The following is a 57,671-nucleotide window of genomic DNA, read 5'->3' as shown; positions in this document are numbered from 1 at the left end:
GGTCATTCGGAACAAATAAAGAAAGCCGCGAAAGCGGCTTTTCCTCATTTATTGAGCAAATGTTTATAAGGGGCATAGTCGATGCCCTTGCGGTCAAGAAACGTAACAAGGCTGCGGTAATCACGTTTTGGCGTTGCGCGTATGTATCCTTCGATGCAGTGGTCGCGCGTAACGGAATTAGCGCCGTGCTCGATCGCCACTTGGCCGATCTTGGCTGCGATGGAATGTTTAGCTATATCGCGAAAGGCGCTGGGAACAGGGGATACGAGCTCGTCCAGCAGCGACTTGGAGTCGTCGTTCCACATGCTGCGGCTGCGCTCGACCCAATAGTTTTGCCAATCGAGCTTGGACTTGCCGTCCCGCATCGGAAGCACCTTCAGAAATTTTCGAAACATGAAAAATCCGCCAATCGACATAGCTCCCACCATGACAACAGCCCAAAAGACAATAAAATACATAAACCAATCGGGAGTACCCTTCATCGTCATCCTTCACCTCACAAACGAATTATACCGTATTCCTAGATTTATTTCGACATTCCTTGTAAAATAGGGAGGATCAACGAAAAAGGGGCGTTTAAAGGATGCTAAAAATAGGTTCCCATGTATCGTTTTCGGACAAGGGTCTGCTTAATGCGGCTCAAGAAGCAGTATCATACGGTTCAAGCACATTCATGATCTACACCGGAGCGCCGCAGAATACGAGGCGCAAGCCGATTGATGCGTTATATATTGAAGAAGGCAAAGCGGAGATGGAAGCGGCGGGTATTAATGAAATCGTCGTCCATGCTCCGTACATCATTAATTTGGGCTCCTACAAGGAAGATACGTTCGAGCTGGCAGTCAACTTCCTGCAGGAAGAAATCCGCCGTACCGATATGATCGGAGTACGCAATATTGTTCTTCATCCAGGTGCGTATACCGACAAGGACGCCGAATTCGGCATTGCCCGTATCGCGGACGGCCTCAATCAAGTGCTTGAAGGCACGAAAGAAACGAAAGTTAATATCGCGCTGGAGACGATGGCCGGCAAAGGTACGGAAATCGGCAGAAGCTTCGAGGAACTAGCAGCGATTATCGATAAAGTGCAATACAACGATCGTCTAACGGTGTGCATGGATACATGCCATATGCACGATGCAGGCTACGACCTTATCAACGATCTCGACGGCGTGCTGGAGAAGTTCGATCGCACTGTAGGTTTGAATCGCGTAGCTGTCGTCCACGTGAATGACAGCAAAAATCCGGTTGGCGCAGGCAAAGACCGTCATGCACCGATTGGCGCGGGCTGGCTCGGACATGATGCGATCAAGAGCATCGTGCATCATGAAGCGTTGCAAGGCCGTCCTTTCATTCTTGAGACGCCATGGATTGGCAAACAAGACAAGACAGAACGTCCGATGTATGAGGCCGAGATCGCGCTGCTTCGCGGCGATGCCCGCGCGCGCTTCGGCGAATCGTTCTTTGAAGACGTAGAGCGCCTGCATCATTTCTTCGGCAAACAGGAGATTGATCCAAGACTGTTCGTGCTTTCGACATGGGAACTGCTGAAGAACGATGCAAAGGCGAAGAAAGCCGATCCGCGCGAACCGATGGAGCGTCTGTACGATCTCGTGCTTGCGGACAACCCGCTTTCGTCGTCGTTATCGGAGGAACAAATCAATCAACGGATTACAGCTTGGTTCGGCGGCAAGCATCTGCTTGCTACGGTATAAGCGATTCTAAATATAAAGAGCAAAGGAAGTAACCCAAGATGTCATCACAAGTCAATCAATCTCAAAGTGCGGCATCAGCAGCCGACAAGAGCGGACGAGCACGTATGCTGATCTCTTGTCCGGACCGTCCGGGCATTGTGGCTGCCGTTTCGCATTTTCTATATGAACACGGAGCTAATATTGTTCAATCCGATCAATACACGATGGATCCAGAAGGCGGCATGTTCTTTATCCGCTTCGAATTCGTTCTGAATGATCTGGATCGCGAGCTGCCGATACTGGTCGAGGATTTCGCCAGAGTAGCCGATCGTTTCGATATGAAATGGCATACGTTCCGCGCCAGCCGTAAGAAACGGCTAGCTATCTTCGTGTCGAAGGAGGATCATTGCCTACTGGAGCTGCTATGGCAGTGGAAGGCAGGAGATCTGGACGCCGAGATATCGATGGTCATCAGCAATCACTTGGACATGCAAGAATTGGTCCAATCTTTCGGTATTCCGTACCATCATATTCCGGTAACGGCAGATACGAAGGCGGAAGCGGAGAAGAAGCAGCTGGAAGTCGTTGCCGATAAGGCGGACATCATCGTGCTTGCCCGCTATATGCAAATTATTTCGCCGAAGTTCATCGAACAATTCCCGAACCGTATTATTAATATTCACCACTCGTTCCTGCCTGCATTCGTCGGCGGCAAGCCGTACGCACAGGCTTATACGCGCGGCGTTAAGCTGATCGGCGCAACCGCTCATTATGTAACGGAAGAGCTGGACGGCGGACCGATCATCGAGCAGGACGTCGAGCGCGTAAGTCATCGCGATAACGTGAATGAGCTTAAGCGTATCGGCCGCACGATTGAGCGTGTCGTACTTGCCCGCGCCGTGAAGTGGCATATCGAAGACCGTGTCATTGTCCATCAGAACAAAACGGTTGTATTCAACTAGTCCGATCAATTTAGGATGGAAAACAGCCATTCAGAGTGATACAATGTTCAAAGTTGTTTATAGGCTTAAGAACGTATCGTTCATCGTAAGTTGTGAAACGATAACAAATTAGATTCAACTATTAGGAGGAAACAGGAATGACTGTTACACAAAAATCGATTGACCAACTGTCGATTGATACGATCCGTACGCTTGCGATCGACTCGATTGAGAAAGCGAAATCCGGTCACCCAGGCATGCCGATGGGCGCTGCGCCAATGGGGTATCAATTGTTTGCCAAAAATATGAACCACAACCCGTCCAATCCGACTTGGGTTAACCGCGATCGTTTCGTACTGTCCGCTGGACACGGCTCGATGCTGCTATACAGCCTGCTGCACCTATCCGGCTACGATCTTCCGCTTGAGGAACTGCAAAACTTCCGTCAATGGGGCTCGCTGACTCCAGGTCACCCAGAGTATGGCCACACAGCTGGCGTAGACGCTACGACAGGACCGCTTGGACAAGGTATCGCAATGGCTGTTGGTATGGCAATGGCTGAAGCTCAGCTTGCAGCTACTTACAATAAAGAAGGTCATAACGTAATTAACCACTTCACATACTCCATTTGCGGCGACGGCGACTTGATGGAAGGCATCTCCCATGAAGCAGCATCGTTCGCTGGCCACCTTGGTCTTGGCAAATTGGTTGTTCTCTATGATTCGAACGATATTTCCCTTGACGGTGAATTGAACCTGTCCTATTCGGAGAGCGTTCAGAAGCGCTTCGAAGGCTACGGCTGGCAAGTTCTTCGCGTTGAAGACGGCAACGATCTGGGCGCATTGTCCAAAGCGGTTGCAGAGGCGCAAGCCGATCTTTCCAAGCCGACTTTGATCGAAGTTAAAACGGTTATCGGCTACGGCAGCCCGAACAAAGGCGGCAAAGGCGGCCATGCAGGTCCTCACGGTTCCCCGCTTGGCGCTGACGAGACGAAGCTGACGAAGCAAGCTTACGGCTGGAACGACGAACACCAATTCCACGTGCCTGACGAAGTTCGCGCACACTTCGCAGAAGTGAAAGCAAACGGCGAGAAAGCTAACGCTGCTTGGGACGCTGCTTTCGCTGCATACAAACAAGCTTTCCCAGAGCTTGCTGCTCAATTCGAGACAGCGATCGCAGGCGAACTGCCTGAGGGCTGGGACGCTGCGCTTCCTGTATACACGACAGAAGACAAGCCAGTATCGACTCGCGTCGCTTCCGGCAACGCGTTGAACGGTCTTGCGGCTAACGTGCCTAACTTGGTTGGCGGTTCGGCTGACCTTGAGAGCTCGACGATGACTCACTTGAAAGGCTTGACGCAATTCAAGCCAGGCAGCTACGACGGCCGCAACATCTACTTCGGCGTTCGTGAATTCGGTATGGCTGCAGCAATGAACGGTATTGCGCTGCATAGCGGTCTGAAAGTATTCGGCGGTACGTTCTTCGTATTCACCGACTACCTGCGTCCGGCTATCCGCCTTGCGGCTATCATGAAGCTTCCTGTCGTATACGTGCTTACGCATGACAGTATCGCTGTCGGCGAAGACGGCCCTACGCATGAGCCGATCGAGCAACTTGCTTCGATCCGTATCATCCCTGACCTTACGGTTATCCGTCCGGCTGACGCGAACGAAACTTCTGCAGCATGGGCTTATGCAACGGAAAACACGGACGGTCCAGTGGCACTCGTTCTGACTCGCCAAAACTTGCCGATCCTTGAAGGTACGGTTGACAATGTTCGCGAGAACCTAAGCCGTGGCGCTTACGTCGTATCCGACGCTGCAAACGGCAAGCCGCAAGCTCAAATCCTTGCGACAGGTTCCGAGGYTCAACTGGCAGTAGCTGCTCAGAAGGCGCTTGCCGAGGAAGGCATTCAAGTTCGTGTTATCAGCATGCCGAGCTGGAATCTGTTCGAGAAGCAATCCAAAGAGTACAAAAACTCGGTATTGCTTCCTGACGTTAAAGCGCGTCTTGCCATCGAAATGGCTCATCCGTTCGGCTGGGAGCGTTACACAGGCGATCAAGGCGACATCCTTGCGATCGATCGTTTCGGCGCATCGGCTCCTGGCGACCGCGTAATCAAAGAGTAYGGCTTCACAGTCGAGAACGTCGTTAGCAAAGTAAAAGCTTTGCTGTAATAGCGGCTTCCGCGCTTTAGCATTCGATAGATAAAGGAGCTTACAATTACGATGTCCCAATTCGAAAATGTAACAGTCGTCAAAAAAGCGAACGTTTATTTTGACGGCAAAGTAACAAGCCGCGTAGTCGTGTTCCCTGACGGAACGAAAAAAACGCTTGGCATTATGCTGCCAGGCGATTACGAGTTCGGAACGGACTGCGTTGAGATTATGGAAATCCTTGCCGGCGATCTGAAAGTGCTGCTTCCGGGCGAAACGGAATGGCTTCACATTCAAGGCGAAGGCGAATTCACCGTACCTGCGAACACGAAGTTCAAGCTTCAAGTTGCAACGGTATCCGACTACTGCTGCTCGTACATCTACGAGTAAGTCAAAGTCATACAAGAAAGAGGGCTGTACGCTTAAGCGTACGGCCCTCTTTCTCGTTTACTAACCTGTATTGTCGCAAAATTCGATTTTTCGTTACAAAGAACGCCGCAATCGAATTGTTTCCGCCCTTCTAATCGGATAAAGTTAATGGAAACAGCATACTGGCTAGGAGGCTTACTTTACATGAAACAAAAAAACTATACACCGCTTATCGCGATCTTATCAGTTGTGCTTGTCGCTATCATCGCCGTGCTGTTCTTCTTGCCGGCTTACGACGGCGAAGTGCATTTCGACGTGACGATATTGCCGCTGCTGAATGCGATCTTCAATTGCTTCACCTTCATAGCGCTTGTCGTTGCCTTGACAGCTATTCTTAAGAAAAACGTTCGGATGCACAAAGCGTTCATCTTCGCCGCGTTCGGCTCGACGACGCTGTTCTTGGTCTCTTACGTGACGTACCATTACTTGACGGAATCGACCAAATACGGCGGCGAAGGCATTCTTCGCTCGATCTACTTCTTCGTCCTGCTGACGCATATCGTGCTCGCAATCGTAGTCGTGCCGCTTGCTCTCATGTCAGTCGTAAGAGGGCTGTCGATGCAGGTAGAGAAACATCGCAAAATCGCAAGATGGACGATGCCGATCTGGCTGTACGTAAGCTTCACCGGGGTTGTCGTATACCTGATGATCTCGCCATATTACGCTTAACGCACCAAAAAGGGGCTGCTATTGGTCGATAATACGACCGATGGCAGCCCCTTCTATCTATTTAGTTTAGTCGCGGCCGTTCAGCTTGCGTCCGATCCACTGCTCGTAGGCTTTGCCCACGCTAGCCATGTCGAGTGCGCCAAGACCCATGGAGTCGCCGACTTGGAATAAGCTCTTCGCTGCTTCCAGCATCGGCGTAGGCACTTTAAGGCTGTCCGACAATACCGACGACAACCGCAGATCCTTCAGCATAAGCTCCAGCGAAAATTGTACATCGTAGTTGTCCTCAAGAATTTTTGGACCTTTCAACTCCGCTGTACGGCTCRCCGCGCCGCCCGACTGCACGAGCTCGATGAACGCTGCTCCGTCAATGCCGCCTTTGGAAGCAATAGCCATACCTTCGACAAGCGCGACTGCATTGATGCCGACGATTGTATTATGAGCCAGCTTAGCGGTTGCGCCGCTGCCGCTTGCCCCCATCGGGATGACTTTGCGTCCCATAGCGAGCAGGATGTCTTCTACGCCCGCTAAAGTCTCTTCCGCTCCGCCAACCATAAATACGAGCGTGCCGCCTTCGGCTGCCGGTTTGCTGCCCGTTACCGGAGCATCCAGGAAGCTCGCTCCAAGACCTTCGGCAGTTGCCGCAAGCTCCAATGCCAGCGTTGGCGAAATGGTGCTGCTGTCAATCAGCGTCATACCGCTGCGTACGGCTGCGAATACGCCGCTCTCGCCCCAGTATACTTGCCGAATCGCATCGTCGTTGCTGATCATCGTAATAACGATATCCGAAGCAGCCGTTACTTCGTAAGGAGAGCTAAGCTCGGTTGCGCCAAGCAGGGTGAGTTCTCCTGCTTTGCCTGGCGTACGGTTATATACGCTCACTTGATGGCCTTTGCGCAGCAAATTCGCTGCCATACCGATACCCATTACGCCTAACCCGATAAATCCGATTTTTTTCATGATGATTTCCTCCGCTCCAAAATAGACTTTTCTGATCAATTATACATCTACTTCGAAAAGTTTTCATGGTTTGCGAGCTTGTTTTTATATGGTAAATCCGATATTCTAGAGGCTAAGTTGAATTAATGTTATCATAAACACGGTTTGTGTACATGCTTGACCAAAACCTAGGAGGTCTCAATTTCCATGAGCAAAACAGTAAAGTTTGACTACAGCAAAGCGCTGACTTTCGTCGGTCAGAACGAGCTTGATAACCTGGCGGGCGCGGTACGCCTCGCACATGACCAATTACATAACGGTACGGGAGCAGGCTCGGATTATTTGGGCTGGATCGATCTTCCGACCAATTATAATAAAGAAGAGTTCGCTCGCATTAAGCAAGCGGCAGACAAAATCAAATCCGACTCCGAAGTGCTAATCGTTATCGGCATCGGCGGTTCTTACCTTGGCGCGCGCGCGGCGATCGAGATGTTGTCGCATTCGTTCTATAATATTTTGCCGAAGGAAGAGCGCAAGAGGCCCCAAATCCTGTTCGCAGGCAACAACATCAGCTCCAACTACGTGACGCACCTGCTGCAGCTTGTTGAAGGCCGCGACTGGTCGATCAACGTCATCTCCAAGTCCGGAACGACTACGGAGCCTGCTATCGCATTCCGCGTATTCCGCGCTGCGCTTGAGAAGAAGTACGGCAAGGAAGCAGCTCGCAAACGTATTTACGCGACGACTGACACATCCAAGGGCGCTCTGAAGAAGCTGTCCAATGAAGAGGGCTATGAATCGTTCGTCATTCCTGACGACGTAGGCGGCCGCTACTCCGTTCTGACAGCAGTTGGTTTGCTGCCGATCGCTGCAGCCGGCATCGACATCGACGCCATGATGCAAGGCGCTGCCGACGCATCCAAAGAATATGCCAATCCGAACCTCGCAGAGAACGAGGCTTACCAATATGCCGCAGCTCGCAACGCGCTCTACCGCAAAGGCAAAGCGACGGAAATTCTCGTTAACTACGAGCCGGCGCTTCACTTCGTATCGGAATGGTGGAAGCAGCTGTTCGGCGAGAGCGAAGGCAAAGACTACAAAGGTATCTTCCCAGCTGCCGTTGATTTCTCGACGGATCTGCATTCGATGGGTCAATTCATTCAAGAAGGCAACCGCAATATTTTCGAGACGGTGATCCAGGTGAATGAAGTTRCCGAACAAATTACGATCGAGCATGATTCCGAAGATCTTGACGGTCTTAACTTCTTGACAGGCAAGACGATGGACTTCGTTAACAAGAAAGCATTCGAAGGAACGCTGCTTGCTCATACGGACGGTCAAGTGCCTAACCTGATCGTGAACATTGCGGACATGACGCCTTATTCGTTCGGATACCTCGTATACTTCTTCGAGAAAGCGTGCGGCATCAGCGGCTACTTGCTCGGCGTGAATCCTTTCGACCAACCGGGCGTTGAAGCATACAAGAAAAATATGTTCGCGTTGCTCGGCAAGCCGGGCTTCGAGAAAGAAAAAGCGGAGCTTGAAGCGCGCCTGTAATCGGCTGCAGCGAGGAGTTTAGCCTATGCTGAACAACTATCGGACGGTCAGACGGGAAGCAAGCGCGGAGATCGTTATTAAGAAATCCCGTTTCATCGGCCATGCGAAGCCGGTGGAGACGGAGGAGGACGCGATCGCCTTCATTGATGAGATCAAGCGGCTGCATCGGCAAGCCACTCATAACTGCTCAGCCTATATGGTCGGCGAGCGCGATCAGCATCAGAAGGCGTCCGACGACGGCGAGCCTAGCGGAACGGCAGGCAAGCCAATCCTCGAAGTCATTAAGAACAAAGGTCTCAAAAATGTAGCTGTGGTCGTCACTCGTTACTTTGGAGGCATTATGCTCGGCGCGGGCGGACTGGTCCGCGCTTATACGGATGGCGCGGTAGCGGGTATCGAGGCTGCCGAGGAAATCGTATATGTGCTGCACCGGGAAGTTTTCGTCGATGTCGATTATACTTGGTACGGCAAGCTCGAGAACGAGCTGCACGGCCGAGGGACCCGAGTCGGAGGAACGGACTTTACCGATCGCGTCATCGTCCGCTGTCTGCCGGAGGAGCATGAAGCTGAAGCGTTCATTGCTTGGATGACCGATCTGACGCAAGGTCAGGCCGCAATCAGCGAAGGTGAAAGCTTGTACTTCATTGAAGGCGAATAACATAGGGAAGGAGCATTGGCGGCAGCTTGTCGCCTCTRCTCCTTTTATTACATCTGTAGCTATAAATTTTTGAAATGAATTTGATCAGAAAATGTTAATAAACCATTGACTGCGACCTTCATAGGATGCTACATTATTAATACCTAGTAACTTAATAGGAATTATGTTTTTTGCTTTGCTACACCTACGGTACGAACCGATGGTCTGGAGGTTAAGTCACAGTGAATGCCATGTTTCGCGGAAAAGGATGGAGCTTTGGTTTTCGGAGCGCCATTATGCTTTACTTTGTTATCCTTATCGTGTTGCCTATTGTCGGAATTTATACGCAGTCGTTCTCACTGGGCTGGCTTCCTTTTTGGGAAAGCGTCTCCGACCCGTTAGCTTTGAAAGCCGTTCTTCTGACGATCAAGCTTTCGGTAATTGCTACTATTATGAATGTGTTTCTAGGAACAATGATCGGCTGGGTGCTGATCCGCTACCGGTTTCCGGGGCGCAGACTGCTTAACAGCCTGGTCGATTTGCCGTTTGCATTGCCTACAGCAGTAGGCGGGCTGATGATTTTGCTGCTGCTTGGTCCGGGAAGTCTTGTTGGAGGCTTGGCTGGCAAGCTGGGCATCGAAATTGTTTTTCATGAACCGGCGATCGTTGTTGCGATGCTGTTCGTGACCTTCCCATTCGTTATCCGGGCGATCCAGCCGCTGCTTGAGGAGCTGGATAAGTCGGAAGAGGAAGCGGCTTATATGCTGGGCGCATCTCGCGCCAAGACGTTCTTCAGCGTTATCTTTCCTTCGATGCTGCCGGGTATATTAAGCGGAGCCATGCTGGCTTTCTCCCGCGCACTGGCCGAATTCGGCGCAGTCGTACTCGTAGCTGGCAATATTCCAGGGAAGACGCTTATTGCATCGGTATATATTTTTGGAGAAATCGAGAGCGACAATCCGCAAGGCGCGGCGGCTATATCCGTCATGCTGCTGACGCTGTCCTTCCTCATTCTTTGGACCGTTAACCTCATTCAAGCAAGGAGGACGGGACAATGACGATGAGAAGGCTATGGATTACGCTAACTTATATGGTATTTGCACTGCTGCTTATCGCCCCGCTGGTGAAGATTTTTACTGGATCGTGGGCAGATGGGTGGAGCGGCTTCATCGAAGGCATTAGCCGGAAGCAATCGCTGCATGCCTTAATGATGACGGGAATTATTGTAGTTATCGTTACGGCGCTTAACACGGTATTCGGCATTATGCTGGCGTTGTACCTCGTACGTGCGGAATGGATCGGCAAACGGATGAAGCGTCTGCTTAACAGTATCGTTGATTTACCGTTCGCGGTTTCGCCGGTTATCGGCGGCTTAATGATCGTTCTCATTCTTGGCCCTAACACTGTCCTAGGTACCTTGTTCGAGGACGCAGGAGTCAAGATTGTATATGCGCTGCCGGGTATGGTGCTTGCCACGCTATTCGTTACATTCCCGTTAATGGTGCGTGAGGTCATGCCCGTGCTGCAGGAAATCGGCTCACAGCAGGAAGAGGCGGCCTCGACTCTAGGGGCATACTCATGGTATACATTTTGGAAGGTAACCTGGCCCGCTATTCGCTGGGGTGTCATCTATGGCATCGTGCTTACTGTAGCGCGGTCGCTTGGCGAATTCGGCGCTGTATTGGTCGTCTCGGKCAACATTATGAACAAAACGCAAACCGCTACTACGCTCGTCTATCAGGATGTTGAAAATTTCAACGTTGTTGCCGCCAATGGCATCGCGCTTGTGCTTGCGGCCTTCTCTGTAGGACTGCTGCTATTGATGGAATGGGCGAAAAAACGAAAGGAAGTGCACTGATCCATGCATATTGAAGTGCGTAATCTTGATAAGAGCTTTGGCGATTTTCACGCCGTGCAAAATGTTAGCTTCGAGATTGAAAAAGGACATCTCATCGRTTTGCTAGGACCGAGCGGCGGCGGCAAAACGTCGATTCTGCGCATGCTGGCAGGACTTGAGACGCCTTCCTCCGGCGACATCCTGTTCCATGGCAAGCGCGTCAATGATCTGCCTCCACAGGAGCGCGGCATTGGCTTCGTATTCCAAAACTATGCATTGTTCAAACACATGACGGTATATGATAATATCGCGTTCGGCCTTAAAGTAAAGAAGCAGTCGAAGGAGCAAATTCGCGAGCGCGTAATGACGCTGGTCGAGCTGACCGGTCTCAAAGGTTTCGAGCATCGTTATGCGCATCAGCTATCTGGTGGTCAACGGCAGCGTGTTGCGTTCGCTCGCGCGCTGGCGCCTGAGCCTCAGTTGCTGCTGCTCGATGAGCCTTTCGCGGCAATCGATGCCAAGATCCGTACGGAGCTTCGTACATGGCTGAAGGAAATGATCGAGCGTGTCGGCATTACTTCGATCTTCGTAACGCATGACCAAGAAGAAGCCATTGAAGTTGCGGATGAAATTATGATTATTAGCAAGGGCAAGCTTGAGCAGAAGGGTACGCCATGGGAAATTTACAAAAATCCGCAGACACCTTTTGTTGCCAGCTTCATCGGCGAGTCGACCATCGTTGAAAATGTTGCGAAGCTCAAAGGTTTCGAGGACGCGAGCAAGGTCGCCGGCACGAAGGCGCTTATCCGACCTGAATATATCGAGATCGGCAAGCCGGGCGAGATTAGACTCGCTTCCGCCGCAATGGAAGGCAAAGTGAAGCACATTCACTTCCGCGGCAGTGAATGGATGGTTGAGCTGGAGGTAGGCGATACGAAGCTGATTACGTACCGCTCGTTGGAGAAGGAAGTTCTGCATCCGGGCGACGAAGTTAGCATCCTCGTCCATCGTGCGTATTTGTTCAATGACAATCAAAGCTGGATTGAAGAGAACAAGCTGAAGGTTGATCCGATGCCAATCCATATTTAACTTGGGGTCTAGACGAACTAGCCTTTCATCTTAGCAGAAAGAGTTGTATGCGAACATGAAATTATACCTGACAACAAGCCAGCGCTTGATCGCTATACTGCTGGCTGCAGCGCTGCTAGTGATAGCAGGCTGCAGCAGCGGAACTAAYGATCCCCCCGCTGAATCTTCCGTACAAGACGGCGATGTAACGCTTGTAATCGGTGCATATTCGGTTGTTAAGGACGCCTTCGGAGATATTCTTCCGGAGTTTCAAGCGTACTGGCTGGAGAAGACCGGCCAAAAGGTATCCTTCCAGGAATCCTATGAAGCATCAGGTACTCAGGCGCGTGCGATCGCAGGCGGCTTCGAGGCGGATGTTGCGATTATGGCTATGGAAGGCGATCTCGACAAGATCGCAAATGCCGGGTTTATTACGGAGGATTGGAAGAAGCAGAGCAATGGCGGCGTGATTACGAATTCCATTGTCGTTATGGGTACGCGCGAAGGAAACCCGTTAGGCATTCAGGATTGGGACGACATCATCAAGAGCGGCGTTAAGGTGCTGTATCCGAATCCGAAGACGTCCGGCGGCGCGCAATGGGATATTAATGCGATCTATGGAGCCGGGCTCAAGAAGTCTGAGCAGGAAACAGGCTCGAAGGACCCGGAGTATGCGAAGAGCTTCTTGAAGTCGGTGCATGAGAATGTGGAGTCGCTTGATAAGAGCGGGCGGGCCTCCATGGCGGCCTTCGAATATGGAGTCGGCGATGTCATCGTGACCTACGAGAATGAGCTGTTATCGCGGATTAAGCAAGGCGTCAACTACGATATCGTCATTCCGTCCAGCACGATACTCATTGAGAACCCGGCTGCGGTCGTCGATAAGAACGCCGATAAGCACGGTACGCGCGAGCTTGCCGAAGCGTTCATTGCTTACTTGCACGGCGATGATGCTCAGCAGGTTTTTGCGGATTACGGCTTCCGTCCGGTGAACGAGGCGGTCGCCGCTGACACGGCTGACCGATTCATCGTTCCAGAAGGACTGTTCGACGTTTCGTATCTCGGCGGCTGGGACGAAGTGAGAAAGACGCTGTATTCGAAGAAGGGCGTCTGGTATCAGGTTCTGGCAGATTTATAAGTCATACCATTAAGTTGAAATGAACAGGGAACCTCCGCTCGAAGCGCTTCGTCCAGAATGACGGCGCTTCGAGCGGAGGTTTCTTTTCTTTGCCGTTACTTGCTGCAACCTTCCGATTCATAAGGCCGTCTACTAGAGCAAAGAGGTGATACGGAAGTATGCCGAAACGATCTTATCGAATGATGCTAGCAGCAATAGCATACTGACCAAAGGGGACACTTCGGCTGCGTTTGCGATCGAGATCAAATGATTGGCGGAGCAGAGCGAAACCTATAGAACTAGCTAGAGGAGAGTTTCAATAGCCGATCGGCAATTGAGGCATTCTCCTTTTTTTCTGCTGGTCGCCTTTTTTATAATGATTGGAAAGGGAATTTAATCCATCTAAGCGAATAATAATACATTGCTGTTATTCAAAATTGCGCAGCAGTGCGTGATAACGGAGTTGAGTGGATGGTTCACAGTCTCATTTTTGTCGTTATTTTAACGATTATCATTCATGCTGCCGAAACTTTGTCATATTCGGTTCGCTATGCGGGTGTTAAAATGAATAAGATCGCGGTAGCGCTATCCTTGACGGGCATTATCGTACTTATATCGCGAACAGCCAACATGCTGCAATCCCCGATGACTGGCAAATTCGTCGATCATGCGAGGGCAGATGCAAGCTTCGACTTACTCGGCTACTTTCGGATCGTATTGTTTGCAGCCTCCATAGGAACGTTAATTGCGATAGCGTTGTTTCCGACGTTCGTTCCGCTATGCGGAAGAATTATTGCTCGGCTGGAACTGACCGGCTCGATACCTAAGCTGCTGTCCAGCGTTACGCTCGGACAGTTGAAGAATGCGAAGCGTTATATTAGAAGACCGCGCATTCGGCTGAAATCTTTCCGCTACTTGGGCATTCCGAAGCGGTTTATTTTTCTCAACATTGCCGTCACGGCCTTCTATACGGTTGGTGTTATATCTGCGTTATACGCAGCCCATCTCGCGCCTGCAATAAGCACGACTGCTTCACAAACGTCGGGCATTATTAACGGGATCGCGACGGTGCTGCTAACTATATTTATCGATCCGCAATTGGGGCTCATTATGGACAAGGCAACGAAGGATGAGGACGCAAGAAATCAATTAGGCAAAATATATACGCTGCTTATGGTATCTCGCTTCTTCGGAACGTTGCTCGCTCAACTGCTCATAATACCTGCTGCGTATGTGATTATCGCATTCGTAAAGCTTATCTAAGAAGGAGAGTACGCAAGTGGATATGAAATTATTTACGATCGATGAAGCGAATGTGCTGCTGCCTGAATTAAAGCAAGAGCTTTATAAGCTTCAGGTGCTCATTGACGATATTGATGACCGTTACTTGGAATTGCAGACGATTAAAGCGAAGCACAAGCTGTCTCCCGGTACGCGCGGAACGATGACAGACCCTTATTTTGAACAGGAGAGCCAGCTTGATTTCATGCGAATGGAAGCCGAGCTTCAGATAAGCAATTTCACTCGCATGGGCGTACTAATAAAGTCGATTTCTCCAGGCTTATTGGATTTTCCAGCCATACTGGAAGGGAAGGAAGTTCTGCTATGCTGGAAGCAAGGGGAGGAGCAAATATCGCACTACCACGGCTGGAACGAAGGGTTCATGGGACGCAGGCCATATCCGTAAGCACGATAATGCAATAATGTTTGCGAATTTCGGTAATTTGTATTACGATTAGATTATAATAATTCTAAAAAACTAAGCTAGGAGTCAGGACAAGAGTTAGGCGGCATCTATATCTGCTTGGCTAGATGTAATAAGAGGAGGTATCCTGTTTATGTTGAACGTCACAGCGGAAATCGATAAAATCAATCGTCATTTGATGGCGAAAGGATATAAGTTAACGACTCAACGCGAAATTATATTGCGGGTATTGCTGGAGCATGAAGAAGACCATCTGAGCGCAGAGGGCGTATTCATGCTCGTGAAGGCAACCTATCCAGACATAGGCCTTGCTACCGTATACCGGACGCTAGAACTGCTTGCAGAGCTTCATATTGTTGAAAAAATGAACTTCGGCGACGGCGTAGCCCGCTACGACTTGCGCGATGCGGACAGCGAGCATATGCATCATCATTTGATCTGTGAAGTATGCGGCGCGCTGCAGGAAATCAAGGAAGACTGGCTGACGGAAATCGAGGAGCGAATCGAACGCGAATTCGGCTTCAAAGTGTCCGACCACCGTTTAGATTTTACGGGCACCTACAAGAAATGCAAAAACAGCAACGGCGCTTGCAAGAAAACAGGCAAAGCCGTTTCGTAAACAATATTCATGCACATAGTAGGGGCTGGAAAGGCTGAGTACTCTTCGCAGAGTCTCAGCCTTTCATTCGTTTCGTCATGCGGCGTTGCATATTTATGCCTGGTTGTTACACTAGAAAAAGGAAAGTTAAGGAGGAGAAGCTATGGAACTTGGCTTTAAAGGGAAGACCGCAATCGTTACCGGCGGCAGCAAAGGAATTGGATTTGCAACTGCAATGCTGCTTGCCTCGGAGGGAGCAGAGGTTGCTATTGTTGCAAGAGACCCCATCGGTTTAGACGCCGCAGCAGAAGAAATCTTTGCTAAGACGGGCAAGAAGGTGCTTACGATCAGCGCTGACGTCTCGCAGCCGGAAGCTGCGGCGCATGCGGTAGCAAGAACGGTCGACACATTCGGGAGAGTGGATATTCTCGTCAATAATGCGGGCACGTCAGCAGCGCGTCCGTTCGCCGATGTCGGCACGGAAGCTTGGACGTCCGATCTCGATCTGAAGCTGTTCGGAGCGATTCACTTTGCTCGTGAAGCGCTGCCTCACTTGCGTGCATCCGGACGCGGAGCTATCGTGAACGTAACGGCGGTCGGAGGCAAGACGCCAGGAGCCTCGTCGCTGCCGACGTCTGTRAGCCGCGCGGCGGGACTGGCCCTGACGAAAGCGATGAGCAAAGACCTTGCCTCGGATAACATTCGCGTTAATGCTGTATGTATCGGACTTATTCGCAGTGAGCAGATCGAGCGAATGTGGCGAAGCACGGCGCCTGAGCAGTCGTGGGAGCAATTCGCCGCAGATCCGAAGCATCGTATTCCGCTTGGCCGTATCGGCGAAGCGAGCGAGGCCGCGAGCGTCATCGCCTTTCTCGTATCAGATGCCGCATCCTTCGTAACCGGAACGTCGGTTAACATTGATGGCGGAATCGCAGCCGTATTGTAACTTAGAATTATATTGTAGGAGTGTGCGCCGGGCGGGGTTGTAGGAGCTCGGCGCATTTCGTTCGCGAGAAGGACAGATTTGTCCAAAGATGAAAAGAATACCTATACTGGAATGTTTCTAATCATGTATACTGTATAGAGGTCTTAAGTCCTGATCATTCGCTAGATTTCGACAGCAGTTTGATAGTTTTCGACTTAACCGAAATGAGGGCAAACGATGGAACATATACATGGATCTTACGACAGTTTACTCGTTATTTTCTCTTACATAATAGCGGTTGCTGCTTCCTATACAGCACTTGATCTGGCAGGCCGAGTCAGCAATGCGAAGGGCAGCAGCAGGCTCGGTTGGCTGTCATTCGGCGCAGCCATTATGGGCAGCGGCATATGGTCGATGCACTTTGTCGGCATGCTTGCTTATTCGCTGCCTATCACAATTAGATACGACATTGTTATTGTGTTCGCCTCTGTCATAGCGGCGATTGCGGCGGCATTCATTGCGCTCTACGTGGTTGGCCGCAATCAGTTAACGATTCGCCAACTGCTAACGGGCGGATTATTGCTTGCAACAGGCATATCGACAATGCACTATGTCGGAATGTCGGCCATATTAGTTGACTTATCTTACGATCCGCTCATGTTTACATTATCGATCGTCATTGCGATAGTGGCATCGATTGCGGCGCTGTGGCTATCGTTTTATTTTCGCGGGGGCAAGGAGAGCAATGCAGGGTGGAAGAAGCTGGGCAGCGGTGTCATTATGGGTGCGGCGATTGTGGGCATGCATTATACGGGCATGTTCGCTACAAACTTCCATCCGAATAACAGAACTCCGTTCTCGATTGGGCTCATCCTTGATCAGAAGCTACTTGCTTATCTAATCGTAGGCGGGACGCTGTTCACGCTGGGGTTGTCGTTATTCGGAATCGTTATGTCCAAGCGGTTGAACATTAAGGATACGGCCCTAGAGGAAAGCGAGAAATGGTATAAGTCGCTCTACGATAATAATCTCGACGGCATTGTGTCGGTCGACCTGAACCACCGCGTCATTAGTTATAATGAAGCGGCGCTCCACATTACGGGGCTGACAGATATTCAGGTGCTGGGAAAACCGATTTCCGAGCTTGCCAAAGTTATCGCTGAGCCGGATCGCGCTAAGACGACGGATATGTTCGTTAATGCGTTCAAGGGGATGCGCACGACTCATGAAACGACGCTTATTCGAAACGGTCAGGTCATTTTATTATCGGTAACGAATGTTCCGGTCATTATCGAGGGCAACGTGGCGGGCAGCTACATTATTTTCAAAGATATTACGGACGAGAAGCTGGCGGAGCAGCGAATTCATCATCTTGCGTATCACGATGAGCTGACGGGCTTGCCGAACCGAAGGAAGTTCAATCAAGCGATCAACGAATGGATTGAAGCTAGAAATGCAAGCCGTCTGCCGTTCGCTGTAATGGTGCTGGATATTGATCGATTCAAAATGATAAATGATTCGTTGGGGCATACGTATGGCGATCTCTTCTTGCAAGAATTGACGACACGCATTCAGACAAGCTTGGAGGGTCAGAACGTGATGTTAGCCCGCATGGGGGGCGATGAATTCACGATTCTATGCCGCAACTGCCCGGATGAGTCGGAGATCGTTGAGCTCGCAGAGAAGATCATTAACTCGATTCAGATTCCTTATAGGCTTAAGGACAACGACTTCTACGTGTCGGCAAGTATCGGCATATCTTTGTTCCCTCAGCATGGACATGATGCTACCGAGCTGCTTAAGAACGCGGATACGGCCATGTACGAAGTGAAGAGAAAAGGGAAAAACGGCTTTATGTTTTTCTCCCGAGAGCTGGATGACAAGCTGCAGCAGAAGATCGAGCTGGAGGGCGACCTGCGCAAAGCGGTGGATAATGGCGAGCTGCTGCTTCACTATCAGCCGCAAATTAGAACGTCCGACAACGAAATGATCGGTGTTGAAGCGCTTGTTCGCTGGAATCATAAAGACAGAGGGCTGTTATCGCCGGGAACGTTCATTCCGATTGCGGAAGAGACGGGCATCATATACGAGATCGGCACTTGGGTGCTGCGCGAAGCGTGCAGGCAGATGCGCGAATGGCATTTGGCAGGCGGCCCGCTCATTCCGGTAGCAGTCAATCTGTCATCGCAGCAATTCCATCAGCCTGATTTGGCAGGATATATCAAAGCGATATTGGATGATGTCGGTCTAGAGCCCAAATTTCTGGAGCTGGAGATTACGGAGAGCATGATGATGGACGCAGCGTTGTCGGCGGATATCTTGAAGCGACTGAATGAATACGGCGTTCGAATCAGTCTGGATGACTTCGGGACAGGCTACAGCTCCTTGAGCTATCTGAAAATGTTCCCGATCCACAAGCTTAAGATTGATCGTTCTTTCATTCGCGACATTACCCACAGCGGCAACGATCAAGCGATCGTCGCGACTATTATCGCTATGGCTCAGAACATGAATATGGAAGTTATCGCGGAAGGCATTGAGACGAAGGATCAGCTGGACATATTGAGGGACAAAGATTGCCAGAAAATTCAAGGCTACTACTTCAGCAAGCCGTTATCGGCTAATGACGTTGAAGAGTCGTTCTTCAAGCCGCAGCGCTCTTATGCCGAGCTTTCTTTATTTGATTCGTGATAAGCTTTGACGCAGTTCTGGCAGATGCATGACTTTCCTCGCTGTTCGGGAGGAACAAGCGCGATCAGTTCAGCAGGGATGGACGCTTGGAAGCACCAGCAGGCGCTGCCGCTTTGGCTCGAGGGTTCTGATTCGACGCCGCAATGATTGGTTTGACCGCAGATTGGACAGTTCATATGTGGTAAAGCCTCCGTTCTATAGGATGAATAGCTATTATTAAGCTTATAATTGAAGTGGCTGACGGGATGCATGACACCCGTCAGCCACTCTTTTTTTGTAATTTAACCGTTATTCGGCATTCAGAACGAATTTCTCGATGACATGTCGTACGCCCTCTTCGTTATTCGACAGAGTGACGTAGTCGGCGATTTCTTTCAATGAGCCAATGGCATTGCCCATAGCGACGCCAAGTCCGGCAGCGGAAACCATCTCATTATCGTTCCATGCGTCGCCCATAGCGATCGTTTGATCCATTGAGCAGCCAAGATGTTCGGCCATGAACCGAAGGGCATGACCTTTCGTGCCCTCCTTATGCATAAACTCCAAATAATGTGCCTTCGATTTTGTAATGTGAACGCGGTCGCCGATTAGAGGGCGAAGCTGCTCGGCAATGACGTCGAGTTTCGCGGGATCGTCGATGATGAGCATTTTGTTAAGCGGCTGACCGATTAGTTTATCGAAGTCGGGCTCGATTTTATATGGAATGTTGGATAGCTTGGAGTAAGCTTTGATTTTGTCGTTGTCCTCCGTGCCGTACAGCTCATCATTAACGTACAGCTGCAGATGAAGACCGTTTTCCTGCACGAATTGGTATAGCTCCTTCGCTGCATCGGTAGGTACGTTGCGCTCATACAGAACGGTGCCGTCGAGCAGCGTTTTGACGAGAGCTCCCTGATACGTAATAATAGGAACATTGAGCTCAACTTGCTTGGCGATCTTCACGGCGGAAGAATACATGCGGCCCGTAGCGAGCGTAACCGTTACACCTTGTGCGATAGCAGCAGCCATGGCGCTCTTCGTTCCTTCGGTTACGACGAGTTCGTCGGTCAACAGTGTATCGTCTACATCAATTGCAATAAGCTTATACATAATAGCGGTAAAGCTCCTCTCTATTCTCTTTCTGTACTCCTATATGGATAGTTCGCGTGGTAACCTTGATTGTATCGAAAATAGACCTATCATTCAACGCCTAAGAAACCAGATTATTCACATAAACTTGAAGGGAAGACATCACATGAACATTTTTACCTCTACTGCAGCGAAACAACGATTTATAGCGCTATGCGCATTGGGAGCGGTATTATGCGTTGCTATTGGGTTTGCAATCGGACTCCTATCTATGGGCAACCGTTACCCGATGCTGAGAGAGAGGAGCTTCCAGCAATTTGCTGCATCGTATGACAGAGTCATGAGCGACTACTTGAACGGCGCGGAACCGAAGCAACTGCTGGACGGAGCAGCCGAAGGCATGATTGCATCGCTGGACGATCCGTATTCAAGTTATATGACCGGAGAGAAGGGAACGGCGTATACGCAATCCTACGAGGGGCAATTCTACGGTATCGGGGCAGATATTCGCGTCGAAGAAAGACAATTTGTGATTAGCAGTTTGACGAAAGGCGCTCCCGCAGAACGAGGCGGTCTGCTTCCCGGAGATATCATTGCTATGATTGACGGGAAATCAGTTAAGGGAATTGAGTTCCAAGAGCTGTTGGCTCTCGTTAGAGGGGAAGAGGGGACGACTGTTGTAGTGAAGGTCGTTCGCGGCAGCGATTCCAAGCCAATTGAAGTATCATTGAAGCGTGAAGCTATACCGGTGCATACGGTCACGTCAGAACTGCTGGATGGCGGGATTGGGCATGTAACGATTAGCCGTTTCGCGGAGATGACGGCAGAGGAATTCAAGACCGAGCTGGATGCGCTGCAGAAGGACAAGCCGCTRAAGGGGCTGTTGCTCGATCTTCGATCGAATCCCGGCGGTCTGCTTAAGCCAACGATTGAGATCGCGAACATCCTTATTCCGGATGACAAAGTGATATTAAATGTTGTCTACAAGGACGAGCGCCAGATTATAACGTACAAGTCCAGCCAGGAGAAGGAATGGACGATTCCAATCGCCGTGCTCGTGAACGGAATGTCGGCCAGCGCAAGCGAGGTGCTGACTGCCGCATTGAAGGAGTCGGCGGGGGCAGTCGTTATTGGCCAGCAGACGTATGGCAAAGGCGTCGTTCAGACGTTCAAGCAATTTCCCGACGGCTCAGTCCTCAGCTTGACCGAAGCCCAGTGGAAGACGCCTAGCGGGGCTTGGATCAATAAGAAGGGCGTAACACCCGATCATGTTGTTGCTCTGCCTGCGTATGCGAGTCTGCGGCCGCTGGCCATCGGAACGGAGATGAAGATAGGCAGCTACGGAGAAGATGTTCATACGCTTCAACAGGTCTTGCAGGAGCTTGGATACGGCCCGGCAGGCGCCGAAGGCTACTATGACAAGCAAACGGCTGCTGCGATGAAGAAATTCCAAGAGGCAGAGCAGCTGGAGTCGAGCGGACAGTTCAACGATAAGAGCGGCTATCTGCTGCTGCAGCGGCTGCGTGAGAAGCTTGACCTTGAAGATCCACAACTCCACAAAGGAATAGAGCTGTTGCTGAACCAAGGCGCTTAGATCGCGATCTGAGTCGTCTCTCGCCTCTGCGTCTATGCTGGCAGCGGCCTAACCAACCAAGCAGTTTATATTCGCTGTTGACAACGGTAGTGATAATCATTATCATCTAATAAGGATGAGATAATACACCGCGGTGGCGAGAGGTGACTTAATGAAATGAAGAAGATCAAGTATTGCAAGCGTAATTTCAGGCACGGACTGAAGCCGATCTATAAGGCGATGAAGGATAAGTATCCTGAAATTAAGCAGAAGAAGAGCGATTGTCTAGGCAACTGCAAGACATGCAAGCTTGAATGCTTCGTTGTCGTTAAGTCCAAAACAATAACCGCGCCATCGGCAGATCAACTGTACAAGAGACTCAAAAAAATGATCGGCTAAATAGATCGACCGTCGCCATTCTTTAGCATTTGTTGCCAAAGGATGGCGACAGCTTTCTCCGCATGTGTTAGAATAAGTACAATCTAGAGAAGAGAGGTGCGTTACGCCAATGAAGGACAATTTAGCAGAAGCATTAAATGAACAGATGAACTTTGAGTTTTACTCCGCCCATGTATACCTAGCAATGGCGGCGTATTGCTCTGCAGAGAACTTGGAAGGCTTTGCGAATTTTTTCCTTGTACAAGCTGAGGAAGAACGTTTTCACGCAATGAAAATATACAAGTTTCTGAATGACCGCGGACGTCGCGCGACGATTTCGGCACTTGGTGAGCCGCATAACGACTACAAATCCGTTCTCGACACGTTCGAAGCAGGTTATGGTCACGAGCAGCAAAATACGAAGCGCTTCTATGATCTGTCTGACCTTGCGATGAACGATCGCGAGCATGCGACGATCAACTTCTTGAAGTGGTTCATCGACGAGCAGGTCGAAGAGGAAGCGTTGTTCGACAACATCATCCACAAGCTGAAGCGCATTGAGAAAGACAGCAACGCGTTCTATATGCTTGATGCCGAGTTCGCACAGCGTTCGTTCACGCCTCCGGCTGGCGAGTAATCATCCGCTGCGCAACAATAAGGGCTGTTCCAGAAGGTCTTCAATGACCTTCCGGAACAGCCCTTTACCTTTACTTTAAGTTGAAGGTTGTTCCTTCTGTTCGATTAGCGCGAGGAATGAATCGACGAGAGACGGGTCGAAGTGTCGGCCTCGCTCCTCGCGAATGAGCTGCAAGGCGCGTTCGACGGACCACTTTTCCTTATATGGCCGTGTGCTGGTCAAGGCATCGAACACGTCGACGATGCTAACGATACGCGCTTCAATCGGTATGTCCTCGCCGGAGAGTTGATGCGGATAGCCGCTGCCGTCCCATTTCTCATGATGGTACAAAATAATGTTTTTGCCTGTTTCAAGTTCATTGGMGAGCAGCTCGTCTTGAAATTCGTTATATATTTTATCAATGATATCTCGGCCGATCAGCGTATGCATCTCCACAATCTGCCGTTCGTAATAGGCGAGCGCACCTGGCTTGTATAAAATGCCTTCCGGAATGCCGGACTTGCCGATGTCGTGCAAAATGCTGGCATGAGAAATTCGGTCGATCATCTCGCTGCTCCAGTGCAGTTGCAGCCGTTCATTGTGATGGGCGGCAAGCGAGGCCGTTAGTTCGCGAACACGAACGAGATGTAGCTCAATGCCTGGATCGCGGATTTCACAGGAGATCGCCAGTACCTTGAGCATAGAGCTTTGCAAAGATGAGATTCGTTCCTCGGCCAAGTAGTGGCCGCTCTCCAATTGCTCAAGCTCCCGGAAGACGCCAACGAAATAATCGTCCATTTCGACAACGATCGGTGTGATCGTAATGGAGGAATGCCACAGATCGCCATCGCGCTTACGGTTCGTGAATACGCCTGACCATGGTTGTCCGGCATGGATGGCGGTCTTCATCGTGTTATGTGTTTCCTTTGGTGTATAGGAGGTGCGCAGAATGCTCGCTTTCTTGCCTGTTATCTCATGTGAAGCATAACCGGTAATGCGTTCATAGGCGGAATTGACCGCTAGTATTCGGTGCTGACCGTCCGTGATAATAACGGCATCGGCGAGCAGCAGGAAAGATGCGAGTTTGTCATGGATGAGATTCATATCGCTGTATTGGATTCTCCTTATGTCGAGTTGGCTGTGAGCATTGCTTTGCGTTGCGGATCATATGAAGTGATCATTACACATTAATGGAGGTTGGAAGCCGTTTCGGACCTTTGCGCATCGGGCTCTTGCATAACGGGCATTCGCGCTGCTCAGGCTGCGCTTCCTCGTACGTAATGATTCGCTGCCATACTTTGCAGCTGTCGCTGGTACACATCCAGGCGAGCGCCAATTCGCCGCGCTCCTGATCGTCGTTGATTGCTCGGTCCTCCGTCAAGGGCTGGAAGGCGGACAAGACGAATCGGGACAGCTCGGCAGGCTTGCCGTGGTATACGGCCGGAGAGCTGATATAGAGCTGCTCCTGAGCTCTCGTGATTGCGACATAAGCGAGCCGCCGCTCCTCCTCCAGCGCCTCGGCGCGCGTATCGTCGCCTGTCTGCGCTGCGCTTCGATCGCTTCGTTTATCGGCGGCTAATGCGGACGTATGAGGCAAGATACCCTCCGATGCTCCGATGAGGAAGACGGCTGGAAACTCCAGCCCCTTCGACTTATGTATGGACATAAGTGAAATCGCGCTTCTTTTGGTTGCAGCGTGCTGCTGCTGCTTCTTCTGTTGAGAAGCGGAGATGTGCTTATCCGTGATGTCATCGATATAAGTTAAGAAGGCTTCGATCGTTTCATGCGCCTGTGCGGCTGATTCGAGCTCGTCTACGACCTCTTTAATCGCTTCCTTATGTTCGGTAAGAACACTTTGCTTACCTGTCTCGAGGTATTGGTCGTAGAAGGATTGGCGCAGCAACGCGATAGCGGCTTGCGGCCTCAGCTCGGTTAACGACTTCAGCAGCTTGATGCGTTCCTTGATCTTTTCCTTCTGAAATTCCTTTAACGCGGGATAGTCGAGCAGATGAATAAGCGGCCATTTCTTGGCCCGCTCTTTGTCTTGATGCCAGATGAACGCCATCGCTTGCTCGCGATTCACATACAGCGTCTGGAGCATCGACTCGATCGCGTCGAAGTTGCGGCGGTCCAGCACGAGCCGCAGATGGGCAAGGAGCGGCTTCACTACGGAATGGTCGTAGAATAGCTGGCCGTCGCCGAAGTCGACGAACGGCAGTTGCCGAAGCAGAAGCTGCTCGACGAGCGCCCGGCTGCTGCTGGCAGTCCGGTAGAGCACGGCGAAGTCGCTGAAGGAACGAGTGCCTTGCTCCTGCTGCTGTGCTATGGTATCCGCGATGAGACTCGCTTCTTCCTGAGTCGTCTTAACGCGGGCGTAAGAGGGCGGCTCTCCCTTTGGCTTCACGACATGCAGCGTCTTCGGCTTGCGCAGCTTGTTGCGGCGAATAATCGCATTGCCAAGACCGACGATAGCGGCGGTCGAGCGATAGTTAATATCAAGCACGATCGTCGCCGCGCCCGGATACTGCTGCTCGAAGTTCAAGATATAGTCGTTGCGAGCGCCGTTGAACGAGTAGATCGTCTGATCATCATCGCCGACGACCATCAGATTGCGATGGCCTTCGGCAAGAAGCTTCACAATAGCGTACTGAACCTCGTTCGTATCCTGGAATTCGTCGATCATGATATAGTGGAAGCGCTGCTGTAAGGAAGCAAGCAGCGATTTGTCTCTTGATAGCAGGCGATACGCTTCGAGCAGCAGGTCGTCGAAGTCGAAACGGTCACTTTCCTGCTTCCATAGCTCGTATCTCGTGAAGAGCACCTTCAGCTCGCGTTCCTCGGAGGTTGATTCGGGCAGCTCGCTTACATCGATCATCTGCAGCTTCACGGAGGATAACTGAGCAAGCAGCGTCTCCGGCTCGTATTCGCGCGTGAGCGTATGCGCAAGCTCACGCATTAGCCGCTTGAAGAAGACAAGTTTCTGGCTTGTCTCGCTTAGAATCGATTGCCGATAGCCCCTTCCGCGCAGCAGCTGGAGGCAGAAGGAATGGAAGGTGCGCGCTTCAATAGCACCTGCAGTCTGCGCTGGAATGGCGGGCAAGGAACGAATACGACCTTTCATTTCGTCGGCGGCCTTCTTGGAGAAGGTCATGAGCAGCACCTGCTGGGGCTGTACGTGGCGAACCGCGACTAGATAGGCGGTGCGGCAGACGAGCACCGACGTCTTGCCTGTGCCGGCGCCTGCGAGCGTAAGCGCCGGGCCTGTGTCATGGCGCACGGCGGCGATTTGCGGACGGTTGAGCAAGATGCCGTGCCGCTCAAGCGCGCGGAAGAAGGCGGCATCCGCATCGTTGCTGCCGACGAGCCGAGCGCTCGTATCGGCTTCTGCGCGGTCGGCAACGGGAATGGAACTATTTTGAATCCCAATAGGGTAAGAATAATAGGTAAGACTCATGTATCAATCACCTTCGTCAACAAATATATAGACCATCATAGCAGATGGCATGAGATTTCGACTAGCTAACGAAAGAGAGAGGAAGCTGACGCGACATGATTAGACAAGCTGTTCAAGAGGATGTGCATGAAGTGATGCCGCTGCTGCTGGCGGCAATCGGCAACATCGCCCACACGCTGGCGGGCACGGAGGACGATGCGGAGACAAAGCGCATATTGGCTGAATTTTACGGAAGAGAGGGCAATCGGATCAGMTATGAGCATGTGCTCGTCTATACGAGGGACGGACATGTTGTGGGAATGGCAATCAGCTATCCGGGTGATGGAGCGGAGCTGCTTGATCGGCCCTTTGCCGAGCGCATTGCTCTTATCCATGGCGATGCCGGAGCGGACCCCATCGTCGTTGAGGCCAAGGAGGGAGAATATTACTTGGACTCGATTGCCGTCGATGAAGAGTTTCAAGGGCAGGGGATTGCTAAGGAGCTGTTCGCTGCGTTCGAGGAGAAGGGAAAGGATGCCGGTTACAGAAGAATGTCGCTTATTGTAGAGCCCTATAATGAAGGTGCCTATGCGCTTTATAAAAAGCTTAACTACGTTGAGGACGGCATAATTACCGTCAGCGGAGGCCAATACAGAAGAATGGTGAAAAATATCGAATAATAGCTTACGCTCTAAAACTATTTCTTGGAATAAATAGGATCGGTACGTTAATATAAAAGTGACAGATAAAGTCATTTCCAGTCATTTTTCAATCGTATCCGGGAGCGTGTTGTTCATGTTGGGTGGTCGGTTAAGAAGCACGAAGCTAGCTTACAGTTCGGGTAATTTGTCGGTAAATTTGATTGCGCAGGCTTTCGCGACCTACATCGTTTTTTATTATGTGGACGTGCTGGGCGTGAAGCCTGGACTCATAAGCGCGGCCATGGTTGTGCACGGCATTGTAAACGCTGTTCTGAACCCCTTGTTCGGTCATCTGTCCGATCGAACGACCTCGCGCTGGGGGAGACGCATCCCGTATATGCTGTTCGGCATGGTGCCTTTGGCCGCTGCCTTCACCGCAATCTGGTTTCCTATAGGTGAAGGAATGACGTTATTCTGGTACTTCGTATTTATTGTACTCGTGTACGATATATTGTTCGTTATGGTTGTACTCAACTACTCGGCGCTGTTCCCGGAAATGTTCACAACGATGAAGGAGCGCGCGAGTGTGTCCGCTTCACGCCAAATGCTCGGCATCGTAGGCATGATTATCGGCGTTGCGCTGCCACCACTGCTGTACAGCGGAATGGGCTGGGGCCCGATGGGCGTAATCTTCGCCGGCGTTGCGCTCTTGTTCCTTCTTATTATGGTGACGTCAAGCAAAGAGAAAACGACCGTGGAGCGGGAGAAGCTTGGCCTGAAGCAATCGCTGAAATATACGTTCACCAACAAAGCGTTCGTTATGTTCGTTATCGGAAGTTTCTTCGTGCAGTTCACATTCGCGATGATTCCGGCAATTATTCCGTTTTTCACGAAATATGTGCTCCGCGCGTCCGACGACAGCAATACGATATTGCTCGGCGCGATATTCGTAGCGGCTATTCCTTGCGTATTCCTTTGGAGCAAGCTCGTCACCCGCTGGGGACTGCGCAAGACGTCGCTGGTCGCCGTCGCCTGTTATTCGGCCTCCATGCTGCCCTTTGCCTTCGTTTCCAGCGTGCTCGCTGCCGCGATAGCTGCTGCCGCAATTGGAATAGGACTAGCCGGACTGCTCGTGCTGCTGGATATGCTGTTGTCGGAGGTTATCGACGAGGACGAGAGGCGGACGAAGGTGCGCAGAGAGGGTATGTACTTCGGCATGAACGGATTCATCGTCAGATGGGGCGTATCGCTTCAGGCAGTCGTGCTTGGCATTGTGCTGGAGACGACAGGTTATGTGAAGGATGCGGTGCAGACGGACAGCGCTGTCTGGGGCATCCGCTCGATGCTGAGCTTTATTCCCCTCGGCGCGCTGCTGCTGGCGTTTGTGTTCTTCTATCTGTATCCAATCCGCAGTACAGGAACTGAACAGAAATCATCTTTGGATGTATAGGAAGCGTGGTTGTTGATCGAATGTCGCCATCATTAGAATGGGTCAAAAAGAATGGGTTGATCGTAGCTCTGTTCGCAATCGGCGCGCTTGTGCGCTTGCTCTATGCCAGTGCTATACCGGCAGGCTTTAACCAGGATGAAGCGTCGATCGGTTATGACGCCTATGCTATCCTTCATTACGGCATCGACCGTAACGGCATACAGCTGCCGATTCATCTCATTGCTTGGGGCAGCGGTCAGAACGCCTTATACGCATACTTATCGATGCCTTTTATATGGTTGCTAGGCTTGAATGAGCTATCGGTTCGAGCCGTCAATATCGTATTTGGTCTTGTTGGCATCATTGCTTTCTACTTTATTGCCAAGCAATTGTTCAAGCATAAGGCAGCGGCTGGTACGGCCATGTTTCTTATCGCGATTTGTCCGTGGCATATTATGATGTCCAGATGGGCGCTGGAGTCGAACCTTTTTCCAACGTTGGTACTGCTGGCGGTATGGTTCTTGTTCAAGTCGCTCGAACAACCAAAATGGTTCACGCTGTTCGCAATTACGATTACGTTGTCGTTGTATGCTTATGGGACCGCATATTTCTTCGTTCCCGTGTTCGTGCTCGGCGTACTCATCCTGCTCATCGCGCAGAAAAAAATCAAACTCCGTACGTTACTATGGAATATAGGCATCATGGTTGTGCTGGGGCTGCCGATCCTGCTCTTTATTGTTATCAACCGGCTTGGCAAGGGGACAATTGAATCATGGCTGTTCTCGATTCCGAAGCTGACCGTTCCGAGGGTAGAGCAGGTATCGAGCGTCTTCCAAGGCGATGTGCTGCAAAATGCTGTTCAGCATTTCGATCTGCTGCTGCAAGTGCTGCTTAGTCAGGAAGACGGCCTGTTGTGGAACGCTATTCCTCCTTACGGGTATATGTACCCTTTAGCGCTGCCGCTCATGCTTGTTGGACTTTACGCTGTYTGCGTGAGGATTGGCAGCGGCTTGCGCACCGAGCAAGGCATTATCGCCATCTGGGGAATAACAGCCGTGCTGATGTCGCTCATTACGGATATTAATATTAATCGGATTAATATCATTTTCTTCCCGCTGGTTCTGCTAACGTTAGCAGGGCTAATATGGCTGAAGGGACAGCTCAAGTACGTTTTTCCGGTCGCGCTGGCGGCGTTTGCAGTGTTTTTCGTTTTGTTCTGTGGTAATTATTTCGTAGAGTATCCGAAGAAAGCCGGTCCGATGTTCTATGAATCGTTTGGTGAAGCGGTGCAATATGCGTCCGATCAGTCGGATGGAACGATCTACGTAACGAATAACGTTAATATGCCGTATATTTATGTACTTTTTTACGAGCGGATCGATCCGCATCTGTTTCTTGACACGGTCGTATACAGCAATCCGGGTGCCCCGTTCCAATTCGTAAGCTCCTTCGGACGTTATCAATTCGGCTTGCCGGCTGCGTTCGAGCCGAGCGATAATGCCGTCTATATTTTGTCCGAAGGAGATCAGCCTCCTAGCGATCTGAGCGGCTACGAGGTGAGAGAGTTTAAGCACTATAAAGTGATTAGAATGGCGTCCCGTTAACGTAATAGCTGTCCTCGCGATAAGCGATGAAGACGACCTCGACCTCGGATGCGCCGAGCTTCTGAATCGATTCGGTAACGGCCAACGCGAACTCGTTCCTTGTCTGCTGCCCGCGATCGAACCAGCCTACCTCGACGAAGACGAACAGCGATCCGTCAGCCGGATCGCCGAATACGCTCGTCGCATTCAAGCAAGACATCGTAAAGTTGTCCGTGCCGCATTGACATAACTCGGCTAATGTCTCGGCAAGCGGCTCGCTGGCGGTGCGCAGTTGATCGGCGGTTACGCCGCGGAATACTAAATGTGGCAAATAAATGACCTCCTAGATATGGAAAGCTCGAAAATATAAAGCTAATCTATTGTAACATGGGCGACAATCTTCAATAAAAATAGGACGGCTGCATCCGCATCCGTCCTATTTTTATTGTTATTTGGTTCCTGGAGTTTCCGTCTGGAAAGGCTTTAAGAACAGCTTCGGAATTTCCGTTTCGAACCGAAGCAACTTGCCGGTAGCCGGGTGGTTGAAAGCGAGAACGCGGGCGTGCAGGCCAAGTCGGCCAATCGCTTTCGTACGGGCGCCGTACTTTTTGTCGCCGACCACAGGATGCCCGATTTCCTCCATATGAACGCGAATTTGATTTTTGCGTCCCGTCTCCAGGTGAACCTCGAGCAAGGAGAAGTTTCTGTCCGAGCGAAGCACTTTATAATGGGTGACGGCATGCTGGCCGTCATTCGGATAGCTGCTGGAATACATCTTAAGCGTCTTGCTCTCCTTGAGCCAAGACGAGATTGTGCCCTGCGGCTGCTTAACCGTCCCTTCGACTAATGCCACATACATACGCTCCTGTACGGTTTCCTGCCAATTGTTCTGGAGCTGCTGCTGAATGGCTTCGCTCCTTGCGAACAGCATAAGACCTGAAGTATCCCGGTCGAGCCTATGGACGATGAAGATCCGATTGTTGGGATTGTAGACACGGACATAGGCCATCAATTGACGATAGGCCGTTACCTCGTTCTCCGCCCCTGTTGTAGAGGAAACCGACAGCAGTCCTGCCTGTTTAACAATGACAATCACATCATCATCCTCATGCACAATTTTCATTCCCTCGAGCGGTGGCGCCTCAATGGCCCGCCCTTTGTTCAGCGTTACCGTACTGCCCGGACGAAGCGGGAAATTATAGGCGGTGTTCGGTTTGCCGTCGACGGCGATCTGACCATGCGCCAGCATCGATTTGATTTTATTCCGACCGGCCCCCGCAATATGCTTAATGAGGAAAGGCAGCAGCTCTATAGCCTCATCCACGGTATAGGTCTTCTGCTTTTCCTTGGCGTTATCTTTCAACTGGGTCCGCTCATTGTGCGGTTTAATATGGCCCGCAGATCTATTGCTATTGCCGTTATTGCCATTGCTTCCGCCGCTGCCGTGATTTTTTTTCTTTATTGGACCGTGCGTCTGCTTTTGCTTTTGTTGCTCAGGGCGACTTCTCCCCTTATTCATGCTTACGACCTCCTAGCTTCATTGCTCCTACTATACCATGATTGGCCGTTGCAGTTCTAATGATTCACTTGAAAAGAAGAAGACTGGGTATACCATTCTATGAAAGCTGTTTTCATAGACAAGCAAGGATAGGGATGTTACCATAATTTTATAGATTGTCGGTTGTATAAAAGGTGAAGGTTAGGAGAATGTACGAAGTGAAACTAGTGAACAATAAGCTTGCAACAATGATAGTAACTCCGATGCTTGCAGCAGGTCTTCTGCTTGCTCCGCTGCCTGGTCTTAGCAGCTCTGCTTCAGTCGAAGCAGCAGTAGCACCTGCACCGGCTGCCGCAGCAGCTAAGTCGCCGCTCGTATATGTGGACGGCAAGAAATTAAATTTGTCGGCATCGGCGTTCGCTCAGAACGGAGTCACCTTCGTACCGATGCGCAATATTTTCAGCGCCTTGCAAGCATCCGTAACGTGGGAGCCGAAGACGAAGACGATTATCGGCCGCAAAGGCAATATAACGATTACATTAACGGTTGGGCAGAAAACAGCGCTTATTAACGGCAAGTCAGTAAAGCTGGACGCTGCGCCGATCGTCAAGGGCGGAGTGACATTCGTTCCCGTCCGCTTCACCTCGCAATCGCTTGGAGCGACAGTGAAATGGGACAGTGCGGCTAATACGATTCGAATTACATCCACGGAAGAAGCTGAACGGCTCGCTTATGAGAAATGGTTGGAGCAGCAAGCTAACATTCCGAAGCTTACGACGAAGCAAATTGTAGAGAAATACGACCAAAGCGTCGTCCTTATTTCTACGAATCTTGGCCAAGGCAGCGGAATTGTGATCGGAGACAATCTTATTTTGACCAATTATCATGTGATCGTCGATGCGACCTCGGCAACTGCAATGACGGTGGATGGAGAAACTCTGAGCGTGGTTGGAGTCGTCCATTATGATAAGACGGATGACCTTGCTATCATTAAGACGGAGGAATCCATCGGGGCTGCTGCAGTCGAGCTCGGATATGGCCTGAGCGCGGAGAAGGGCGATAAAGTTGTGGCGATCGGAAGTCCGCTGGGCTTCCAAAACACGGTGTCGGAAGGTGTCATTAGCAACATCATCTATGAGGATGGCGTTCGTTATTTGCAAACGAGCGCACCGATCGACCATGGCAGCTCAGGAGGAGCGCTCTTTAGCGATACGGGCGAATTGATCGGCATTACATCGGGCGGCATGGAAAATACGACGGCCCACTTGAATATTGCCGTATCGGTTATGCATGCGTCGCTCCTCGAGGGAGTGGTAACGGAGCAGATGATTAAGCAAGCTAAGTTCCTTCCTCCTACCTTGCCGGATACGCTGGTCGGGGCTCCTTTTGCAGATGTGAAGAAGCTCATGGAAGAGCAGTTCGGAAGCGTGCAGTTGAAGGCGGCGACGGCGACGTTCACGAATTGGGAAGTGAAGCGCGACGTGGAAGGCTGGTATGTGATAACAGCGGATATCGATCCGATGTTCTATATGTATTATGGTCCGGCATCGGCAGACGAGCTTCGCATTTGGGCTGCTAACTTAGGCTACGAGCTTCATCGAATGCTGCCTGACGAGAAAATCCAATTTGTAGTGTCCTATGACCGTGTTCTTACGTTCGAGCCTCGCGGCTACGAGGACAATGAGGTTACGCCGGCAGGCGAGGGCAAATGGCGCTTGCGCTTCCCGGTTATCGATATGCAGGTGAAGGACCAGCTTGTCATTGACGTTAAGCAATAATCTAACTCATACGTTGGCGCTTCGTCCGCATCATGCGGAAGGGGCGCCTCTTCTTTTTTGATGCGAATTTTTGTACAATAAGAAGCAGTCTTATAATAAGCGCTAAAGTTAGAGAGGTATTTACTATGAAAGTCGTCTTAACGACGTTGAACGCGAAGTTCATTCACACCTCGCTTGCGCTGCGATGCTTGAAGGCATACAGCGGCGAGCGATTCGATATGGATATAGCAGAGTATACGATTAAGGATCCTGCGATGAATATCGTATCGGATATTTTCTCGCGCAAACCGGATGTGGTAGGTTTTTCCTGCTACATTTGGAATATTGAAGAGACGATCACCGTCATCAACATGCTGCGCAAAATCATGCCCGAGGTCAAAATCATTTTAGGCGGACCAGAGGTCAGCTACGATATGAATTACTGGATGGACCGCGTGTCCGAGGTTGATTTCATCGTCATCGGCGAAGGGGAAGAGACGTTCGACCAGTTATTGACCGAGATTCAAGGGGACGGCAAATACCATATGGTATTCGGCATTGCTTACCGCAAGCAGCGCGGGGAGGAATCCGAGGTGGTCATTATGCCGCCGCGTCCGAAGCTGAATCTAGCGGAGCTGCCTTCGCCCCACCGGTTCAAGGAAGATATTCCGAACCTCGGCAGCCGAGTCGTTTATTTCGAGACAAGCCGCGGCTGTCCGTTCAGCTGTCAGTTCTGCCTATCCAGCATCGAGGTTGGCGTGCGTTACTTCGATATCGAACGGACGAAGTCCGATATTTTATATTTGATCGATTCCGGCGCGAAGCTCATTAAGTTCGTAGACCGAACGTTCAATATTAAGCGTGACTATGCGCTGGAGATGTTCCAATTCCTGATCGAGAACCATCAGGGCTGCGTCTTCCAATTCGAGATTACCGCCGATATTATGCGGCCGGAGGTGCTCGATTATTTGGCCGAGCATGCGCCGCCTGGCGTATTCCGCTTCGAGATCGGCGTTCAATCGACGAATGATCCGACCAATGAAGCGGTACAGCGGAGACAGAACTGGTCGAAGCTCGTGCGCACCGTCACCAAGGTGAAGGATTCGCAGAAGATTGATCAGCATCTGGACTTGATCGCCGGATTGCCGCTTGAGAATTATGATACGTTCCGCGGGACGTTCAATGATGTGTTCGAGCTTCGTCCGGAAGAGCTGCAGCTCGGATTCCTGAAGATGCTGCGCGGTACAGGCTTGCGGCTTGATGCGGCGAAGTGGGGATATATTTATATGGATCGGGCGCCTTACGAAATGCTCGGCAACGATCTGATGCCGTTCGGAGATATCGTTCGCATTAAGCGAGTGGAGGATGTGCTGGAAAAATATTGGAACGCGCATCGGATGGACCATACTCTGCTTTATCTAGTTGAGCGCGTATTCGACTCGCCGTTCGACTTCTTCCAGCTGTTCGGCGATTATTGGGAGCGTCGGGGCTGGCAGAAGATCGGCCATCAGCTGGAGGATCTGTTCTCGCGGCTATGGGCGTTTCTTGGCTCGCTGGAGGATGCTTCTGCTTCTGCGTCGACCGAGCTGCAAGCTTCGATGCTCGCAGACGCTCGCAACCGTCTCGATTCCGAAGTCGTGCTAGGGCTCATGAAATACGATTTCTTCTTGAATCATAATTACAAGCCGCGCAAGACATGGTGGGAATTCACGATGGACAAGTCGGAGTGGAGCGGTTGGATGCGACGTCTTGTTGAGCATCCTGGCGACGTGTCGCCGGAATTCGCCGCGCTCGGCTTAAGCGAGAAGGAGCTGCACAAGCATGCGGTCATCGAGAAGCTGCCGTACGATCTTACAGCCTTCCTTGCCAGCGGCGAGATCGATAAGTCGAGGCATACGCTTCTCGTCATGCTGTATGCGCTCGATGCCGGAAGCACGAAGCCGACGCCGCGCCCATATATGCTGACGATGGAAGCGGATAAGGCAAGCGAGGCGGTTACGAAGTAAATAGACGGCTTAGCGTCCGATAGTGACGCTAAGCCGTTTTTTTATTGGTTGCGTGCTAAGGAATCTTAGGAACGTTATTAGGAAGGATGTGCGTTAGCGTTTCCACGGTTCGTAAGAAGCAACGAAAGGCGGGTTGGAGGTTAAATAGACATTCTACGATTCGTAAGCAAGCAGTAACCATAAACGAAGACAGGAACAGCATGAAAAAAGCCGTACCATGGCTTGAAGGCCAAGATACGGCAGGTATGAATGGTTTACGTTTATTTGCTTGCAGGAACAACGCTGCGCAATACCGTCATGCTGCCGGACAGCTCGTAGCTGCCGAGTGTCGCCGGCAGAAGGAAGCACTCGCCCGCTTTGACCGACAGTTCGCCGTCCGCCCACTTCAGGCTGCCTTGGCCTTCGGCGATAACAAGGATGACGAAGCTTTGCGTCGTTGTTTCAAGCTGCCATGGCGCTGCAACAATGCCTTTTTCTACGATGAAATACGGGGAAGAGGCGATTGTCAGCCATTCGCCAGGGGCTGCTCCGTCCGTCTTCATGCGCTGAGCGCCAGCACCCTCGTATGCGATAACATTCAGCGAGTCTTCGATATGGAGCTCGCGCAGCTGACCGTCGAGGCCTGGGCGGGCATAGTCGTACAGGCGGTAAGTCGTGTCCGAGTTTTGCTGAATTTCAGCAACAACGACACCGGAGCATAGAGCGTGAACCGTGCCTGCAGGGATGTAGAAAGCATCGCCCGCCTCCACGGAAACCTCCTGAAGCGTATCCATAATGCGGCCTTCGGCGATAGCCGATTCCATAGCGGCACGGTCGATGCCGTCTTTGAGACCGTATATGATTTTGGCGCCTGGCTTAGCGTCGAGAATGTACCACATCTCCGTCTTTCCAAGCTCGCCTTTCGGCAGCCCTTCATAAACATCGGTTGGATGAACTTGGATGGACAGGTCGTCATTGCAATCGAGTAGCTTGATCAGGAGCGGGAAACGTCCGTTTTTCTCTGAGAAGCCTTGCGAGCCGAACCACTCGCGACCGTAAGTTTCGCGGATGACATCGAGGCCAGTGCCAGTCAGCTCGCCGTTCATTATTTTAGTCGTTCCGTTCGGGTGGTCGCCGATCATCCAGCCTTCGCCGATCGATCCATCAGGCAGCGTAAGGCCGAAGCCTTCAAGTGCTCGTCCGCCCCAAATACGTTCTTTCATCTCCGGTTGGAATTGCAATGGATAAGGTTTTACTGTCATTGTTGTATCTCTCCCATGTACGTGATTTATATGTAAAACGTTAAGACTGAGATTTAATTGCTGCGGCGCCTCTCCGCAGCAATAAGATATGGCGCAGTTCCGCGTTGCAACTGACGGTATATGACCGTCTGCGCCAAAGTTTGCGGAAGCTGAGCTGCCCAGCTTTCGACGGCAGTCGCTTCCTCTGCCCCGCCCGGGTGACCGGGATAGAGCACGCAGGTTACGATGCCGCCTGGCCGGAGCAGCGACAAGGCGGCATCTAGTGCCGCAAGCGTCGAAGCAGGCTCCGTGATTACGGCGTGATCCCCGCCTCCGGGCAAGTAGCCGAGATTGAACATAACGGCGGCTACTTTGCCAATTGCTTCAGGAGCAACAGCTTCCGCCATGCGCGCATGGTTCTCCAGCAGAAGCCTGACATCGGGCTTCTTTCCATTGTCAGCGAGCGGAGAGAGCCGCTCGTTAGTTCGATCCAGCGCTTCCTGCTGAATGTCGAAAGCGTATACGGTGCCGCTCCGGCCGACAAGCTCAGCTAGGGCAAGCGTATCGACACCGCCCCCTGCGGTTGCGTCAATGACAATATCGCCGGCAGAGGCACGCTCTGCGATCCATCTGTGCGCCATGCTCAGCACGGATAAGAAGCCCATACTAACTCTCCGGCTGCCACAGCTTGCCTTGCCACGTATCGCGGTTGCGCAGCTCGGCATCGATGGCATTCAGCACTTCCCACTTCTTCAGACTCCACATCGGCCCGATCAACAGGTCGCGAGGCGCATCGCCCGTCAATCGATGGACGATCATCTCTGGAGGGAGGAATTCCAAGCTGTCGACAATGAGCTTCACATATTCGTCTTGTTCGAGGAAGTGCAGCAGTCCTGCTTCGTATTGGCGGACCATCGGCGTCTTGCGCATGAGGTGGAGCAGATGGATCTTAATGCCCTGCACATCCATTTTGGCAACCGCACGTCCCGTATCGAGCATCATCTCGTGAGTCTCCTGCGGCAAGCCGTAAATAATGTGAGCGCACACGCGAATGCCTCGCTCTCTGAGTCTGCGGACCGCATCGAGATAGCAGGCGGTATCATGCGCGCGATTGATTAGCTCGGATGTCGATTCATGCACCGTCTGCAAGCCCATCTCGACCCACAGGTAGGTGCGTTCGTTCAGTTCCGCCAAATAATCGACGACATCATCCGGCAAGCAGTCCGGCCGTGTAGCGATCGACAAGCCGACGACGCCGGGCTGCTGGAGAATGACTTCATAATATTCTCTTAATTCCTCGACTGGTGCATACGTGTTCGTATAAGCCTGGAAGTAGCCGATGTAATTCGCCTCCGGCCACTTCTGATGCTGGCGGTCGCGAATATTGTTGAATTGGGTGACGAGATCGTCGCGTCTGCTGCCCGCGAAGTCGCCTGATCCGCGCGCGCTGCAGAATGTGCAGCCGCCCTTGGCAATCGAGCCGTCCCGATTCGGGCAAGTGAAGCCTGCGTCGAGCATGACCTTGAATACCTTGCCGCCGAACTGCTCGCGCATCTCGTAGTTCCATGTATGAAATCTTTTGTCGCCCCAGAGCATTGGCTGCTGCGGCGTCGATTTTAGATCAATCATTTTTTTCCCCTTCTTTCAAGACGTACATCCTCTATTTTAGCGAAAAACGAACCGAAAAGCCACGACTTATCCACTTAGCCGCGGACAATGTTCGGAAACCGCTTTAATTGGAAATTATTTTTGAAATTGGCGATTATGGGCTTGCAATACCTTACATGAAGTGTTATATTAAAAGTGCGACAAAACAACAAATAAACCTAACATAGCCCATTTGCACCTGAATTCATGAAACGTCGATTAACTGGTAACGCTATATAATAAATCGATGAGGTGATGTGAGATGAGTACAACAAAAATTCCGCATGGCAATGACAAAGTAACGGTAGAGCTTACAGTGAAAGAGTTAATGGCGCTGACAGGCGTTCGTTTCCACGATAATCACAGCGTAGAGATTTCGGCACGCAAGAAGCTGAACGAAGTGCTGGAAGGTACTTATGAGATCGGACAGCGCGGAGACGCACCGATTCCGTATCAGCTGCTGAGCTAATCGTGAATCAACCTTATTCATACGAAGCAAGTGATTAAAGCCGTTGCGCCGACAAAGCGCCGGCTTTTTTATTTGCGGATCCCGTAACGAAATTGCTTTACAAGGAGGCTATTGTTGGGCACAATAAGGACTAGTTTCATTATAAAGTACTACACAATGGACTTTTGATTTTAAAGCAATTGGAGGCATATATGCGATGCGTTTAAGAGGAAGAAAAGGAATTCGTGAAAGCTTGGAGAGCCAGCCGGAGCTCGTTGTACTGGATGCTGCCCCGCACAAAGGAAAGTGGCGCGAGTTTTTCGGCAACGACAATCCGATTTATGTAGAGCTTGGCATGGGGAAGGGCCGTTTCATTAGCAATATGAGCGCTCGTTACCCGCATATTAATTTCATCGGCGTCGATATGTACGATGAGCTAATACGCCGTGCCAGCGAGAAGGCGCGTGTCATTTGGGAAGAGAAAGGTGTCGAATCCCCGCCGAATCTAGCCCTTCTGCGTGCGAATATTGAAGGTATTGAGGATATGTTCGCGCCAGGCGAGCTTGAGCGAATTCATCTGAACTTCAGCGATCCTTGGCCAAAAAGCAAACACACCCGCCGCAGGCTGACACATTCCCGTTTTGTCGAGAAATATATCGAGCTGTTGAACGAGCGCGGTGAGATTCATTTTAAAACCGATTCGCTGTCGTTGTTCGAGTTCTCCTTGAATAGCTTCGCTGATATGGAGCTTATTATGCGCAATATCTCGCTCCACTTGCATAAGGACGGTCCGCGAGAGGACCTCGTATTTACCGAATATGAAATGAAGTTTATGGAAAAAGGCCAAAATATATATCGCGTCGAAGCGGTTATCGGTGCCGAAGCGCTCCGTAAGCATCGCGAAGCGAAACAAGCGACTGCGATAAAGGAAGCTGCTGAAGCGAATGATGCTGCTGCAGATAATGATAGCGACGACGAATCGGCAACCGAGTAATCGGATTCATTGAGAGCTACACGCTTGGAACGGTGGATGCGATCCAAAAGTAATTGACGGCATACGCGGTAGCCGTTCCAATCAGTGCTCCAGCTGCAACGTCCGACGGGTAATGCAGCCCTAGGTACATCCTCGACCATCCAACGGAAATGCCGATTATAATGGCGGCAGGCACGATAATGGTCAAACCCACGCTGGCCGTCAGTAATATGGGGACGAGCCAAGCGAAGATGGCTGTCGTATGGCCGGATGGGAACGAAGAATCTTGCAGCGGCTTATGGCAAGTGTTGACATCTTGCAGCGCTTGATAGGGTCTTAACCGCTTGAATTTACGTTTCACAATCGCTACCGGCAAGTGGCTAAGGATGACGGCCGCGAGGCATTGCCAGCCGGTCGTGCTCCAAGGTGTCGGTGCGATTAGCGCATATAGCAAGGCGGTTGCCAGGGTGAACGTAGCGCCTCCCATATGCGTCACGGTGTTCAGCCATCTGCCAAGCCACGAATGCACTCTTCCGTCAGCAGGCCTCCGGTTCGCCCAAAAAAGCATTCTCTGCTCATTCGATCGCAACCAATCGAGCATTCTCTCCATAAGTGGTTCCCTCCTGCCGTATTTGCCCTCAGCAAATAACCTTCATAAGCGTATTCCGATCTTACCACGTTTTTGTACGATGAACGTTAACGAATTAATAATCCTTTATTAATGAATTTTCATTTTTCATAAAATCCTTTTTTGTACCAAAATTCGTTTTACAATTCGAATCGTATGGAAATGCTGATACAGACTATCCGCATTATTCGACAATTTCTTCAAAAAGAAAAGCGTTAGCCATGCATCCGTTCACCTATTCGTCACACGTCTGGGACGCGAAATAGGGAACATTTTCAAACCTTTTATCGTAAGTAAGGTCGTTAGTGCTAAAAAGTCAGCAAATGGTTGAAAATAAGGCGTAGCCATCGCAAAAGGGGGGATTGGGTACATTCCGTAGGGATGCAAGCGTTTTTCTGACGAGATTAAGCGTAATCGCGTCCTATTCTACTTTTGACAAAGCTGTTAATTGTGTGGAAAATCAAAAAGGGTTGGCGGAGCGCTTGCAGAGAAGCGCCCATACACAAAGAGAAAATATATGATAAAAACTTGCCGTCTTCGTTAGCGAAGGTCGAAGCAAGAAAAAATGGGGTCTCAAGGGGGCAGTACCGCATGTTCAACACAATCATGCTTGTGGTTCAAATTGTTTTTGCTTTACTAGGATTGTATCAGCTGTTTCTAACGTTTTTTGGCTGGCACCGCAAGAAAGAGGATTTATCCCATCCGCCGCAGAAGTCTTTCGCGCTTCTCGTTGCGGCGCACAATGAGGAGCAAGTCGTTGGGGCTCTGATCGAGAACTTGCTGAAAATGAAATACCCGCGCGAGCTGTTCGATATTTTCGTTATTTGCGACAATTGTACAGACGGCACGGTTAACGTAGTTAAGAGTTACGACGGCGTATATGCTTGCGAGCGTACGAATCCGAATCAACGCGGCAAAGGATTTGCTGTGGAATGGATGCTGAAAGAACTGTGGAAGATGCCGAAGAGCTATGACGGCGTTGCGATCTTCGACGCTGATAATCTGGTGGCGACAGACTTCCTGCAATATATGAACAACGACTTGTGCAACGGTTCGCGTGTTATCCAAGGTTATCTGGATACAAAAAACCCGAACGATTCTTGGATCAGCTCGGCCAATGCGATCAACTACTGGTTCTRCAACCGGTTGTGGCAATTGCCGCGCACGAACCTGAAGCTGGCGAATTTTCTCGGCGGTACGGGCATGTGCTTCGATGCTAAGCTGCTGAAGGAAATGGGCTGGGGAGCGACAAGCCTCGTGGAGGATTTGGAGTTTACGGTGCGCTGCATTCAGCGCGGTATTTATCCGAAGTTCAACTTCGAAGCGAAGGTATATGACGAGAAGCCGATTACGTTCCAAGCGTCCGCCCGTCAGCGTCTTCGCTGGATGCAAGGACACTTTGACGTGACACGCAAATATATGCTGCCGCTTCTATGGCAGGGCATCAAGGAACGCAGCATGACGAAGATCGACGCTGCGCTGTATGTTTTCAACGCTTATAACTATTTGGCCGGCTTCTTCATAGCGGCGATCGTCTGGGGCGATATCTTCTTATCCGGCGGAGATAACGTGACTTCCGTGTACAACATGCTGCCGATTTGGCTGAGCATTCCGTATATGGCTTACGTATTCGTGCAAATCCCGCTGTCGATGTATTTGGCGAAGGTGGATTGGAAGCTTTACCTGCGCATTCCGACGTTCCTGCTCTTCACGTTGTCATGGTGGCCGATTACCGTGCACGCCTTCTTCACGCAAAACAACAAGACGTGGAGTCATACGGAGCATACGCGCGTAATTCGGCTTGAAGAAGTACAGAGCAAGCAGCTGTAGAAACGACAGTTGACATCGATTAACGCACTATGATATATTAACACGGTAGTATTTATGAACAACTTAATGACGCACAAGCAGAAGCACCCGCTTCTCACCTTTTGGCTCAAGCTAACTGGTTCGCGATAATCGAAATCGAATGGTCGACCCTCGTACATACGAACGGCGGCTACTATGAACGGTTATGAGATGCGGGTTCGAGCGAACCCGCATTTTTTTATTGTCTTCACCAAGCAATATACCATTTTGGAGGTGGCACGTTATTAGCAGAGAACATCAAATCAATGATGAGATTCGGGCAAGAGAAGTGCGCTTAGTCGGCGCGGAAGGCGAACAAATCGGCATCAAACCGATTCGCGAAGCGCTTCAAATGGCTATCGACCTTAGTCTTGATCTTGTGAACGTCGCTCCGACGGCAAAGCCGCCAGTATGCCGCATCATGGACTACGGCAAATTCCGTTACGAGCAGCAGAAGAAAGAGAAGGAAGCCCGTAAGAATCAGAAGATCGTTGATATCAAAGAAGTATGGTTCCGCGCCAACATCGAGGAGAACGACTACCAAACGAAATTCCGTAACGTAGTCAAATTCTTGAACGAAGGCGATAAGGTGAAAGCTTCTGTTCGATTCCGCGGCCGTGAAATCACGCATGCGGCGATTGGACAACGGATATTGGACCGCCTCTCCAAAGAGGTTGCCGAAATATGCAGCGTAGAACGTGCTCCTAAGCTTGAAGGCCGGAGCATGATTATGATTTTGGCACCAAAAACAACTAGCTAGCACTCGGATCATCATCCGTAGCAACGAAAACTTTTTAGGAGGATAACTGACATGCCAAAGATGAAAACGCACAGCAGTCTAAAGGACCGCTTCAAAATTACCGGTACAGGTAAAGTAAAACGTTACAAAGCTTACCGTAACCACTTGCTTTCGCACAAATCCGGTCGTCAAAAACGCGTTCTTGCTGGTCAGCCGCTTATGGCTGCAGGCGACGTTCGCCGTTTGCAACAAGGCCTTTCCCAATTGAAATAGTCGTATTGCTATATAAATTCATTCAACCTACAGGAGGTTTCCACAAATGGCAAGAGTCAAAGGCGGATTTGTCCGCACTCGTCGTCGCAAAAGAATTCTAAAGCTCGCAAAAGGTTATTTCGGTTCGAAACATCGTCTGTTTAAAACAGCGAAGGAGCAAGTAGGCAAATCGTTAATGTACGCTTACCGCGACCGCCGCAACAAAAAACGTGACATCCGCAGACTGTGGATCGTTCGTATTAACGCTGCTGCACGCATTAACGGCCTTTCGTACAACAAATTCATGCACGGCTTGAAACTTGCGGGCGTAGAAGTAAACCGCAAAATGCTTGCTGACATGGCTGTTAACGACTTGAACTCGTTCAACTCGCTTGCAGGCATCGCTAAAGAAAAAATTAACGCTTAGTCGTTATTTTTGATAGAAGAGGCTGTTCCTTAGATCATGAGAATGATCTTAGGGGACAGCCTTTTTGCGTATGATTAGCACATTTGTTGACTCAGTGGACAAACAAACAGACGTTGAACCTCCTCCCTGAATAAACTGAAGAACAACGGGAAAGGAGGGATTTGGCATGCAGAATGTTTCCAAGAAGGAAGTGCGGAAACTAATCGGCAAACCGATCTATGCAGTACGTCCGGATGGCTCGGTCGTTACAGGGAAGCTTGTACGCATTCATCGCAATAAGCTTATTCTTGAGCCTCTTGGCAGGGATAAGGGTAAAAAAGTGCAGACTAGCTTTTTTTTCCTCCCGCTGCTTTTGCTAGGCGTGCTTGCGGTCGGCGCCCTTTGCAGTTGCGGCTGCGGCGCTAAAGCCGGTAACTGTTACAACAAATGCGGAGGCGGCTACGGCGGCGGTTATGGCGGCGGCGGCTACGGCGGCGGTTACGGTGGAGGCTATGGCGGTGGCGGTTACGGAGGCGGCTACGGCGGCGGATATAACGGATACAGCAACGGCAATGGCTACCAAGGCGATGGCTACTATAGCGGCTTCTAAAGGAAATTAGGCGATCAAGGCGAGGTTAGCGGTTTGATAAGCTCATAACAGCGAAGATCCTGGTGATATTGGACGACGGAATAACCGAGCTTGACATAGAAATGTCCAGCTTTCTCATTAACCGAATCCACGAATAACCGGGCAGCTTTGCAATGGTGCGCTTGGCCGTAGGCCTCGCCTTGCGCCATTAAACGCTTTCCCCACCTGCGATTCTGATGATCGGGATGGGTCACGAGCATATCTACATAGAGAAACTCACCCATAATCTCGCAATGGACGAAGCCAACTGGCGGGCTGTTCTTGGATAATGAGGCGACATATGTCATTCCGCTGCGGAACCGTTTAGGCAGCTCTCGCACGATTTGTGCGTCCAATGGGCGTGCAGTATGAGAGAGCGGGAGCAGCTCGGTGCGAATAAGACGAATGAGCTCGGCATCGTCGGTTCTCGAATTACGCAATCTGATCATAACATTCATTCCTATCTGCACGGCCTCTGTGTTGCATATGTACGGCCGCTGCATGGTTTTGCCGTCGCGAGGCTACAATACTATATGTGCCGGGTCGGAGAAATGCGCCGAATACAAATGATTAAAGAACCGTTTATGGGCGCTTGCCGTTTACGCTTGACGAACCGAATATCTCGGCATATAATAAAGAAAGTCTTATCTACCACATTGGCTTACGGCTTCAGTGGTAAATATATTATCGGCAATGATGAGGACGAAGTGCTAAGGGCTCTTTTGAACAGAGAGCAGACGGATCAGCTGCAACCGTCGCCAAAATCCCTTTTCTACGAGCTCACCTCGGAGCTGTTTCCCTGAAAAGCATCAATCGATGCGCATTAGGGGAAATCGCAGGGCAAGCGTTAAAGTGCCAAAGGTATGAACGACAATGTGCACATCGTTCTTACCTATGGAGGTTATACATTGGAATATGTATAACGAATTTGGGTGGTACCACGGAAGATCAACCTTTCGTCCCTCGTTGCTTCGATTATGAAGCGTGAGGAACGGAAGGTTTTTTTGTTTATTTGAAGTATAGCTAAGCATAAGCTTCATGCCTATGCGGACATCTATATTTCACCGCGAAACGTAAGCTTTTGCCGCCAGAGGACGGCGCCAGCCGTTTACGCTTGAGAGGAGGATGACTGATGGTAACGCAAGATGCTTTACAGAAGTCTAAAGAAGAATTGATGGAAAAACTCTCGAAGCCCGAGGTCATATCGGGATCGGAAATATTGCTCCGCAGTCTGTTGCTTGAAGGTGTAGATTGCGTGTTCGGTTATCCAGGCGGCGCTGTATTGTATATCTATGACGCCATGCATGGCAACCCAGACTTCAACCACTTATTGACTCGCCATGAGCAAGGCGCGATTCATGCAGCTGACGGATATGCACGCGCAAGCGGCAAGGTCGGCGTATGTATCGCAACGTCGGGACCAGGCGCTACTAACCTAGTAACAGGTATCGCGACGGCTTACATGGACTCCGTGCCGCTCGTTGTAATTACGGGTAATGTTATCTCTTCCCTAATCGGATCGGACGCGTTCCAAGAGGCTGATATTACGGGCATTACGATGCCGATTACGAAGCATAGCTATCTGGTACGCAATGTAGAGGACTTGCCGCGTACGATTCACGAGGCGTTCCATATTGCGAACACCGGCCGTAAAGGCCCTGTGCTTATCGATATTCCGAAGGACGTATCCGCAGCGAAGACGCTGTTCAAGCCGGTAACGGAAGTAAGCATCCGCGGCTACAATCCGACGGTAAATCCGAACAAGCTGCAGCTTGATAAGCTGGTGAAGGCGATTGAAGAATCGACTCGTCCGCTCATCCTTGCCGGCGGAGGCGTTGTTTACTCCGGCGCTCACGAGGAGCTTCTCGAGTTCGTGACGAAGACGGATATTCCGATCACGACGACGCTTCTAGGTCTTGGCGGATATCCAAGCGGCAACGATCTATGGCTTGGCATGCCGGGCATGCACGGCACGTATACCGCTAATATGTCGATTCAGAACGCAGACTTGCTCATTAATATCGGCGCACGGTTCGATGACCGCGTAACGGGCAAGCTTTCCGGCTTCGCTCCGAAAGCAAAGATCGTTCATATCGATATCGATCCGGCTGAGATCGGCAAGAACGTACCGACAGATATTCCAATCGTCGGCGACGTGAAAACCGTTCTAGGCCTTGCGAACAAGATTGTGAAGCGTGCGGACAAAGCAGACGTATGGCGCGCGGACATTCAGAAGTCGAAGGCTGCACATCCGTTCCGCTACATTGATTCCGAAGACGAGCTTAAGCCGCAATGGGTCGTGGAGTTAATCCACGAAACAACGAACGGCGATGCAATCGTAACGACGGACGTCGGTCAGCATCAGATGTGGGCGGCTCAATATTATAAATTCAACAAGCCGCGTTCTTGGGTAACGTCGGGTGGTCTTGGCACGATGGGCTTCGGTTTCCCATCGGCGATCGGCGCTCAAATGGCGAACCCGGATCGTACAGTCGTATCGATTAACGGAGACGGCGGCATGCAGATGTGCGCTCAGGAACTCGCGATTTGCGCAATCAACAACATTCCTGTTAAGGTAGTTATTATTAACAACCAAGTACTCGGAATGGTACGTCAATGGCAAGAGCTTATTCACGAGAACCGCTTCAGCCATATCGATCYCGCAGGCAGCCCTGATTTCGTTAAGCTTGCCGAAGCGTATGGCGTAAAAGGTTTCCGTGCTTCGAACAAAGAGGATGCTAGAGCGGTTTGGGAAGAGGCGCTTAATCATCCTGGTCCGGCTGTCGTGGAATTCGTCGTTCGCAGAGATGAGAATGTGTATCCGATGGTCGCGCAAGGCAGCACTATCGACCAAATGATCATGGGGGATTCGGAATGAAGAAGCATACGATTGCAGTAATCGTTAACGATCAGCCMGGCGTTCTGCAGCGCGTATCCGGCTTGTTCGGACGCCGCGGCTTCAATATTGAGAGCATTACGGTTGGCACGAGCGAGGAAGTAGGCTTGTCGCGCATGGTCATCGTCACTACAGGCGATGATCATACGCTCGAGCAAATCATCAAACAGTTGTACAAGCTGATCGATGTCATCAAAGTTATCGATCTTAGCTCGAACCCAATGGTTGCCCGTGAGCTTGCGCTCATCAAGGTAGCCGCTGAGCCGTCGGTAAGACCGGAAATTCTCGGCGTTGTCGATACGTTCCGCGCAGCCGTTGTCGACATCGGCACGCACTCGTTGATCGTGCAAGTTGTCGGCGACACTGAGAAGATCGACGCGATGGTCGAGCTTCTTAAGCCATATGGCATTCGCGAGTTGTCCCGCACTGGGGTAACGGCACTTAACCGCGGCAATTCTAAGTAACAGCATTTGTTCAACGTCTAACTTGTTCAACATCCCTATTTGAACGGGAGTTTAAGGGGAGAACCGCTTCTATTCGCCATTCTCTGCTTAAACACCCGTTCAAAAGGGTTAAATTAAAGGAGGCAATTATTATCATGGCAGTTACAATGTATTATGAAAAAGACGCTGATCAAGGCGTTCTTCAAGGTAAAACAATTGCAGTAATCGGTTACGGCAGCCAAGGCCACGCGCAAGCGCAAAACCTTCGCGACAGCGGTCTGAAAGTAGTTATCGGTCTTCGTCCAGGTAAATCCGCAGACGTAGCTAAGAAAGACGGCTTCGAAGTATTGACAGTTGCAGAAGCAACTAAAATCGCTGACGTTGTTCAAATCTTGCTTCCTGACGAAACACAAGCGAAAGTATACGCGGAAGAAATCGAACCAAGCCTCAAAAAAGGCGCGGCTCTTATGTTCTCCCACGGCTTCAACATCCACTACGGCCAAATCGTGCCTAGCCAAGATACAGACGTATTCCTGGTTGCTCCTAAGTCGCCGGGCCACATGGTTCGCCGTACGTACCAAGAAGGCTTCGGCGTTCCTGGTCTGATCGCGATCCAACAAGACGCTACCGGCAATGCTAAAGCTATCGGCCTTGCATATGCTAAAGGTATCGGCTGTACTCGTGCGGGCGTTATCGAAACTTCTTTCAAAGAAGAGACAGAAACAGATTTGTTCGGCGAGCAAGCCGTACTTTGCGGCGGCGCTTCCGCGCTTGTTAAAGCTGGCTTCGAGACGCTTGTTGAAGCTGGATACGCTCCAGAGATGGCTTACTTCGAGTGCTTGCACGAGCTTAAGCTAATCGTTGACTTGATGTATGAAGGCGGACTTGCAACAATGCGCGATTCCATCTCCAACACAGCTGAGTACGGCGACTATGTAACTGGTCCTCGTATCGTTACAGAAGAAACGAAAAAAGAAATGAAACGCGTTCTTGAAGACATCCAATCCGGACGTTTCGCACGCGACTTCATCTTGGAGAACCAATCGAACCGTGCAATGCTTACAGCTACACGCCGTAACGAAGCTGCTCACCCTATCGAGCAAACAGGCAAACAGCTTCGTGAACTTATGCACTGGATCAAGAAGTAATAAACTGCGTCTATACGCAAAATGATATGATCCCGGTACGCCTTTAGCGCATGCGGCAATCGTCTGACGATCCGCGTGCGCCCCCGCGTGTACCGGGATAATTCTGTTCACGGAGGTACTAGAGCCATATGCGGAAAATTTATATTTTCGATACAACGCTTCGTGACGGGGAACAATCCCCCGGCGTCAACCTGAATACGAAGGAGAAGGTCGAGATTGCGCTGCAGCTCGAGAAGCTGGGCGTCGATCGAATCGAAGCAGGCTTCCCGGCTGCGTCGCCAGGCGACCTGGCAGCCGTCAAAGCCGTTGCGCGCGCCGTGAAGAACGCAAGCGTAATCGGATTGTCCCGCTCGCGTGAGCAGGACATCGATGCGGTGCGTGAAGCGCTTATCGGCGCACAAGATCCAAGCATTCACGTCTTCCTTGCTACAAGCCCCATCCATCGCAAGCATAAGCTTAGAATGGAGAAGGAGCAGGTGCTGGAGACAGCTGAGCGCGCCATTCGGTACGCGAAGCAATATTTCAGCAAGGTAGAATTCTCGCCTGAGGATGCAGGACGCACAGAGCTTGATTTCCTCTGCCAAGTGACGGAGATGGCAATCAAGGCTGGAGCTACGGTCGTGAACATTCCCGATACGGTCGGATACTTAAATCCGCTTGAGTATGGCAACATCTTCAAGACGCTAAAGGAGAACGTGCCGAATATCGAGACGATTCAGCTTAGCGCGCACTGCCACGACGATCTTGGCATGGCGACTGCTAATGCGCTATCGGCGATCATGAACGGCGCGGATCAAATCGAAGGCACTATCAACGGCATTGGCGAGCGCGCGGGCAACACGGCGCTTGAAGAAGTCGCGATGGCGCTAGCGACGCGTCCGGATTACTTCGGCGCTCAGACGACGCTGAACTTGAAGGAAATCGCGAAGACGAGCCGATTAGTCAGTAAGCTTACAGGCATGGTCATTCCGGGCAATAAGGCGATTGTCGGTGCGAATGCGTTCGCGCATGAATCCGGCATTCACCAGGACGGCATGCTGAAGGAGAAGACAACGTACGAGATTATTTCGCCGGATACGATCGGCTTGAAGGAATCGAAGCTTGTCCTCGGCAAGCACTCCGGACGTCATGCGTTCCGCGAGAAGCTGATCGACCTCGGATACGAACTCGAAGACGAATCCGTTAACGCGGCGTTCGCTAAGTTCAAGGACTTGGCTGACCGCAAGAAGAACGTGACGGATGAAGACATTCGCGCGATGCTCGAAGAGAAGCTCGTCGATACGCCGGAAGTGTTCACGCTTGAGACGATCCAAGTGAACTACACGAACCAATCGACGCCTAGCGCTTCGGTTCGCATTCGCAAGGCGGAAGGTGAAGCGGTCGAAGAAGCGGCAGTCGGCAACGGCTCCGTGGATGCGATCTATAACGCGATTGATAAAGTAACAGGCGAGACAGTCGAGCTGGAGGACTACTCCATTAAGTCTGTATCGCAAGGCAAAGACGCGCTTGGCGAGGTTCATGTCGTGCTCAAGCAGGATGAAGTGACTGCTCAAGGCCGCGGCCTAAGCACCGACATTCTAGAAGCAAGCGCTCGCGCTTACATCGATGCGGTGAACCGCTTGATCGACAAGCGCAAGTCGCCGAGTCGCCGCGATAAGATGAGCCTGATCTAGGACAACTGAGCAAGCAGGCGGGATGACCGCTGAACAAGAGGACAGCAGTCAAGGGGGATTACCTTTGGCGGCTGTCCTCTTTCTCGAAATATAAGAATTTATAAGTTTTCTGCTTATAACCTGGCTTATATTTCTCCGGAATGAAACGTGCCACGCAGCCAAAGGACGGCGTTAGCCGTTTCACCTTGATAATTGGGCTTATAGCTGCAAACTATAAACTAAATAGATTTTATATCTTTGTAATCAAGGCAGTTTTATGGTACAAATGATAATAGACTGAGAATGAGATAATAGAGGAGTGTACAATCAATCATGGCAGAAGTGAAAAAGATCGCAGTCATTGCCGGCGACGGTATTGGACCTGAAGTTGTAGGCGAGGCGCTTAAAGTACTTAAGAAATCAGAAGAACTGTTCGGTTACCAATTCGAGACGGAGAACGGCTTGTTCGGCGGTATCGCAATCGACGAGAAAGGTACGCCGCTTCCGCAGGAAACGCTTGACCTGTGCAAAGGCGCGGACGCGGTATTGCTCGGCGCTGTTGGCGGTCCGAAATGGGACAACAACTCGAAGGAGCTTCGTCCTGAGACAGGTCTGCTCGGCATTCGCAAAGCGCTTGGCCTATTCTCCAATATTCGTCCAGCAACGGTATTCGACTGCTTGAAAGAAGCTTCCACGCTGAAGCCGGAAGTTCTTGAAGGTACGGACCTGATCGTTGTGCGTGAACTGACAGGCGGCATCTACTTCGGCGAGAAGTTCCGCCGCGAAGGCGCGAACGGCGAAGAAGCTGTCGATACTTGCGTATATAATGTACAAGAAGTTGAGCGCATCGTGCGCCAAGCGTTCGACATCGCTATGACTCGCAGCAAACGTCTTGCATCCGTTGACAAAGCGAACGTTCTTGAGACATCCCGCCTGTGGCGCGAAGTCGTTAACCGGATCGCTCCTGAATATCCAGAAGTTGAGCTTGAGCATGTACTCGTTGACAACTGCGCTATGCAATTGCTTCGCCGTCCATCGAGCTTCGATGTTATCGTAACGGAAAATATGTTCGGCGATATTCTTAGCGACGAAGCGGCAATGCTGACGGGTTCGATCGGCATGCTGTCGTCTGCTTCCCTGGGCGAAGGCAGCTTCGGTTTGTACGAGCCGGTACACGGCTCTGCGCCTGACATTGCGGGACAAGGCATCTCCAATCCAATCGCTACGATTCTGTCTGTTGCGCTTATGTTCAGACTGACGTTCGGCTATCACGAGGCTGCGGCATCGATCGAGAACGCGGTGAAGGAAGTATTGGATGCTGGCCACCGTACTGGTGATATCGCAGTTGATAAGAGCACTGCAATCGGCACAACAGCTATGGGCGATCTGATCGTAGCTGCGATGAAAAAATAATTTACAGTTTAAAATAATTATCAAAAAGAATTAATTATAATATTGACTTCATTACATTCTAGTGATAGTATGTAACAAGTAAGTTGCGCAAATAAATCGGCACAAATAATAATCTATGGATAGGTCAAGGAGGTTTTTCGATTATGGCAGAACGTTTGGTAGGTCGCCCGGCTCCAGATTTCACAATGGAAACGGCAACTGGTAACGGACAAGATTTTGGTACGGCGTCGCTTTCGGATTACAAAGGTAAATGGTTGGTATTGTTCTTCTACCCGCTCGATTTCACTTTCGTATGCCCGACTGAAATTACCGCTTTGAGCTTGGCTGCAGAACAATTCAACAACTTGAACACTGAAATTCTTGGTGTCAGCGTAGATAGCAAGCACAGCCACCGCGCGTGGATCAACACGCCGGTTAACGATAACGGTCTTGGTCAACTGAGCTTCCCGCTCGCTGCTGACATTACGAAGAACGTTGCACGTGACTACGGCGTATTGATCGAAGAAGAAGGAATCGCGCTTCGCGGTTTGTTCATCATCGATCCAGAAGGCGAAGTAAAATACCAAGTTGTTAACCACAACGACGTAGGCCGCAGCGTTGAAGAAACGCTTCGCGTATTGCAAGCTTTGCAATCCGGCGGACTTTGCCCAATCAACTGGAAACCAGGCCAGTCTCACCTGGTAGCGAAATAATAATCGATTTCGTTMATATGGAACCCGTACCTTCTGGTACGGGTTTTGTTATTGTCAGAGCGGGATATTTAAGTACCATAAACGAGATGTCATTTATTTCAAGCAGGAATTTCAGAGATTATTAGCGAATAATGTAGGGTATAATGAGCAGCCAGCGTGAATTGTAATGATGCAACGTCTAAGGAGGGGTATCGCTATGAGTTTTTGCTGTGGAGCGAGTATGATTGGAACGAAGGGTACGCTGAAGCATTATCGAACACAAATTCACAATGTGCCAATTACGTTTTGTCCAGTATGCCATCGCGTCGATATTCACTATTTGGCACAGGACGAGTATGACATTTTGGCTGAGTATGCTCATGGCGACGATGCCGCCGAGGTGGACTTTCAAGAATATGTGGAGCAGGACGGCAAGCTGCTGTTCGAGAACTGCGTTAATAACGAGAACGAGGATCCAATGGATGTTGTGCATAGTCAGATCGATATGGCGCTTGATCTGCTCAGCTTCGCTAAGCAGATTGAGGATACAGAGTGGGAGCTACAGCTTAAGAAGCGGCTTATGATGCTTAATAGCCGCCGCAACAAATTGCGTCAGAGGCGCACCTCGGTGTAGCTGCGATGAGTATAAAGCGACTGCCTCCTGCGGGAGGCTTATTTTTTTAAAAATATAAGAAAGTATAAAATTTGCTGTTTATACTGTGCTTATATTTCAACGCGAAACGTTAGCTGATGCAGCCAAAGGACGGCGACAGCCGTTTACGCTTGATATATTAAAAAAATTAAAATCGTTACCCCCCGAAAAAGAAGGAACACATTCGAATCATACTAGTAGTGAGGTGGAGCGGTTGTTACTTGTATTGTTCAAACGGTTTTTGCGAAAGCCTGCTTCCGCAAAAACGCAGGAGACCGAGCAGAAGCTCGCTCCCGAACAATGGGTTGCCAGAATCCGTCTGGGCGATGAAAGGCTCCGAGAGCAGTTCATTTCAGACTACAAACCTTATATTTTGAAAGTAACAAGTCGATTTAGCAAACGGTACATCGATCCGAACCGTGATGATGAATATAGCATAGCGCTGCTGGCCTTTAATGAATCCATTAACCAGTTCGACAGCAATGCGGGAAAATCATTCATCGGATTCGCTGAAACCGTCATTAGGCGTCGGCTTATTGACTATGTCCGAAAAGAACAGCGCCATTCGCAGGTTGTTCCGTACAGCATGTTCGACACGGAGGAAGAGGATCAGCCGGTATATAACTCGGTGGAGACGAAGCAGGCGCTTCATCAATATGACTTAAGACAGACTGAGAACGAGCGGCGATTGGAGATCGGTGATCTGAATACCGAGCTTGAGAGCTACGGCATAACGTTCATGGAGCTGGTTGAGCAATCGCCGAAGCATTCCGATTCGCGCAAGCTGCTGATCGGCATTGCGCAGACACTAGCGTTCGACCCTGAACTGCTGCAGACGTTCAAGCAGGCGGGCAGACTGCCGGTTAAAGAACTCACCGAGCTATGCGATGTATCGCGAAAAACGGTTGAGCGCAATCGGAAGTATATTATTGCAATTGCGCTTGTGATCTCGGGTACATATCCTTTCATGCACGATTACCTAAACATACCGATTGAACCCCATTCTATGAATCAGGAGGCTGGCCAATGAAGCGCGGAATCGTCATGAGCATGACTGATAAATATGCTGTTGTTATGACGGCAGATGGCGGATTTTTGCGAGCCCCTATTCAAGGAACGCCGCAAATAGGCGAAGAAATTATTTTCGAGCAAGAATATTCGGAAGCTAGACGCAGACCCAGACTGAGATCCGTGTATGGCTATTCGGGCGCAGCAGCCATTGCATTGATTTTATTTTTGCCGCTGCTCTTCATGATGGTGAAGGACGCTAATCCAATTGTCGCTTACGTCAGTATGGACATTAACCCAAGCATTGAGATCGGCGTCGACAGCCAGGATCGCGTTCGGTCGTTGCACGCGCTGAATGAGGACGGAAAGAAAATCATAAGCGGTCTTACTTATAAGGGCGTTGCAGTTGAACTTGTTGCGGCAAGCTTGTTCGAGAAAGCAAGAGAATCACACTATCTAGATGTGGCAGATAAGGACATAGTCATAACAAGCATGGTGATGAAGGGTGGGCAAGATGGCGGCAACGATTATGATCAACTGCTGTCAGGCAAAATTAGCGATACGTTAATAGAGCGATTGACCGAGCTTGCGGCTGAATCGATTACGGCTAACATTACGACGCTTGCCATACCGTCGGAGCTTCGCGATGAGGCAGCAGCCAACGGCGTATCTTCCGGCAAAATGGCCGTGTACTTGATGGCGAAGGACGAAGGCTACCAAATCGAGCTGGAGYAGTTGAAGAAACAATCGATTGATAGCGTGACGGCATCGATAGGCGGCGTGAAGACAATCGTCGAAAACGCCCCGGATACGAGTAAAAGCAAGCTGAAGGAACTTGTTGACCGCGAGAAGGCGGAGAAGATCAAGAAGGATGACGACGAAAAAAATAGTCAGAAGCCTGCCTCAACCCCTAAGCCTGCAAAGACGGCTAAGCCGAATGGCACAAGCAAGCCAGCAGTAACGAATAAGGATGATAAGAATCAGGGTAGTCAAGGCAATGGGGGCAGGAAACCTACGGCTACACCTAATAACGGCAAGAAGCCGACTTCAACCGATAAATCTTCTTCTGGCAAAAACGATGGTAAAAATCGCGGCGATAAGGGTTGGGGAGACAAAGACGATAACAACGACGATAATCGCGGCAGCAGAGACGATAATAATGATGATGACGACAGGGGACAGTCCAGCGGTCGCGGTAATAACGACAATGTGGATTGGGATAACGATTGGGATGATGGCCGCAATGATGATCGTTCCAACGATCGGGATAATAATGATCGCAATCGAGGCGGACAAGACAGAAACGACGAACATGACAATAGTCGTGGCGGAGGATCGCAAAGCGGTAGAGAAAACAACGGGGACCGGCGACATTAGGCGACGGTTATCACTATTTTGGCTGCATTTTTAGAAGAAGCGTGTCTCTAGACTCATTTAAATAACAATTTTCGACAGTATTTCTGATTGACAGCGATTGTAAAGTAATCCTATGATTAGTGTATGTCATAACCATGGTCTGTAGTCGTAGCCGGGGAGGAGTACATAATGCAGGCTATTCGAAAGCGCTATTTCCCGGCGCTTGCCGAGTACTTACGGAGTCGCAGTGAAGAGTCATTGTTTCGGGCAGGCGAACTCGGCAGAGAGCTGGATGGATTTATACCCGAGGAACTCATCGCTATGCATGAAGAAAGCTTGCAGAAGCTTGTCGCTAATGTAGAATCTGAGGAAGCGTTGCAGCTTTACAATCGTTCGTTTCTGTTCCTTATCGAGGTTATGGTTGCCGTACGCTTCGAGGTGACCGCTGATCAATCCGTCGAACAACGGTTTACGGAAATGAGAGAGATGCTGTTCCGCTCGAACCGATCCTTTGAAATGGTCAAAAATAAATATGAGAACGTTCTGCAGCATATGGACAGCGGGATTGCCATCTTCGACAGCGATGGAATTTTGTCGTTTATTAATGTACAAATGGCCAAGCTGCTCGAGATTCCGCGGCAGACGCTTATCGGCTRCAATATGAAAGAAATATTAAGACATCGCCAACTGGGCATTAGCACGAAACGGACAATCCTTCGGTTATATCGGGAGATGTTCCTTCTGCGCAGCAAATATTATGAATTCGAATATAAGGACGGCAAGCATCTGCTGGTGACCGTTACATACGGCGATCAACTGGACGGAGATTTTCTGTTCAGCGTGAAGGACGTTTMCGAGTATAAACAGATCGAACAGAGCGCGATGCAGAATGACAAGCTGGCAATGCTTGGGAAGATTGCCGCAGCCATCGCGCATGAAATACGCAATCCGCTTACGAGCATAAGAGGCTTTATCCAACTGCTGCGCCCTTATTTGCTGCAAGTAGGCAAAGAGGAATATGCCCGCATTATTTTGACGGAGATTGATAGAGCGAACGATATTATTTATGAATTTCTTAATTCCTCTAAGCCGTCAGCCCCGATGAAGCAATATGTATCCATCCACTCCTTGATCAAGGAAGTTGTTTTACTAACCGAGAGTGAGTCATTGCTCCGCAATTGCGAAATTGTAGCTGAGTGCCAGACAGAAGATTTGTTCGTCTCGATCGATGTGAAGCAAGTGAAGCAGGTCGTGCTGAACATTATCAAAAATGCTCTCGATGCTATTGAAGATGTACAGCTGGAGCGCAGAGGCCGAATTGATGTCATCGGACGAAGTGACGGCCAGTACGCCGAGATCGTCATTCGAGATAACGGCAAAGGAATAGACAAAGCTACGATGAGCCGGCTGTTCGATCCGTTCTTCACAACGAAGCAGCTTGGCACGGGACTCGGCTTGTCGGTAAGTTATCGAATCATACGCAATCATGGCGGAGCGATTCGGGTAGACAGCCAGCCCGGCAGCGGTACCGAATTTATCATTTATTTGCCATTAGCAGAGTAAACCATTAGAATCGGGGGTAATAACTCGATTCTTTTTTTCATTTCATTTGATCGCAGGAAAGTGAGGAGCAATAAACATGAACGTACAATTTACAGTCGGTGCACGCGCTGCCAATCAAGCTGCGCCTGATGCCGTTATTAGATGGATCGACGCTGCTGATCTGAAGCAGGAGGCTGGTTCGAAGGTTATTATTCAGCCTCAGCTTGACGAGGCGATTCGCGGATTAAGCGCCAAAGGCATCTTCAAGGCGGAGTCCGAGCAAGTGGAAGTTGTTCCTACATTAGGGCTATACCCTGCATCGCATGTGTTATTTGTCGGATACTCGGAAGCGGGCGGAGCAGATGGCTTGCGGAAGTCAGCAGCGGCGGCAGCTAAAGCGTTGAAGCGGCTAAGAGCGCAATCCTTGCAAATTATTCCTCCAACGCTCAGCAGCAGCGGAGCGGAAGGTTTGAGCGCAAGCGCTGCTGCTCAAGCAATGACGGAAGGATTGCTGCTTGCGCTGCATGATCGTATGCCGCTGAAGAAAGAGCAGGGCAACAGATTTCAAATTAAGGATGTTACCATAACTCTAGAAGCTGCAACACCTGGGGACGTCTTAGGATGGGAAGCCGGCATTAAGCGCGCCAAGGTTGTCGCAGGCGGCGTAAGTTATGCGCGTGACTTGACGAACTTGCCGGGCAATGACCTTACACCGGAGAGACTGGCTTTCCACGCGGAAGAACTGGCGCGTGAGTATGATTTGGATATAGAAGTTATTGACGAATGGAGCGCCTCTGAGCAGGGGATGGGAGGCTTGCTTGGCGTTGGCCAAGGAAGTATCAACCCGCCCCGCATGATTGTACTTGAATATAAGGGCGATCCGAATTCGAAGGAAACATGGGGACTGATTGGCAAAGGGATTACATTCGATACTGGCGGTATCTCACTTAAAAGAGCACCCGGTATGGAGGAAATGATATCGGATATGGGCGGTGCAGCGGCAGTGCTCGGCGCCATGAAGGTTATTGCGGAGACGAAACCGGCGGTTAACGTAATTGCCGTCGTTCCAACAGCGGAGAATATGCCTTCAGATCGAGCGCTTAAGCCGGGCGATGTCATTCGTACGATGAGCGGTTATACGGTCGAAGTCGTGAATA

Annotated in this window: 55 protein-coding genes and 1 other annotated feature (1 of these 56 cut by a window edge); of the genes, 42 read left to right on the top strand and 13 right to left on the bottom strand. The window is 50.5% G+C overall.

The features are described 5' to 3' along the window. Window positions 1-44: 44 nt before the first annotated feature. Complete coding sequence (locus tag AB4Z33_RS00775; protein ID WP_337102819.1) at window positions 45-482, bottom strand: DUF2621 domain-containing protein; 438 nt, start codon at window positions 480-482, stop codon at window positions 45-47. Window positions 483-583: 101 nt separating this feature from the next. Between AB4Z33_RS00775 and AB4Z33_RS00770 the strand changes: the two genes are divergently transcribed. The 5 genes from AB4Z33_RS00770 (at window position 584) to AB4Z33_RS00750 (ending at window position 5,888) form a co-directional block, all read left to right on the top strand. Beyond that, window positions 584-1,714: a deoxyribonuclease IV gene (locus tag AB4Z33_RS00770; protein ID WP_442048045.1), complete on the top strand. Its 1,131-nt coding sequence runs from the start codon at window positions 584-586 to the stop codon at window positions 1,712-1,714. Between the two features lie 38 nt (window positions 1,715-1,752). Then, entirely contained in the window at window positions 1,753-2,655 is a 903-nt protein-coding gene (purU, locus tag AB4Z33_RS00765; RefSeq protein ID WP_442048044.1) for a formyltetrahydrofolate deformylase, read from the top strand. Window positions 2,656-2,792: 137 nt separating this feature from the next. Beyond that, on the top strand, window positions 2,793-4,811 hold the full coding sequence (gene tkt, locus AB4Z33_RS00760; protein ID WP_442048043.1) for a transketolase: 2,019 nt from the start codon (window positions 2,793-2,795) through the stop codon (window positions 4,809-4,811). A gap of 51 nt (window positions 4,812-4,862) precedes the next feature. Continuing rightward, a complete protein-coding gene (gene ppnP, locus AB4Z33_RS00755) occupies window positions 4,863-5,180 on the top strand; it encodes a pyrimidine/purine nucleoside phosphorylase (protein WP_337102823.1) in 318 nt (105 codons plus the stop codon). A gap of 183 nt (window positions 5,181-5,363) precedes the next feature. Beyond that, window positions 5,364-5,888, top strand: a complete 525-nt coding sequence (locus AB4Z33_RS00750; protein WP_337102824.1) for a DUF420 domain-containing protein — start codon at window positions 5,364-5,366, stop codon at window positions 5,886-5,888. 66 nt (window positions 5,889-5,954) lie between these two features. Here the strand turns inward: AB4Z33_RS00750 and AB4Z33_RS00745 are convergent, their stop codons facing one another. Beyond that, window positions 5,955-6,848 carry an NAD(P)-dependent oxidoreductase gene (locus tag AB4Z33_RS00745; RefSeq protein ID WP_442048042.1) on the bottom strand — a complete coding sequence of 298 codons (894 nt, stop codon included), beginning with the start codon at window positions 6,846-6,848 and terminating at the stop codon, window positions 5,955-5,957. Window positions 6,849-7,034: 186 nt separating this feature from the next. Between AB4Z33_RS00745 and AB4Z33_RS00740 the strand changes: the two genes are divergently transcribed. The 11 genes from AB4Z33_RS00740 (at window position 7,035) to AB4Z33_RS00690 (ending at window position 18,962) form a co-directional block, all read left to right on the top strand. Continuing rightward, window positions 7,035-8,384, top strand: coding sequence for a glucose-6-phosphate isomerase (locus AB4Z33_RS00740; RefSeq protein ID WP_442048041.1), 1,350 nt, complete (start codon window positions 7,035-7,037; stop codon window positions 8,382-8,384). Between the two features lie 25 nt (window positions 8,385-8,409). Continuing rightward, complete coding sequence (locus AB4Z33_RS00735) at window positions 8,410-9,042, top strand: YigZ family protein (protein WP_442048040.1); 633 nt, start codon at window positions 8,410-8,412, stop codon at window positions 9,040-9,042. A 230-nt stretch (window positions 9,043-9,272) separates the two neighbouring features. Next, window positions 9,273-10,079 carry a sulfate ABC transporter permease subunit CysT gene (gene cysT, locus AB4Z33_RS00730; RefSeq protein WP_442048108.1) on the top strand — a complete coding sequence of 269 codons (807 nt, stop codon included), beginning with the start codon at window positions 9,273-9,275 and terminating at the stop codon, window positions 10,077-10,079. Window positions 10,080-10,081: 2 nt separating this feature from the next. Further along, window positions 10,082-10,879 (top strand): sulfate ABC transporter permease subunit, encoded by a 798-nt coding sequence (locus tag AB4Z33_RS00725; protein ID WP_442048107.1) that lies wholly within the window; start codon window positions 10,082-10,084, stop codon window positions 10,877-10,879. Window positions 10,880-10,882: 3 nt separating this feature from the next. Continuing rightward, window positions 10,883-11,947 carry a sulfate/molybdate ABC transporter ATP-binding protein gene (locus AB4Z33_RS00720; RefSeq protein WP_442048039.1) on the top strand — a complete coding sequence of 355 codons (1,065 nt, stop codon included), beginning with the start codon at window positions 10,883-10,885 and terminating at the stop codon, window positions 11,945-11,947. Window positions 11,948-12,002: 55 nt separating this feature from the next. Beyond that, window positions 12,003-13,064, top strand: a complete 1,062-nt coding sequence (locus AB4Z33_RS00715; protein ID WP_442048038.1) for a sulfate ABC transporter substrate-binding protein — start codon at window positions 12,003-12,005, stop codon at window positions 13,062-13,064. A gap of 450 nt (window positions 13,065-13,514) precedes the next feature. Beyond that, the gene (locus AB4Z33_RS00710) at window positions 13,515-14,306 is read left to right on the top strand and encodes a lipid II flippase Amj family protein (protein WP_442048106.1); all 792 of its coding nucleotides are present in this window, start codon (window positions 13,515-13,517) and stop codon (window positions 14,304-14,306) included. A 22-nt stretch (window positions 14,307-14,328) separates the two neighbouring features. Next, window positions 14,329-14,730 carry a DUF2203 domain-containing protein gene (locus tag AB4Z33_RS00705; protein WP_442048105.1) on the top strand — a complete coding sequence of 134 codons (402 nt, stop codon included), beginning with the start codon at window positions 14,329-14,331 and terminating at the stop codon, window positions 14,728-14,730. 151 nt (window positions 14,731-14,881) lie between these two features. Beyond that, the gene (gene fur, locus AB4Z33_RS00700; protein WP_442048037.1) at window positions 14,882-15,367 is read left to right on the top strand and encodes a ferric iron uptake transcriptional regulator; all 486 of its coding nucleotides are present in this window, start codon (window positions 14,882-14,884) and stop codon (window positions 15,365-15,367) included. 142 nt (window positions 15,368-15,509) lie between these two features. Continuing rightward, a complete protein-coding gene (locus AB4Z33_RS00695) occupies window positions 15,510-16,292 on the top strand; it encodes an SDR family NAD(P)-dependent oxidoreductase (protein WP_442048036.1) in 783 nt (260 codons plus the stop codon). 216 nt (window positions 16,293-16,508) lie between these two features. Then, the gene (locus AB4Z33_RS00690) at window positions 16,509-18,962 is read left to right on the top strand and encodes an EAL domain-containing protein (RefSeq protein ID WP_442048035.1); all 2,454 of its coding nucleotides are present in this window, start codon (window positions 16,509-16,511) and stop codon (window positions 18,960-18,962) included. Here the strand turns inward: AB4Z33_RS00690 and AB4Z33_RS00685 are convergent. After that, the gene (locus AB4Z33_RS00685; RefSeq protein WP_442048034.1) at window positions 18,932-19,138 is read right to left on the bottom strand and encodes a cysteine-rich CWC family protein; all 207 of its coding nucleotides are present in this window, start codon (window positions 19,136-19,138) and stop codon (window positions 18,932-18,934) included. The two genes, AB4Z33_RS00690 and AB4Z33_RS00685, sit on opposite strands and share 31 nt — an antisense overlap. A gap of 112 nt (window positions 19,139-19,250) precedes the next feature. Beyond that, window positions 19,251-20,051 carry a Cof-type HAD-IIB family hydrolase gene (locus AB4Z33_RS00680; protein WP_442048033.1) on the bottom strand — a complete coding sequence of 267 codons (801 nt, stop codon included), beginning with the start codon at window positions 20,049-20,051 and terminating at the stop codon, window positions 19,251-19,253. A gap of 145 nt (window positions 20,052-20,196) precedes the next feature. Between AB4Z33_RS00680 and AB4Z33_RS00675 the strand changes: the two genes are divergently transcribed. The 3 genes from AB4Z33_RS00675 to AB4Z33_RS00665 all read left to right on the top strand — a co-directional run bounded on the left by AB4Z33_RS00675 (window position 20,197) and on the right by AB4Z33_RS00665 (window position 22,618). Continuing rightward, on the top strand, window positions 20,197-21,624 hold the full coding sequence (locus AB4Z33_RS00675; RefSeq protein WP_442048032.1) for a S41 family peptidase: 1,428 nt from the start codon (window positions 20,197-20,199) through the stop codon (window positions 21,622-21,624). Window positions 21,625-21,780: 156 nt separating this feature from the next. Next, entirely contained in the window at window positions 21,781-22,002 is a 222-nt protein-coding gene (locus tag AB4Z33_RS00670) for a DUF1450 domain-containing protein (RefSeq protein ID WP_442048031.1), read from the top strand. A 109-nt stretch (window positions 22,003-22,111) separates the two neighbouring features. After that, a complete protein-coding gene (locus AB4Z33_RS00665; protein ID WP_337099823.1) occupies window positions 22,112-22,618 on the top strand; it encodes a ferritin in 507 nt (168 codons plus the stop codon). Between the two features lie 75 nt (window positions 22,619-22,693). Here the strand turns inward: AB4Z33_RS00665 and AB4Z33_RS00660 are convergent, their stop codons facing one another. Both AB4Z33_RS00660 and AB4Z33_RS00655 read right to left on the bottom strand, forming a co-directional pair. Then, window positions 22,694-23,701, bottom strand: a complete 1,008-nt coding sequence (locus AB4Z33_RS00660) for an HD domain-containing phosphohydrolase (protein ID WP_442048030.1) — start codon at window positions 23,699-23,701, stop codon at window positions 22,694-22,696. Between the two features lie 76 nt (window positions 23,702-23,777). Beyond that, window positions 23,778-26,051: a UvrD-helicase domain-containing protein gene (locus AB4Z33_RS00655; protein WP_442048029.1), complete on the bottom strand. Its 2,274-nt coding sequence runs from the start codon at window positions 26,049-26,051 to the stop codon at window positions 23,778-23,780. A gap of 95 nt (window positions 26,052-26,146) precedes the next feature. On the opposite strand from AB4Z33_RS00655, the gene AB4Z33_RS00650 reads away from it, so the two are divergent. The 3 genes from AB4Z33_RS00650 to AB4Z33_RS00640 all read left to right on the top strand — a co-directional run bounded on the left by AB4Z33_RS00650 (window position 26,147) and on the right by AB4Z33_RS00640 (window position 29,704). Continuing rightward, complete coding sequence (locus AB4Z33_RS00650) at window positions 26,147-26,710, top strand: GNAT family N-acetyltransferase (RefSeq protein WP_442048028.1); 564 nt, start codon at window positions 26,147-26,149, stop codon at window positions 26,708-26,710. Window positions 26,711-26,825: 115 nt separating this feature from the next. Then, a complete protein-coding gene (locus tag AB4Z33_RS00645; protein ID WP_442048027.1) occupies window positions 26,826-28,121 on the top strand; it encodes an MFS transporter in 1,296 nt (431 codons plus the stop codon). A gap of 20 nt (window positions 28,122-28,141) precedes the next feature. Beyond that, the gene (locus AB4Z33_RS00640) at window positions 28,142-29,704 is read left to right on the top strand and encodes an ArnT family glycosyltransferase (protein ID WP_442048026.1); all 1,563 of its coding nucleotides are present in this window, start codon (window positions 28,142-28,144) and stop codon (window positions 29,702-29,704) included. On the opposite strand, the gene AB4Z33_RS00635 is transcribed toward AB4Z33_RS00640, so the two are convergent. Continuing rightward, a complete protein-coding gene (locus tag AB4Z33_RS00635; RefSeq protein WP_442048025.1) occupies window positions 29,685-30,014 on the bottom strand; it encodes a DUF1904 family protein in 330 nt (109 codons plus the stop codon). The genes AB4Z33_RS00640 and AB4Z33_RS00635 overlap by 20 nt on opposite strands. A gap of 117 nt (window positions 30,015-30,131) precedes the next feature. Then, the gene (locus tag AB4Z33_RS00630; RefSeq protein WP_442048024.1) at window positions 30,132-31,202 is read right to left on the bottom strand and encodes an RluA family pseudouridine synthase; all 1,071 of its coding nucleotides are present in this window, start codon (window positions 31,200-31,202) and stop codon (window positions 30,132-30,134) included. 197 nt (window positions 31,203-31,399) lie between these two features. Here AB4Z33_RS00630 and AB4Z33_RS00625 point away from each other — a divergent pair, with 197 nt between their 5' ends. Together AB4Z33_RS00625 and AB4Z33_RS00620 are read left to right on the top strand one after the other, a co-directional pair. Beyond that, window positions 31,400-32,959 carry a stalk domain-containing protein gene (locus AB4Z33_RS00625; RefSeq protein ID WP_442048023.1) on the top strand — a complete coding sequence of 520 codons (1,560 nt, stop codon included), beginning with the start codon at window positions 31,400-31,402 and terminating at the stop codon, window positions 32,957-32,959. 125 nt (window positions 32,960-33,084) lie between these two features. Then, window positions 33,085-34,944: a B12-binding domain-containing radical SAM protein gene (locus AB4Z33_RS00620; RefSeq protein WP_442048022.1), complete on the top strand. Its 1,860-nt coding sequence runs from the start codon at window positions 33,085-33,087 to the stop codon at window positions 34,942-34,944. Window positions 34,945-35,204: 260 nt separating this feature from the next. On the opposite strand, the gene AB4Z33_RS00615 is transcribed toward AB4Z33_RS00620, so the two are convergent. Genes AB4Z33_RS00615 through AB4Z33_RS00605 form a run of 3 tightly spaced genes read right to left on the bottom strand, consistent with a single transcriptional unit; the run spans window position 35,205 to window position 37,793 of the window. Next, a complete protein-coding gene (locus AB4Z33_RS00615) occupies window positions 35,205-36,185 on the bottom strand; it encodes a type I phosphomannose isomerase catalytic subunit (protein WP_442048021.1) in 981 nt (326 codons plus the stop codon). A 53-nt stretch (window positions 36,186-36,238) separates the two neighbouring features. Continuing rightward, window positions 36,239-36,829, bottom strand: coding sequence for a class I SAM-dependent methyltransferase (locus AB4Z33_RS00610; protein ID WP_442048020.1), 591 nt, complete (start codon window positions 36,827-36,829; stop codon window positions 36,239-36,241). 1 nt (window position 36,830) lies between these two features. Then, entirely contained in the window at window positions 36,831-37,793 is a 963-nt protein-coding gene (locus tag AB4Z33_RS00605; RefSeq protein WP_442048019.1) for a TIGR01212 family radical SAM protein, read from the bottom strand. Between the two features lie 280 nt (window positions 37,794-38,073). Here AB4Z33_RS00605 and AB4Z33_RS00600 point away from each other — a divergent pair, with 280 nt between their 5' ends. Together AB4Z33_RS00600 and trmB are read left to right on the top strand one after the other, a co-directional pair. Beyond that, window positions 38,074-38,280, top strand: coding sequence for a hypothetical protein (locus AB4Z33_RS00600; protein ID WP_442048018.1), 207 nt, complete (start codon window positions 38,074-38,076; stop codon window positions 38,278-38,280). A gap of 196 nt (window positions 38,281-38,476) precedes the next feature. Continuing rightward, window positions 38,477-39,253, top strand: coding sequence for a tRNA (guanosine(46)-N7)-methyltransferase TrmB (gene trmB, locus AB4Z33_RS00595; RefSeq protein ID WP_442048017.1), 777 nt, complete (start codon window positions 38,477-38,479; stop codon window positions 39,251-39,253). Between the two features lie 16 nt (window positions 39,254-39,269). On the opposite strand, the gene AB4Z33_RS00590 is transcribed toward trmB, so the two are convergent. Next, the gene (locus tag AB4Z33_RS00590) at window positions 39,270-39,842 is read right to left on the bottom strand and encodes a phosphatase PAP2 family protein (protein WP_442048016.1); all 573 of its coding nucleotides are present in this window, start codon (window positions 39,840-39,842) and stop codon (window positions 39,270-39,272) included. Window positions 39,843-40,451: 609 nt separating this feature from the next. On the opposite strand from AB4Z33_RS00590, the gene AB4Z33_RS00585 reads away from it, so the two are divergent. The 5 genes from AB4Z33_RS00585 (at window position 40,452) to AB4Z33_RS00565 (ending at window position 43,715) form a co-directional block, all read left to right on the top strand. Further along, entirely contained in the window at window positions 40,452-41,690 is a 1,239-nt protein-coding gene (locus AB4Z33_RS00585) for a glycosyltransferase family 2 protein (protein WP_442048015.1), read from the top strand. 69 nt (window positions 41,691-41,759) lie between these two features. Next, window positions 41,760-41,915, top strand: a sequence feature (ribosomal protein L20 leader region). After that, complete coding sequence (infC, locus tag AB4Z33_RS00580; RefSeq protein WP_442048014.1) at window positions 41,875-42,468, top strand: translation initiation factor IF-3; 594 nt, start codon at window positions 41,875-41,877, stop codon at window positions 42,466-42,468. (Overlaps the previous feature by 41 nt.) A 51-nt stretch (window positions 42,469-42,519) precedes the next feature. Continuing rightward, window positions 42,520-42,720 (top strand): 50S ribosomal protein L35, encoded by a 201-nt coding sequence (rpmI, locus tag AB4Z33_RS00575; RefSeq protein WP_087570780.1) that lies wholly within the window; start codon window positions 42,520-42,522, stop codon window positions 42,718-42,720. 46 nt (window positions 42,721-42,766) lie between these two features. Then, window positions 42,767-43,126, top strand: a complete 360-nt coding sequence (rplT, locus tag AB4Z33_RS00570; protein ID WP_337099804.1) for a 50S ribosomal protein L20 — start codon at window positions 42,767-42,769, stop codon at window positions 43,124-43,126. A 166-nt stretch (window positions 43,127-43,292) separates the two neighbouring features. Continuing rightward, window positions 43,293-43,715, top strand: a complete 423-nt coding sequence (locus tag AB4Z33_RS00565) for a hypothetical protein (RefSeq protein WP_442048013.1) — start codon at window positions 43,293-43,295, stop codon at window positions 43,713-43,715. A 14-nt stretch (window positions 43,716-43,729) separates the two neighbouring features. On the opposite strand, the gene AB4Z33_RS00560 is transcribed toward AB4Z33_RS00565, so the two are convergent. Continuing rightward, a complete protein-coding gene (locus AB4Z33_RS00560; protein ID WP_442048012.1) occupies window positions 43,730-44,191 on the bottom strand; it encodes a GNAT family N-acetyltransferase in 462 nt (153 codons plus the stop codon). A gap of 674 nt (window positions 44,192-44,865) precedes the next feature. Here AB4Z33_RS00560 and ilvB point away from each other — a divergent pair. The 11 genes from ilvB to AB4Z33_RS00505 form a co-directional block, all read left to right on the top strand. Continuing rightward, entirely contained in the window at window positions 44,866-46,611 is a 1,746-nt protein-coding gene (gene ilvB / locus AB4Z33_RS00555) for a biosynthetic-type acetolactate synthase large subunit (RefSeq protein ID WP_442048011.1), read from the top strand. Continuing rightward, window positions 46,608-47,093 carry an acetolactate synthase small subunit gene (gene ilvN / locus AB4Z33_RS00550; protein ID WP_337099800.1) on the top strand — a complete coding sequence of 162 codons (486 nt, stop codon included), beginning with the start codon at window positions 46,608-46,610 and terminating at the stop codon, window positions 47,091-47,093. Before ilvB ends, ilvN begins: the two co-directional genes overlap by 4 nt. 134 nt (window positions 47,094-47,227) lie before the next feature. Beyond that, the gene (gene ilvC / locus AB4Z33_RS00545; protein ID WP_442048010.1) at window positions 47,228-48,220 is read left to right on the top strand and encodes a ketol-acid reductoisomerase; all 993 of its coding nucleotides are present in this window, start codon (window positions 47,228-47,230) and stop codon (window positions 48,218-48,220) included. A 128-nt stretch (window positions 48,221-48,348) separates the two neighbouring features. Beyond that, a complete protein-coding gene (locus AB4Z33_RS00540; RefSeq protein ID WP_442048009.1) occupies window positions 48,349-49,893 on the top strand; it encodes a 2-isopropylmalate synthase in 1,545 nt (514 codons plus the stop codon). Between the two features lie 312 nt (window positions 49,894-50,205). Next, window positions 50,206-51,285, top strand: coding sequence for a 3-isopropylmalate dehydrogenase (gene leuB / locus AB4Z33_RS00535; protein WP_442048008.1), 1,080 nt, complete (start codon window positions 50,206-50,208; stop codon window positions 51,283-51,285). Window positions 51,286-51,428: 143 nt separating this feature from the next. Beyond that, window positions 51,429-51,977, top strand: coding sequence for a peroxiredoxin (locus AB4Z33_RS00530; protein WP_337099793.1), 549 nt, complete (start codon window positions 51,429-51,431; stop codon window positions 51,975-51,977). A gap of 196 nt (window positions 51,978-52,173) precedes the next feature. Continuing rightward, window positions 52,174-52,590 (top strand): hypothetical protein, encoded by a 417-nt coding sequence (locus AB4Z33_RS00525; RefSeq protein ID WP_442048007.1) that lies wholly within the window; start codon window positions 52,174-52,176, stop codon window positions 52,588-52,590. A gap of 223 nt (window positions 52,591-52,813) precedes the next feature. Continuing rightward, on the top strand, window positions 52,814-53,638 hold the full coding sequence (gene sigI, locus AB4Z33_RS00520; protein ID WP_442048006.1) for an RNA polymerase sigma factor SigI: 825 nt from the start codon (window positions 52,814-52,816) through the stop codon (window positions 53,636-53,638). Further along, window positions 53,635-54,993, top strand: coding sequence for an anti-sigma-I factor RsgI family protein (locus AB4Z33_RS00515; RefSeq protein WP_442048005.1), 1,359 nt, complete (start codon window positions 53,635-53,637; stop codon window positions 54,991-54,993). The genes sigI and AB4Z33_RS00515 overlap by 4 nt, the downstream gene beginning before the upstream one ends. Window positions 54,994-55,161: 168 nt before the next feature. Further along, window positions 55,162-56,535 (top strand): ATP-binding protein, encoded by a 1,374-nt coding sequence (locus AB4Z33_RS00510; RefSeq protein ID WP_442048004.1) that lies wholly within the window; start codon window positions 55,162-55,164, stop codon window positions 56,533-56,535. Window positions 56,536-56,611: 76 nt separating this feature from the next. Then, window positions 56,612-57,671, top strand: partial view of a leucyl aminopeptidase gene (locus tag AB4Z33_RS00505; protein ID WP_442048003.1) — the 5' portion only. It continues 455 nt past the right edge of the window; 1,060 of the gene's 1,515 nt are visible here — the first part of the coding sequence; the start codon lies at window positions 56,612-56,614; its stop codon lies off the right edge, out of view.

The sequence above is a fragment of the Paenibacillus sp. 2TAB19 genome (assembly GCF_052115185.1).
Taxonomy (GTDB): Bacteria; Bacillota; Bacilli; order Paenibacillales; family Paenibacillaceae; genus Pristimantibacillus.
The sequence above is the reverse complement of the archived record's forward strand: the minus strand, read 5'-3'. Positions and strand labels throughout refer to the sequence as shown.

Coding starts and splice junctions, on each gene's coding strand:
- AB4Z33_RS00775 (WP_337102819.1), bottom strand. CDS start 482: ATGAAGGGTACTCCCGATTGGTTTATGTATTTTATTGTCTTTTGGGCT.
- AB4Z33_RS00770 (WP_442048045.1), top strand. CDS start 584: ATGCTAAAAATAGGTTCCCATGTATCGTTTTCGGACAAGGGTCTGCTT.
- purU (WP_442048044.1), top strand. CDS start 1,753: ATGTCATCACAAGTCAATCAATCTCAAAGTGCGGCATCAGCAGCCGAC.
- ppnP (WP_337102823.1), top strand. CDS start 4,863: ATGTCCCAATTCGAAAATGTAACAGTCGTCAAAAAAGCGAACGTTTAT.
- AB4Z33_RS00750 (WP_337102824.1), top strand. CDS start 5,364: ATGAAACAAAAAAACTATACACCGCTTATCGCGATCTTATCAGTTGTG.
- AB4Z33_RS00735 (WP_442048040.1), top strand. CDS start 8,410: ATGCTGAACAACTATCGGACGGTCAGACGGGAAGCAAGCGCGGAGATC.
- cysT (WP_442048108.1), top strand. CDS start 9,273: ATGTTTCGCGGAAAAGGATGGAGCTTTGGTTTTCGGAGCGCCATTATG.
- AB4Z33_RS00710 (WP_442048106.1), top strand. CDS start 13,515: ATGGTTCACAGTCTCATTTTTGTCGTTATTTTAACGATTATCATTCAT.
- AB4Z33_RS00705 (WP_442048105.1), top strand. CDS start 14,329: ATGAAATTATTTACGATCGATGAAGCGAATGTGCTGCTGCCTGAATTA.
- fur (WP_442048037.1), top strand. CDS start 14,882: ATGTTGAACGTCACAGCGGAAATCGATAAAATCAATCGTCATTTGATG.
- AB4Z33_RS00690 (WP_442048035.1), top strand. CDS start 16,509: ATGGAACATATACATGGATCTTACGACAGTTTACTCGTTATTTTCTCT.
- AB4Z33_RS00685 (WP_442048034.1), bottom strand. CDS start 19,138: ATGAACTGTCCAATCTGCGGTCAAACCAATCATTGCGGCGTCGAATCA.
- AB4Z33_RS00680 (WP_442048033.1), bottom strand. CDS start 20,051: ATGTATAAGCTTATTGCAATTGATGTAGACGATACACTGTTGACCGAC.
- AB4Z33_RS00670 (WP_442048031.1), top strand. CDS start 21,781: ATGAAGAAGATCAAGTATTGCAAGCGTAATTTCAGGCACGGACTGAAG.
- AB4Z33_RS00665 (WP_337099823.1), top strand. CDS start 22,112: ATGAAGGACAATTTAGCAGAAGCATTAAATGAACAGATGAACTTTGAG.
- AB4Z33_RS00655 (WP_442048029.1), bottom strand. CDS start 26,051: ATGAGTCTTACCTATTATTCTTACCCTATTGGGATTCAAAATAGTTCC.
- AB4Z33_RS00645 (WP_442048027.1), top strand. CDS start 26,826: ATGTTGGGTGGTCGGTTAAGAAGCACGAAGCTAGCTTACAGTTCGGGT.
- AB4Z33_RS00630 (WP_442048024.1), bottom strand. CDS start 31,202: ATGAATAAGGGGAGAAGTCGCCCTGAGCAACAAAAGCAAAAGCAGACG.
- AB4Z33_RS00620 (WP_442048022.1), top strand. CDS start 33,085: ATGAAAGTCGTCTTAACGACGTTGAACGCGAAGTTCATTCACACCTCG.
- AB4Z33_RS00615 (WP_442048021.1), bottom strand. CDS start 36,185: ATGACAGTAAAACCTTATCCATTGCAATTCCAACCGGAGATGAAAGAA.
- AB4Z33_RS00610 (WP_442048020.1), bottom strand. CDS start 36,829: ATGGGCTTCTTATCCGTGCTGAGCATGGCGCACAGATGGATCGCAGAG.
- AB4Z33_RS00605 (WP_442048019.1), bottom strand. CDS start 37,793: ATGATTGATCTAAAATCGACGCCGCAGCAGCCAATGCTCTGGGGCGAC.
- AB4Z33_RS00600 (WP_442048018.1), top strand. CDS start 38,074: ATGAGTACAACAAAAATTCCGCATGGCAATGACAAAGTAACGGTAGAG.
- trmB (WP_442048017.1), top strand. CDS start 38,477: ATGCGTTTAAGAGGAAGAAAAGGAATTCGTGAAAGCTTGGAGAGCCAG.
- AB4Z33_RS00590 (WP_442048016.1), bottom strand. CDS start 39,842: ATGGAGAGAATGCTCGATTGGTTGCGATCGAATGAGCAGAGAATGCTT.
- infC (WP_442048014.1), top strand. CDS start 41,875: ATGAGATGCGGGTTCGAGCGAACCCGCATTTTTTTATTGTCTTCACCA.
- rpmI (WP_087570780.1), top strand. CDS start 42,520: ATGCCAAAGATGAAAACGCACAGCAGTCTAAAGGACCGCTTCAAAATT.
- rplT (WP_337099804.1), top strand. CDS start 42,767: ATGGCAAGAGTCAAAGGCGGATTTGTCCGCACTCGTCGTCGCAAAAGA.
- AB4Z33_RS00565 (WP_442048013.1), top strand. CDS start 43,293: ATGCAGAATGTTTCCAAGAAGGAAGTGCGGAAACTAATCGGCAAACCG.
- AB4Z33_RS00560 (WP_442048012.1), bottom strand. CDS start 44,191: ATGAATGTTATGATCAGATTGCGTAATTCGAGAACCGACGATGCCGAG.
- ilvC (WP_442048010.1), top strand. CDS start 47,228: ATGGCAGTTACAATGTATTATGAAAAAGACGCTGATCAAGGCGTTCTT.
- AB4Z33_RS00540 (WP_442048009.1), top strand. CDS start 48,349: ATGCGGAAAATTTATATTTTCGATACAACGCTTCGTGACGGGGAACAA.
- leuB (WP_442048008.1), top strand. CDS start 50,206: ATGGCAGAAGTGAAAAAGATCGCAGTCATTGCCGGCGACGGTATTGGA.
- AB4Z33_RS00530 (WP_337099793.1), top strand. CDS start 51,429: ATGGCAGAACGTTTGGTAGGTCGCCCGGCTCCAGATTTCACAATGGAA.
- AB4Z33_RS00525 (WP_442048007.1), top strand. CDS start 52,174: ATGAGTTTTTGCTGTGGAGCGAGTATGATTGGAACGAAGGGTACGCTG.